The sequence below is a fragment of the Nocardia xishanensis NBRC 101358 genome, from assembly GCF_001613365.1.
GTDB classification, from domain to species: domain Bacteria; phylum Actinomycetota; class Actinomycetes; order Mycobacteriales; family Mycobacteriaceae; genus Nocardia; species Nocardia xishanensis.
Window position 1 is genome coordinate 1 of record NZ_BDCF01000059.1, and the last position, 50,606, is coordinate 50,606.

The 50,606-nt window shown below is 68.4% G+C and carries 43 protein-coding genes and 2 tRNA genes; 11 read left to right on the forward strand and 34 right to left on the reverse strand.

Going from position 1 to position 50,606, the window contains the following annotated elements; all coding sequences use genetic code 11:
- Window positions 1-316: 316 nt before the first annotated feature.
- The 23 genes from murA to argS all read right to left on the reverse strand — a co-directional run bounded on the left by murA (window position 317) and on the right by argS (window position 25,127).
- The gene (gene murA / locus NX1_RS30560; protein WP_068067091.1) at window positions 317-1,597 is read right to left on the reverse strand and encodes a UDP-N-acetylglucosamine 1-carboxyvinyltransferase; all 1,281 of its coding nucleotides are present in this window, start codon (window positions 1,595-1,597) and stop codon (window positions 317-319) included.
- A 90-nt stretch (window positions 1,598-1,687) separates the two neighbouring features.
- A complete protein-coding gene (locus NX1_RS30565; protein WP_068067094.1) occupies window positions 1,688-2,263 on the reverse strand; it encodes a cob(I)yrinic acid a,c-diamide adenosyltransferase in 576 nt (191 codons plus the stop codon).
- A 172-nt stretch (window positions 2,264-2,435) separates the two neighbouring features.
- Window positions 2,436-2,858, reverse strand: a complete 423-nt coding sequence (locus tag NX1_RS30570; RefSeq protein WP_068067097.1) for a DUF2550 domain-containing protein — start codon at window positions 2,856-2,858, stop codon at window positions 2,436-2,438.
- A gap of 186 nt (window positions 2,859-3,044) precedes the next feature.
- A complete protein-coding gene (locus NX1_RS30575; RefSeq protein WP_068067100.1) occupies window positions 3,045-3,422 on the reverse strand; it encodes a F0F1 ATP synthase subunit epsilon in 378 nt (125 codons plus the stop codon).
- 6 nt (window positions 3,423-3,428) lie between these two features.
- A complete protein-coding gene (atpD, locus tag NX1_RS30580) occupies window positions 3,429-4,877 on the reverse strand; it encodes a F0F1 ATP synthase subunit beta (RefSeq protein WP_068067105.1) in 1,449 nt (482 codons plus the stop codon).
- Between the two features lie 25 nt (window positions 4,878-4,902).
- A complete protein-coding gene (locus NX1_RS30585) occupies window positions 4,903-5,874 on the reverse strand; it encodes a F0F1 ATP synthase subunit gamma (protein ID WP_068067108.1) in 972 nt (323 codons plus the stop codon).
- Between the two features lie 52 nt (window positions 5,875-5,926).
- Complete coding sequence (gene atpA / locus NX1_RS30590) at window positions 5,927-7,564, reverse strand: F0F1 ATP synthase subunit alpha (RefSeq protein ID WP_068067110.1); 1,638 nt, start codon at window positions 7,562-7,564, stop codon at window positions 5,927-5,929.
- A gap of 73 nt (window positions 7,565-7,637) precedes the next feature.
- The gene (locus tag NX1_RS30595) at window positions 7,638-8,447 is read right to left on the reverse strand and encodes a F0F1 ATP synthase subunit delta (protein WP_068067115.1); all 810 of its coding nucleotides are present in this window, start codon (window positions 8,445-8,447) and stop codon (window positions 7,638-7,640) included.
- A gap of 19 nt (window positions 8,448-8,466) precedes the next feature.
- Complete coding sequence (locus NX1_RS30600) at window positions 8,467-9,027, reverse strand: F0F1 ATP synthase subunit B (RefSeq protein WP_068067117.1); 561 nt, start codon at window positions 9,025-9,027, stop codon at window positions 8,467-8,469.
- 5 nt (window positions 9,028-9,032) lie between these two features.
- A complete protein-coding gene (locus tag NX1_RS30605) occupies window positions 9,033-9,278 on the reverse strand; it encodes an ATP synthase F0 subunit C (protein ID WP_011207590.1) in 246 nt (81 codons plus the stop codon).
- Between the two features lie 75 nt (window positions 9,279-9,353).
- The gene (gene atpB / locus NX1_RS30610) at window positions 9,354-10,184 is read right to left on the reverse strand and encodes a F0F1 ATP synthase subunit A (protein ID WP_157120246.1); all 831 of its coding nucleotides are present in this window, start codon (window positions 10,182-10,184) and stop codon (window positions 9,354-9,356) included.
- A gap of 264 nt (window positions 10,185-10,448) precedes the next feature.
- Window positions 10,449-10,907 (reverse strand): Cg1360 family ATP-synthase-associated protein, encoded by a 459-nt coding sequence (locus NX1_RS30615; RefSeq protein WP_068067122.1) that lies wholly within the window; start codon window positions 10,905-10,907, stop codon window positions 10,449-10,451.
- Between the two features lie 10 nt (window positions 10,908-10,917).
- Complete coding sequence (locus NX1_RS30620; protein ID WP_068067124.1) at window positions 10,918-12,093, reverse strand: MraY family glycosyltransferase; 1,176 nt, start codon at window positions 12,091-12,093, stop codon at window positions 10,918-10,920.
- Between the two features lie 16 nt (window positions 12,094-12,109).
- A complete protein-coding gene (locus NX1_RS30625; protein WP_068067193.1) occupies window positions 12,110-12,775 on the reverse strand; it encodes an L-threonylcarbamoyladenylate synthase in 666 nt (221 codons plus the stop codon).
- Window positions 12,776-12,809: 34 nt separating this feature from the next.
- On the reverse strand, window positions 12,810-13,682 hold the full coding sequence (gene prmC / locus NX1_RS30630) for a peptide chain release factor N(5)-glutamine methyltransferase (RefSeq protein WP_068067195.1): 873 nt from the start codon (window positions 13,680-13,682) through the stop codon (window positions 12,810-12,812).
- Between the two features lie 121 nt (window positions 13,683-13,803).
- On the reverse strand, window positions 13,804-14,874 hold the full coding sequence (gene prfA, locus NX1_RS30635; RefSeq protein ID WP_068067126.1) for a peptide chain release factor 1: 1,071 nt from the start codon (window positions 14,872-14,874) through the stop codon (window positions 13,804-13,806).
- A 129-nt stretch (window positions 14,875-15,003) separates the two neighbouring features.
- Entirely contained in the window at window positions 15,004-15,234 is a 231-nt protein-coding gene (gene rpmE / locus NX1_RS30640) for a 50S ribosomal protein L31 (RefSeq protein WP_039796334.1), read from the reverse strand.
- A 939-nt stretch (window positions 15,235-16,173) separates the two neighbouring features.
- Window positions 16,174-18,240: a transcription termination factor Rho gene (gene rho / locus NX1_RS30645; protein ID WP_068067129.1), complete on the reverse strand. Its 2,067-nt coding sequence runs from the start codon at window positions 18,238-18,240 to the stop codon at window positions 16,174-16,176.
- Between the two features lie 308 nt (window positions 18,241-18,548).
- Window positions 18,549-19,505: a homoserine kinase gene (gene thrB / locus NX1_RS30650; protein WP_068067200.1), complete on the reverse strand. Its 957-nt coding sequence runs from the start codon at window positions 19,503-19,505 to the stop codon at window positions 18,549-18,551.
- Window positions 19,506-19,530: 25 nt separating this feature from the next.
- Window positions 19,531-20,625, reverse strand: a complete 1,095-nt coding sequence (thrC, locus tag NX1_RS30655) for a threonine synthase (protein WP_068067132.1) — start codon at window positions 20,623-20,625, stop codon at window positions 19,531-19,533.
- The gene (locus NX1_RS30660; protein ID WP_068067135.1) at window positions 20,622-21,977 is read right to left on the reverse strand and encodes a homoserine dehydrogenase; all 1,356 of its coding nucleotides are present in this window, start codon (window positions 21,975-21,977) and stop codon (window positions 20,622-20,624) included. The genes thrC and NX1_RS30660 overlap by 4 nt, the downstream gene beginning before the upstream one ends.
- The gene (gene lysA / locus NX1_RS30665; RefSeq protein ID WP_068067199.1) at window positions 21,974-23,395 is read right to left on the reverse strand and encodes a diaminopimelate decarboxylase; all 1,422 of its coding nucleotides are present in this window, start codon (window positions 23,393-23,395) and stop codon (window positions 21,974-21,976) included. Before lysA ends, NX1_RS30660 begins: the two co-directional genes overlap by 4 nt.
- A gap of 73 nt (window positions 23,396-23,468) precedes the next feature.
- Window positions 23,469-25,127, reverse strand: a complete 1,659-nt coding sequence (gene argS / locus NX1_RS30670; RefSeq protein ID WP_068067137.1) for an arginine--tRNA ligase — start codon at window positions 25,125-25,127, stop codon at window positions 23,469-23,471.
- Window positions 25,128-25,237: 110 nt separating this feature from the next.
- Between argS and NX1_RS30675 the strand changes: the two genes are divergently transcribed.
- The 4 genes from NX1_RS30675 to NX1_RS30690 all read left to right on the forward strand — a co-directional run bounded on the left by NX1_RS30675 (window position 25,238) and on the right by NX1_RS30690 (window position 29,383).
- Window positions 25,238-26,176, forward strand: a complete 939-nt coding sequence (locus NX1_RS30675) for a thioredoxin-like domain-containing protein (RefSeq protein WP_068067140.1) — start codon at window positions 25,238-25,240, stop codon at window positions 26,174-26,176.
- The gene (locus NX1_RS30680) at window positions 26,177-26,902 is read left to right on the forward strand and encodes a DUF305 domain-containing protein (protein ID WP_084501876.1); all 726 of its coding nucleotides are present in this window, start codon (window positions 26,177-26,179) and stop codon (window positions 26,900-26,902) included. It begins immediately after the preceding gene.
- A gap of 121 nt (window positions 26,903-27,023) precedes the next feature.
- Window positions 27,024-27,096: transfer RNA gene (locus NX1_RS30685), tRNA-Arg, on the forward strand.
- An 889-nt stretch (window positions 27,097-27,985) separates the two neighbouring features.
- Window positions 27,986-29,383: a metallophosphoesterase gene (locus tag NX1_RS30690; RefSeq protein WP_068067143.1), complete on the forward strand. Its 1,398-nt coding sequence runs from the start codon at window positions 27,986-27,988 to the stop codon at window positions 29,381-29,383.
- Between the two features lie 99 nt (window positions 29,384-29,482).
- Here NX1_RS30690 and NX1_RS30695 read toward each other — a convergent pair.
- Window positions 29,483-29,557 (reverse strand) — tRNA-Cys (locus tag NX1_RS30695).
- 173 nt (window positions 29,558-29,730) lie between these two features.
- Between NX1_RS30695 and NX1_RS30700 the strand changes: the two genes are divergently transcribed.
- The 3 genes from NX1_RS30700 to NX1_RS30710 all read left to right on the forward strand — a co-directional run bounded on the left by NX1_RS30700 (window position 29,731) and on the right by NX1_RS30710 (window position 32,360).
- Window positions 29,731-30,279 carry a MarR family winged helix-turn-helix transcriptional regulator gene (locus NX1_RS30700; RefSeq protein ID WP_068067146.1) on the forward strand — a complete coding sequence of 183 codons (549 nt, stop codon included), beginning with the start codon at window positions 29,731-29,733 and terminating at the stop codon, window positions 30,277-30,279.
- A 128-nt stretch (window positions 30,280-30,407) separates the two neighbouring features.
- Window positions 30,408-31,463 (forward strand): Hsp70 family protein, encoded by a 1,056-nt coding sequence (locus NX1_RS30705; RefSeq protein ID WP_068067153.1) that lies wholly within the window; start codon window positions 30,408-30,410, stop codon window positions 31,461-31,463.
- Between the two features lie 72 nt (window positions 31,464-31,535).
- Window positions 31,536-32,360, forward strand: coding sequence for a DUF6159 family protein (locus NX1_RS30710; protein WP_068067156.1), 825 nt, complete (start codon window positions 31,536-31,538; stop codon window positions 32,358-32,360).
- A gap of 57 nt (window positions 32,361-32,417) precedes the next feature.
- On the opposite strand, the gene NX1_RS30715 is transcribed toward NX1_RS30710, so the two are convergent.
- From NX1_RS30715 to NX1_RS30740, 6 genes are all read right to left on the reverse strand, one after another.
- Window positions 32,418-33,203, reverse strand: coding sequence for an enoyl-CoA hydratase (locus NX1_RS30715; RefSeq protein ID WP_245668749.1), 786 nt, complete (start codon window positions 33,201-33,203; stop codon window positions 32,418-32,420).
- Window positions 33,204-33,247: 44 nt separating this feature from the next.
- Window positions 33,248-34,195, reverse strand: coding sequence for a 3-hydroxyisobutyrate dehydrogenase (gene mmsB / locus NX1_RS30720; RefSeq protein WP_157120239.1), 948 nt, complete (start codon window positions 34,193-34,195; stop codon window positions 33,248-33,250).
- Entirely contained in the window at window positions 34,192-35,262 is a 1,071-nt protein-coding gene (locus NX1_RS30725; RefSeq protein WP_068067165.1) for an enoyl-CoA hydratase/isomerase family protein, read from the reverse strand. Before NX1_RS30725 ends, mmsB begins: the two co-directional genes overlap by 4 nt.
- Window positions 35,259-36,398 carry an acyl-CoA dehydrogenase family protein gene (locus NX1_RS30730; RefSeq protein WP_068067167.1) on the reverse strand — a complete coding sequence of 380 codons (1,140 nt, stop codon included), beginning with the start codon at window positions 36,396-36,398 and terminating at the stop codon, window positions 35,259-35,261. The genes NX1_RS30725 and NX1_RS30730 overlap by 4 nt, the downstream gene beginning before the upstream one ends.
- A gap of 4 nt (window positions 36,399-36,402) precedes the next feature.
- Window positions 36,403-37,902, reverse strand: a complete 1,500-nt coding sequence (locus NX1_RS30735) for a CoA-acylating methylmalonate-semialdehyde dehydrogenase (protein WP_068067169.1) — start codon at window positions 37,900-37,902, stop codon at window positions 36,403-36,405.
- A 118-nt stretch (window positions 37,903-38,020) separates the two neighbouring features.
- Entirely contained in the window at window positions 38,021-38,977 is a 957-nt protein-coding gene (locus tag NX1_RS30740; RefSeq protein WP_169812313.1) for a DUF2157 domain-containing protein, read from the reverse strand.
- 129 nt (window positions 38,978-39,106) lie between these two features.
- Here NX1_RS30740 and icmF point away from each other — a divergent pair, with 129 nt between their 5' ends.
- The 3 genes from icmF (at window position 39,107) to NX1_RS30755 (ending at window position 45,113) form a co-directional block, all read left to right on the forward strand.
- Window positions 39,107-42,325 carry a fused isobutyryl-CoA mutase/GTPase IcmF gene (gene icmF / locus NX1_RS30745; RefSeq protein ID WP_068067175.1) on the forward strand — a complete coding sequence of 1,073 codons (3,219 nt, stop codon included), beginning with the start codon at window positions 39,107-39,109 and terminating at the stop codon, window positions 42,323-42,325.
- Between the two features lie 89 nt (window positions 42,326-42,414).
- A complete protein-coding gene (locus NX1_RS30750; RefSeq protein ID WP_068067179.1) occupies window positions 42,415-43,494 on the forward strand; it encodes an amidohydrolase family protein in 1,080 nt (359 codons plus the stop codon).
- Between the two features lie 128 nt (window positions 43,495-43,622).
- On the forward strand, window positions 43,623-45,113 hold the full coding sequence (locus tag NX1_RS30755; RefSeq protein ID WP_068067181.1) for a flavin-containing monooxygenase: 1,491 nt from the start codon (window positions 43,623-43,625) through the stop codon (window positions 45,111-45,113).
- Window positions 45,114-45,129: 16 nt separating this feature from the next.
- On the opposite strand, the gene NX1_RS30760 is transcribed toward NX1_RS30755, so the two are convergent.
- The gene (locus NX1_RS30760) at window positions 45,130-45,921 is read right to left on the reverse strand and encodes a helical backbone metal receptor (RefSeq protein ID WP_068067182.1); all 792 of its coding nucleotides are present in this window, start codon (window positions 45,919-45,921) and stop codon (window positions 45,130-45,132) included.
- The gene (locus tag NX1_RS30765; protein WP_084501877.1) at window positions 45,918-46,445 is read right to left on the reverse strand and encodes a TetR/AcrR family transcriptional regulator; all 528 of its coding nucleotides are present in this window, start codon (window positions 46,443-46,445) and stop codon (window positions 45,918-45,920) included. The genes NX1_RS30760 and NX1_RS30765 overlap by 4 nt, the downstream gene beginning before the upstream one ends.
- Window positions 46,446-46,508: 63 nt before the next feature.
- Here NX1_RS30765 and NX1_RS30770 point away from each other — a divergent pair, with 63 nt between their 5' ends.
- A complete protein-coding gene (locus NX1_RS30770) occupies window positions 46,509-46,991 on the forward strand; it encodes an LIC_13387 family protein (protein WP_084501878.1) in 483 nt (160 codons plus the stop codon).
- 237 nt (window positions 46,992-47,228) lie between these two features.
- On the opposite strand, the gene NX1_RS30775 is transcribed toward NX1_RS30770, so the two are convergent.
- Both NX1_RS30775 and NX1_RS30780 read right to left on the reverse strand, forming a co-directional pair.
- Complete coding sequence (locus NX1_RS30775; RefSeq protein ID WP_068067188.1) at window positions 47,229-47,993, reverse strand: SWIM zinc finger family protein; 765 nt, start codon at window positions 47,991-47,993, stop codon at window positions 47,229-47,231.
- On the reverse strand, window positions 47,990-50,606 hold a 2,617-nt coding region (locus NX1_RS30780), incomplete at its 5' end, for a DEAD/DEAH box helicase (RefSeq protein ID WP_068067192.1). The genes NX1_RS30775 and NX1_RS30780, both read right to left, overlap by 4 nt.

The window sequence follows — 50,606 nt, forward strand, 5'->3', positions numbered from 1 at the left end:
ACTATCTCTCGGGGCTAACCCCGATCAATCGGTGAGGCAACTTTTACAGCTTAGCGCGGTCGGTCACCCGAAACCAAATCGGGGTCTCAATCGAGCTAGTGTGACCGTCAGGCGCTCCTCGTACTACCTCGTTTCCCGGTCCTCGCCCAGCCTCTCGGCTTGGCGTCTCGGCTCCGGGTCGGTGTCCGTGTCGCTCTGACTTGAATAAAGTTACGTGTCTGCGTTCACGATGTCAAATCGCCTGGTCAATATGGGTTTTCGACGATCGGAGATCAACACCGCCTGCGGACAAGATCGTTCTTGCCCGCAGACAAGATCAATCAGGCGCCCCGACCCGCTCCACCAAACCGCCCAGCGCCTGCAGCTGCTCGACGAAATTGGGGTAACCGCGGTCGATATGGAAGACGTCGTGCACTTCGGTGGTGCCGTCGGCGACCAGACCCGCGAGCACCAGACCCGCGCCGGCCCGAATATCCGAGGACCACACCGGCGCGCTGGAAAGCCGCGGAATACCGCGCACCACCGCGTGATGACCGTCGGTGCGGGCGTCGGCGCCCAGCCGGATCATCTCCTCCACGAAACGGAATCGCGCCTCGAAGATGTTCTCGGTGATCATCGACGTACCGTCCGCGATGGCGGCGAGGCCGATGGCCATCGGCTGCAGATCGGTCGGGAAACCGGGGAACGGCAGCGTCGAGAAGTTCACCGCGCGCGGACGCTCTGGCTGTACGACGCGGAAGCCGTCCAGATCGAAGGAGATTCGCGCGCCCGCGGAACGCAGCTTGTCCAGCACGAGCGAAAGGTGCTTCGGGTTCACGCCGGTGACGCGCACGTCGCCCATCGTCATGGACGCGGCGATCCCCCACGTCGCGGCGACGATGCGGTCGCCGATCACGCGGTGATCGGTCGGACGCAGTCGCTTCACGCCCTGGATGGTGAGCACCGAGGTGCCCGCGCCGCTGATCCGGGCGCCCATCTGCACCAGCATGTTGCACAGGTCGACGATGTCGGGCTCGCGCGCCGCGTTGTCGATGACCGTCTCGCCCTCGGCGAGCACCGCGGCCATGAGGATGTTCTCGGTCGCGCCGACCGAGGGGAAGTCGAGCCGGATCCGCGCGCCCTGCAGTTCGTCGGCGCGCGCGACGACGCAGCCGTGTTCGATCTCGCTGGTCGCGCCGAGCAGGCGCAGGCCCGCCTGGTGCATGTCGAGCGGACGGGAACCGATCGCGTCGCCACCGGGCAGCGCGACGACCGCGCGCTTGCACCTGGCCATCAGCGGACCGAGCACACACACCGAGGCGCGGAACTGCGTCACGGCGGGGAAGTCCGCGTGGTACTTCGGTTCCGCGGGCGTGGTGATGGTGACCACGGAACGGTCGCCGGGTGCGTCGTCCGAGAGGACGACCTCACATCCAAGCCCACGCAGCACCTCGGCCATCAGCGGCACATCGAGAATGTCGGGGCAGTTCGTGATCGTCGACGTGCCCTCGGCAAGCAGGGCTGCGGCCATCAGCTTGAGGACGCTGTTCTTAGCGCCTCCTACCGCGACCTCGCCGACGAGCCGATTGCCCCCGGTGACCAGAAACCGTTCGCTCACACTGGGTAGCTTATCCACCGTCGGCGATGCGCACGCGCGTGTACGCGATCCCGGTGTGCTCCGACACGGTCCGAAGGGCCCGTATCTCGACTATTTCTCGCCGCCACCGGGCTGCCACAGAATGTCGCCCTCGGGATTGGTGTACCGGCTCAGGATGAAGAGCAGGTCCGAGAGCCGATTGAGGTACTTCGCCGGGAGGACGCTGGTGTCGTCGGGATGCGCCGCCACCGCGGCCCACGCGGAGCGTTCGGCGCGACGGGCAACGGTGCGGGCGGTGTGCAGCAGCGCGGCGAGGGGGGTGCCGCCCGGCAGGATGAACGAATTCAGCGGCGCCAGTTCGGCATTGAACTCGTCACACCAGCTTTCCAGGCGGTCGATGTAGTCCTGGGTGATGCGCAACGGCGGATACTTCGGTTCCGCCACCACCGGGGTGGAGAGATCGGCGCCCGCGTCGAACAGATCGTTCTGGAGCCGGCGCAGCACGGTCAGCAGGTGCTCGTCCGGCGCGCCGAGCGCGATGGCGACTCCGATGGCCGCGTTGGCTTCGTCGCAGTCCGCGTACGCGACCAGGCGGGGATCGGTCTTGGCGACCCGGGAGAAATCGCTGAGTCCGGTGGTTCCGTCGTCACCGGTCCTGGTGTAGATCCGGGTCAGGTGAACACTCACGACGCGTCCTCGCTGACACTCGGCAACGTCGCGCGCGTCGGCACGCTGTGTCGATGACCCACTCGCTGACGCTCGCTCATGCCTTCGCCTCGCTGGCGCTCGGCTGCGGCGTGCGCGCGGCGCGCTGGCACTTGATTCGCTCACTTCGTTCGCTCATGCGATCCTCCGCTCGCTACAGACCGGGCATGCGGCGGGTGCGGTCCGAGGGGCGGGATTCCACCCAGGACAGGAAGGCCGCGCGGGCGCCGCGGTCCAGCGCGAGTTCGTAATTGCCCTCGGCGTCGGCCACCTCGGTGACGATGATTTCGTCGGTCATGATGTCGTATTCATCGCCGCGCGGTCCGCGACGGTCACCGACCTCGATGCCGCGGCGCCTAATGGTGGCGTCCGGGCCCAGCTTGAGACTGGTGAGTTTGAAGAAGACGAGACGGTCCTCGTCGTAGCGAATGAGACCGTGCCGCCAGCCCTGGCCGCCGTTCGCGGGTAGGACGCGCAGGATCGCGGCGGTCCCGCCGCGGCGCAGCATGATCAGTCGGTAGACGGAGATCAAACCCAATGCGACCAGCAGCAGCACCAGAATGATCAAGACAACCATCCCGGTTTGCAATGCTGTCCGTCCTTTCGCTCGGCATCCGCGTCACGAACCGCGGCGGATACCCATCCGTTGCGACATTCAAACACGAGTCTACAAACGGGTGAGCAACTGGGGCTGAATGCCATTGTCGGCGGCGAAGATACCTTCGCCGCCGACAATGGGGATGTTCACGACCCGTCAGGGTCTTCAGGCGCTCGCGACCTGCTCGACCGCGCGCACCCGGGCCTGTGCCGCCCGCTGCTGTTCCTCGGTCGCGGACGTGTCGGCCAGCACCTTGCGTGCCTCCTCGACGTCCACCTCACCGGCGAACTCCGCGGACTCGGCCAGGACCCGCACCGTGTTAGCGGTGACCGAGAAGAAGCCGCCGTGCACGGCGGCAACGATCCGCTCGCCCTCGGTGGACACGATGGTCACGGTGCCGCCCTCGACCAGCTGGCCGAGGAGCGGCTCGTGGCCCGGCATGATGCCGATCTGGCCCTCAGTGGTCTGCGCGCTGACGAACGACGCCTGGCCGGACCAGAGCAGTCGCTCGACCGCGACGAGATCGACTGACATTTCTGCCATCGGTGACTACTTTCCGGCGATCTTCTTCGCGGCCGCCTCGACGTCGTCGAGACCACCGCAGGAGTTGAACGCCTGCTCCGGGTAGTGGTCGAACTCGCCCTTGCAGACCCGGTCGAAGTCGTCGATGGTCTGCTCCAGCGGCACGACCGAACCCACCTGGCCGGTGAACTTCTCGGCCACGATGAAGTTCTGGCCGAGGAACTTCTCCAGGCGACGGGCGCGACCGACGAGGACCTTGTCCTCTTCGGAGAGCTCGTCCATGCCGAGGATGGCGATGATGTCCTGCAGCTCCTTGTACTTCTGCAGGATCCGCTTCACCTCGTTGGCAACGGCGAAGTGCCTGTCGCCGACGATCGAGGCCTCCAGGATGCGGGAGGTCGAGGTCAGCGGGTCGACGGCCGGGTAGATGCCCTTCTGCGAGATCGGGCGGGAGAGCTCGGTCGTCGCGTCGAGGTGGGCGAAGGTGGTCGCCGGAGCCGGGTCGGTGTAGTCGTCGGCGGGCACGTAGATGGCCTGCAGCGAGGTGATGGACCGACCACGGGTCGAGGTGATGCGCTCCTGCAGCTCACCCATCTCGTCGGCCAGCGTGGGCTGGTAACCGACGGCGGAGGGCATACGGCCGAGCAGGGTCGACACCTCGGAACCGGCCTGGGTGAACCGGAAGATGTTGTCGATGAACAGCAGCACGTCCTGGTGCTGCACGTCGCGGAAGTACTCGGCCATGGTCAGGGCCGAGAGGGCGACGCGCATACGGGTGCCCGGCGGCTCGTCCATCTGGCCGAAGACGAGGGCGGTGTCCTGGAGGACGCCCATCTCTTCCATCTCCAGGCGGAGGTCGGTGCCCTCACGGGTGCGCTCGCCGACGCCCGCGAACACGGAGGTGCCGGAGAACTCACGCGCGATACGGGTGATCATCTCCTGGATCAGAACGGTCTTGCCGACACCGGCGCCACCGAACAGACCGATCTTGCCGCCCTTCACGTACGGGGTCAGCAGGTCGATGACCTTGATGCCGGTCTCGAGGATCTCGGTCTTGCCCTCGAGCTGGTCGAAGCTCGGCGGCTTGCGGTGGATGCCCCACTGCTCGCCGTCGCGGCCGGTGCCCGGCGCGTCGAGGCAGTCGCCGAGAGCGTTGAAGACGTGGCCCTTGACGACGTCACCGACGGGCACCGAGATCGGCTTGCCGGTGTCGGTGACGGTCGCGCCGCGGACCAGGCCGTCGGTCGGCTGCATCGAGATGGTGCGCACGATGTTGTCGCCGAGGTGCTGGGCGACCTCGAGGGTCAGGGTCTTGGCCACCGACGCCAGCTCGATGTCGGCGTTCAGAGCGTTGAACAGCTCGGGGATCGCGCCACGCGGGAACTCGACGTCCACGACGGGGCCGATGACCCGGACGACGCGGCCTGCGGCGGCGCCGGTCCGGCTCGTGTTGTCTTGAGTGACAGCTGCGGTCATTTGGATTGGTTCTCTTCCTGCGCTTCTAGTCGCGGTCCGAGCTCGACGCCAGCGCGTTCACGCCGCCGACGATTTCGCTGATTTCCTGCGTGATCTGGGCCTGACGCACCGAGTTCGCCTCGCGCTGAAGAACACTCGCGAGTTCGTTGGCGTTGTCGGTGGCCGCCTTCATTGCGGTGCGCCGAGCCGCGGACTCGGATGCCGCTGCCTCGAGCAACGACGCGTAGATACGCGTGTTCACGTACTTCGGCAGCAGCGCCGCCAGCAGTACATCGGCGTCGGGCTCGAATTCGTACTGCGCCTGCGGTTCGGCGGTGGGCGAATCGGAGAACGAGTCCGCGCCCATGTCGAAGTTCTCGTCGACGAAGCTGACCTGGATCGGCGCCAGGCGGCGCACCTCAGGGGTCTGCGTCAACATCGAAACGAACCGCGTGTACACGATGTGCAGCTCGTCGACGCCCTCGATGTCGCCAGTACCGTGCGGGTGCGGCACCTGGCCCTCGGAGCCCGCCATGAAGGCCGCCACCAGGTGGCCACAGGCCGCCGAGGCGTCGGTGTACTTCGGCTGCTGCGAGAAACCGGTCCATGCCGAGACAAGCGGGCGGTTGCGGAAGGTGTAGTACGTGAGGCCCTTGTTGCCCATCACGTACAGCACCGGCTCCTTGCCCTCGCCGCGCAGGGTGGTCATCAGCTCTTCGGCGCGCTTGAGCACGTTGGAGTTGTAACCACCGCACATGCCGCTGTCACTGGTGATCACCAGCACGGCGGCGCGACGCGGGTTGGCGCGCTCGGTCAGCAGCGGGTGCGCGAGGTTCTTCGACGCGCTCGCGAGCTCGGCGAGAACCTTGGTGATCTCCTCCGCGTACGGCTTGGCGGCCGCGACCCTGGCCTGGGCCTTGGAGATTCGCGAGGTCGCGATCAGCTCTTGGGCCTTGGTGATCTTCTTGATCGAATTCACACCACGAATGCGGGAGCGCAATTCACGCAAGCTTGCCACGGTTCACACTCCCTTCATTCGCCAGATTCCAATAGCGCATTAGCTCGCCCGATTACTTCTCGACGTGCTTGCGGGTGACGGACAGCGACTCGACCTCTTCGTGGTCGAGCTCGCCCGCCTCCGCCTCGTTCACCACACGGCTGCCGTCGGAGGCGAGGAAGCCCTGCTTGAACTTGTCGGTGGCCGCCTTGATGGCGTCACCGTTCTCGGCGTCGAGGACCTTGCCGCCCTCGATCGACTTGAACGCGTCGGCCGCGCTGCGGTGCAGGTCCTCGATCAGCTCCGCGTTGAAGCGGCGGATGTCGGCGACCGGAACCGAGTCGTAGTAACCGGCGTCGACCAGGAAGATCGACACGATCTGGTCCTCGACCGCGACCGGGGAGTACTGGTCCTGCTTGAGCAGCTCCACCCAGCGGGCGCCGCGCTCGAGCTGCGCCAGCGAGGCGGCGTCGAGGTCGGAGGCGAAGGCGGAGAACGCCTCGAGCTCGCGGTACTGCGCCATTTCCAGACGCAGCGAACCGGCGACCTTCTTCATGCCCTTGGTCTGGGCGGCGCCACCGACACGGGAGACCGAGGTACCGACGTTGATCGCCGGGCGGACACCCTTGTTGAACAGGTCGGACTCGAGGAAGACCTGGCCGTCGGTGATGGAGATGACGTTGGTCGGGATGAACGCCGAGACGTCGTTGGCCTTGGTCTCGATGATCGGCAGACCGGTCATCGAGCCGGCGCCCATCTCGTCGGAGAGCTTGGCGCAACGCTCGAGCAGACGGGAGTGCAGGTAGAAGACGTCACCCGGGTACGCCTCGCGGCCCGGCGGGCGACGCAGCAGCAGCGAGATGGCGCGGTAGGCCTCGGCCTGCTTGGTCAGGTCGTCGAACACGATCAGGACGTGCTTGCCCTGGTACATCCAGTGCTGGCCGATGGCCGAGCCGGTGTACGGGGCCAGCCACTTGAAGCCGGCGGAGTCGGAGGCCGGGGCCGCGACGATGGTGGTGTACTCCATCGCGCCGTGCTCCTCCAGCGCGGACTTCACGCCCGCGATGGTGGAACCCTTCTGGCCGATGGCGACGTAGATGCAGCGCATCTGCTTGGTGGGGTCGCCGGACTCCCAGTTGGCCTTCTGGTTCAGGATCGCGTCGATGCAGACGGCGGTCTTGCCGGTCTTGCGGTCGCCGATGATCAGCTGACGCTGGCCACGGCCGATCGCGGTCAGCGCGTCGATGGCGGTGATGCCGGTGGCCATCGGCTCCTCGACCGGCTGGCGCTCCAGCACGGTCGCGGCCTGCAGCTCCAGCACGCGACGCTCGTCGGCCTCGATCTCTCCCAGGCCGTCGATCGGCTGACCGAGCGGGTTCACCACGCGGCCGAGGAACTTGTCACCGACCGGAACCGAGAGCACGTCACCGGTGCGGCGGACCTGCTGGCCCTCTTCGATCTCGGCGAACTCGCCGAGGATGACCGCACCGATCTCGCGGTCCTCGAGGTTCAGCGCCACGCCGAGCACGCCGCCCGGGAACTCGAGCAGCTCGTTGGCCATAGCCGAGGGCAGGCCGCTGACGTGCGCGATGCCGTCGCTGGTGTCGGTGACGACACCGACTTCTTCGATGGACGTCTGGGGGGTGTAGCTCTGGGTGTAGCTCTCGATCGCGCTACGGATCTCGTCGGAGGAGATCGTCAGCTCCGCCATGTTCTTCCTGCTCTCGCTGTAAGGGTCTCGAATGTCGGTGGTTGGCGCCGGTGCCGAGGCCGGCTGAGCCGTGCTACGCCAGTTCGCGGCGCAGCCGCTCCAGTCGGCCGGTGGCGCTGCCGTCGATCACGTCGTCGCCGACGCGCACGACCAGCCCGCTCAGCAGGCTCTGATCGACCTCGACGTGCACCGTGATCGGCTTGCCGTAGATGCGCTGCAGGGAGGCGGCGAGCCGCTCCCGCTGCTGCGGCGTCAGGGCGATCGCGGCACGCACGTGCGCGACGATCTGGTCACGCCGGGCGGCGGCCAGGTCGGACAACTCGTCGAAGGCCGGGCCGAGGCCGATCCGCTGCCGGGCCACCGCCTGCTCCGCGAGGGTCACGGTGATGGTCTCGGCCTTGCCGGACAGCAGCCCGGCGATCAGCTCGCGCTTGGCCGAACCCGGCTTCCCGCGATCGGACAGCGCCTGCTCCAGCTCGGGGTTGTCGGCGATGATCCGGCCGAGCCGGAACAGCTCGTCCTCGACCGCCTCGAGCCTGCCGCTGTCCGCAGCCGACTCCAGCAGGGCCTCCTGGCCGAGCAGCACCAGGGTGTCGACCAGGTCGGAGGTGCGCGACCAGTCCTGGGCCACCGCGGTGGTCAGCACCGCCAGGGTGGCGGGGCTGACCTTGCCGCCGAAGACCCGCTCGCTCAGCTCGGCGCGCACCGAACCGGGCACCGACACGTCCGCGAGCGCAACACGCAGCGAACGCTGGTCGTCCAGCACGGCGACAGCGGCGAACAGTTCCGAGCCCGTCGTGGCGGCAACACTGTCGCTTCCGGTCAGAGCGGCCCGAAGCGCCTCCCGGGACCGGGAGCTGGCCTCGCGGCTCGCTGCGTACATGCTTCTCACTTTCGCGTCGTTACCTTCCGACCCCGATGCCGGCGTCGGTCTCGTCGAGCTCACTGAGGAACTTCTCGATCGAGGCCGCCTGCTTGGCTTCGTCCGAAACCGACTGACCGATGATCTTCTCGGCCAGGTCGACGGCCGTGCGGCCGACCTCGGAGCGCAGTTCGGTGAGGATCTGCTGGCGCTGGGCTTCCAGCTGGGCGTGGCCCGCGGCCACGATGCGGTCACTTTCGGCCTGGGCCTCCGAGCGCATCTGCGCAAGGATCTGCTGGCCCTGGGTGCGCGCGTCCTCACGGATGCGCGCGGCCTCGAGGCGGGCGTCCGCCAGCTGCTGCTGGTACTGCTGCAGCGTGAGCTGGGCTTCTTCCTGCGCGGCCTCGGCCTTGGCGATACCGCCCTCGATCTTGTCGGCACGCTCGTCCAGCACCTTGATCAGGCGCGGGATGACGTACTTGTAGAACAGCACCGCGATGATCGCGACGCAGACCACCGACCAGACGATGTCGTACGTTTCGGGGACGAGAGGATTCACATCCTCTCCGCCCTCCGCTGCGAGTACTGCGAACTCGTACATCGGAATCAGAAGATGAAGCCGGCGACGAGGCCGATCAGGGCCAGCGCCTCGGTGAACGCGATACCGAGGAACATGTTGGTACGGATCGTGCCCTGCAGCTCGGGCTGACGGGCGATACCCTCGATCGCCTTACCGACGACGATGCCGACGCCGATGCCCGGGCCGATGGCGGCCAGGCCGTAGCCGACGGCGCCGAGGCCCTTCAGCGTCGACTCGTTGGCAGCTTCCTGGGCCAGGTACGAGAGGCTCATGAGTCTTCTTTCCCTTTCTGTTGCTCACCCGCCGGTTGGCGCGGTGTAGCAGGTCTCCAGTGATTGGTAATGCGGTCAGTGAGAATCTGCGTGCTCGGCGAGGCCGATGTACACGGCGGTCAGCAGCGCGAACACGTAGGCCTGCAGGAAGATGACCAGCATCTCGAACAGCGTGAACCCGAGTCCCGCGAGCAGCGAGAACGGCGAGAACACCTTCATCCACGAGGCGGCGTCGAACAGGAAGAACCAGGTCGCGCTGAAGAACAGCACCAGCATGATGTGGCCGGCCAGCATGTTCGCCATGAGTCGGACGGTCAGCGTGAACGGACGCAGGATGAAGGTCGAGACGAACTCGATCGGAATCAGCAGGACGTGCAGGGCGGGCGGCACGTTCGGCACCACGATGCTGCTGCGCAGGTAGGTGAAGAACCCGTACTTCTTGATGCCCACGTAGTTGAACGCGATGTAGGCGATCGCTGCCAGCACCAGCGGCATGCCGATTCGCGCGTTCGAGGAGATGTTCAAGCCCGGAATGATGCCGGAGAAGTTCAGAAAGAGGACCGTGAAGAAGATCGTCGCGATGAGCGGGAAGAACTTGCGGCCGGTTTCCTTGCCGAGGACCTCTTCGGAGATCTGCTCCTTGACGAAGACCAACCCGATTTCGGCGACATTCTGTAGGCCGCGCGGAATGATTCGGGGACTCCGGAATGCCAGCAGCATGACAACGACCAGCACCGCGGTCATCAGCAGCCGGACCAGCATCAAGCGATCGAGTTCGAACGGCGTTCCCTCGAACAGCACAGCTGGAGGGAAGAAGTCGGTTAGCGACGGCGCGTGGAACTCACCCGCCGCCAAAGTGGTGACGCTCAGCGTTCTCTCCCGTGTTCGGGCCGCGGGTACGGTCATTCCCGCGGTTCGATCGGACATTGACGATCAATTTGGTCGACTCAGGTCGGCTCGAAGTTCGTCAGCAGCTGCGCGGCAATACCGCTCGGGCGGCGTCTGTACGTGTGTCGGCGACATCGTCGACATGCAGAACCGGAACCCTCGGAGCCCGGCACGGCAGTAAGCATAGCGGTACTCGGAGGGATCGTGGGGATCCCCCCTCGCTTGGTCGCTTGCTTACCAACACTTTACCAAGTTATCTACGACGCTGTGTAGGGGGGTGAGTCAATCCTGCTCGGGAGCCGGATCCGGGTCGCCCGCGGTGGTCGAGACATACGGAACCTTCTGTCGCAGAACGCCGTACGTCTCCGCGCCGAGCACGATGAGCAGGGAACCGATGACGGTCAGGAACAGCGCCATCCGGTTGTAGAAATCGAATTGGTTCAGCACCGCGACGGCGATGAGCACCAGCAGCACCTTGCCTGTCCAGCTGGCCAGCATGACCAGGCCCGCCGTGCTCGGCGGCAGCTTCGCGCCGAACAGCACGACGGCCGCCGTGGTGAGGATGAACACGCCGCCGATGGCCGCGCCGAGCAGCGCACCCCACAACCCGGGCAGCCCGGCGACGGCGGTCGCGATCGCGGCGCTCAGCACCACGAGTACCGCCAGTCCGATCAGGCCGTAGCGCAGCGCCGACTTCAGCGGCGCATCGGGACCGGGGACCGGGTTCGGAGTAAAGCTCACGGGCCCGACTTTACTCAGCGGCCTGACGATCGGCCGCAGGCTCCCCGCGCCGCAGCCCAGGAATGGCGGTCACCACGAGCGCGAAGACGAGGCCCGCGGCCATCAGCAGAACCACGATTCTGCGGTCCATCAACGAGGTGCCGACCGCGCCGAATGCAAGCACACCGACCCACAAATAGATCAACAGCACCACGCGCCGGTGGGAATGGCCGATCTGCAGCAAACGGTGATGCAAGTGCATTTTGTCCGGGGTGGAGAAACTCACTCCGGCGCGCACCCTTCGCACGATAGCCAGCAGCAGATCCAGCACTGGAATGAACATCACGGCGCCGACCAACAGCAGCGGCGAAAGCAGACCGACGATGTCGCGCGGACCATAGCCTTGCAGCGGAATTCGACCCGAAGCACCGGTGGAAACCGAGGCGAGCATCAGGCCGATCAACATCGATCCGGAGTCGCCCATGAATATCCGCGCCGGCTGGAAATTGTGTGGCAGAAATCCCGCGCACGCGCCCGCGAGCGCCGCGGCGAGGAGGGCGGGCGGATAGGTGTTCACGTCGCCGCCCTGCTCGTAGAGCAACCCCACGGAGAACACGAAAACCGCCGCCGCGCAGATGAAGCCGAGCCCGGCCGCAAGGCCGTCCAGGCCGTCGACGAAGTTCATGGCGTTGATCAGCGTCACCGCCACCGCCACCGTCACCAGTCCGCCCTGCAAGGCGTCGAGTACCACGGTGGAGTTGTTGAACGGGTTGTAGATGACGTACCAGCTCAGCCCCATCACGGCCATGACGCCCGCCGCCGTCACCTGGCCCGCGAATTTGGTGAGCGCGTCCAATCCCCACCGGTCGTCGACGATGCCGACCAGCACGATGATGGTGGCGGCGACCAGCACCGCGGGAATGTCGGGCGCGTAGTCGAAGCCGCGGCGCAGCGCGGGCAGCTGGTGCGCGAAGAGCACCGCGGCCACCACGCCGATGTACATGCCGACGCCGCCCATCCGCGGGATCGGCTTGACGTGCACATCCCGTTCGCGCGGCACCGCCACCGCGCCGAACGCGATCGCGGCCAGCCGGACGCCGCCGGTGGCGAGGAAGGTCACCGTGGCCGAGATCAACAGGACGAGCAGCAGCTCGCGCAGCGGAACGACCGAGCCAGAGCCGGAAATCGGAGCAATCGCCCGAATCATGCGACCTTTCTCCCGCTCACCGCGCGGGGGTGTTGGTCAGCTCGTCCGGCGACATGCCGAGCACCTCGGCGATCTCGGCCACCGGGACCGCGCCCTCGCGCAGCACGCGCGGCTGGTCCGCGGTGAGATCCACGATGGTCGAGGCGACCGCGTGCGCGGCGGGACCGCCGTCGAGGTACACGCCGACCAGGCTGCCGAGCTGCTCGCGCGCCTCGCCGGCGGTCTTCGCGGGCGGCTGACCGGAGACGTTGGCGCTGGATACGGCCAGCGGGCCCACCTCGCGCAGCAGATCGAGCGCGACAGGGTGCAGCGGCATCCGCAGCATCACCGTGCCGCGTGTATCACCGAGATCCCACGCCAGCGAAGGCGCTTGCTGCACAACGAGACTCAGACCACCCGGCCAGAACGCACGGATCAGCTCGCGCGCCTGCGGGCGCACCGAGAAGACCAGTCCGTCGATGGTGTGCCACGACCCGACCAGCACCGGCACCGGCATGTCCCTGCCGCGGCGCTTGGCCGCCAGCAGCTCACTCACCGCGGTGGAATCGAAAGCGTCGGCCGCGAGGCCGTACAACGTGTCGGTGGGCATCACCACCAGCCGCCCGGATTTCAAAGCGCTGGTCGCGGCGGACAGTCCGGCGGCGCGCGAGTCGGGATCCGCGCAGTCGTAGACGGTACTCACGGCCCCCATCCTGGCACATGGGGCAGGTGAGGCATCAGGTGCGGGTGGCGACTACGAAGCGGGGTTTGCCTGCTAGGTCGGGGTGTTCGACGACGTCGACGAAATCACCCGTGTCGGCGAGGAGCGCGGCGAGGGCGGAGCCGTTGGTGTCGTCGTGCTCGATCGCGGTCGCGCCGCCAGGACGCAGCAGGCGAGTGATGTTGGGCACCATCCGCCGGATGACGTCCAAACCGTCGGCGCCGCCGAACAGCGCCAGGTGCGGATCGTGGTCGGCGACCTCGGGATCGAGCACCGCGCCGTCGGGGATGTAGGGAGGGTTGGACAGCAGCAGGTCGACGCGGCCGTTCAGCTCGGTGAGCAGGTCGGGGTCGGTGGCGTCGTCGGCGTACAGGGTGATCGGGGTGTCGCCGTCGGCGATGCGTTCGTCGGCATTGCGGCGAGCCCATCGCAGGGCGGCCGGATCGATCTCGATGGCGTGCACCTGGGCGTCGGGCCGCGCGTGCGCGACCGCGAGCGCGAGCGCTCCCGAACCCGTGCAGAAATCGACGACGATGGGCTGGTGATCGTGCGGCAGGGCCTCCAAATAGGCCAGGGCCCAAGCGAACAGCAGCTCGGTCTCCGGCCGCGGCACGAAGACGCCAGGCCCGACCGCGAGATCGATCTGCCCCATCGGCGCGACGCCGGTCAGATGCTGCAACGGAATGCGCTGGGCGCGCCGGTCGACCAGCACCCGGTAGTCCGCGATGAGCACCGGATCCACCAGCGGCACCAAGGCCAACCTAGTCCGCTCGACCCCGAGCAGATGCGCGGCGAGTTGCTCGGCATCCGACCGAGGACTCGGTACACCCGCCGCCTGCAATTTTTCGGCGGCTTCATTGATCACTGAACGCAGAGACACTCGACCCACCACCCCACTCTCGCCGATTTCCGATGCGCCCATTGTTCACTTCCGGGAATCGGTCACCCACACACCACCCATACGCCACGCGGAGCCGGTGGCCGTGTGCGGCGCGAAACCTGTGTGCGGCCTATTCGGCCGCCATGCGGGCCTCGCGGTCCGCCTTGCCGAGCGCGTCGAGGAGGGCGTCGAGATCGCCGTCCAGGACCGAGTCGAGGTTGTGCGATTTGAAGCCGATGCGGTGATCGGTGATCCGGTTCTCCGGGAAGTTGTAGGTGCGGATGCGTTCGGAACGGTCCACGGTGCGGATCTGGGTGGCTCGACCGGCCGCGGCCTCCTGCTCGGCCTGCTCCTCGGCGAGCGCCTGAAGGCGCGCCGCGAGCACCTGCATGGCACGGGCCTTGTTCTGCAGCTGGGAGCGTTCGTTCTGGCAGGTCACGACGATGCCGGAGGGCAGGTGGGTGATGCGAACGGCCGAGTCGGTGGTGTTCACGCCCTGGCCGCCCTTGCCGGACGAGCGGTAGACGTCGACGCGCAGATCGGACTCGTCGATCTGCACCTCCTCGACCTCGTCGGGCTCCGGGTAGATGAGCACGCCCGCGGCCGAGGTGTGGATGCGGCCCTGCGATTCGGTCACCGGTACGCGCTGCACCCGGTGCACGCCGCCCTCGAACTTGAACCGGGACCACACGCCGTCGCGCACCGCGTCGCGGCTCTTGATGGACAGCGTTGCGTCCTTGTATCCGCCGAGATCGGAGACGGTGGCGCCGAGCACCTCGACCTTCCAGCCGTGCCGCTCGGCGTAACGGATGTACATGCGGGCGAGGTCGGCGGCGAACAGCGCGGACTCCTCGCCGCCCTCGCCGGACTTGACCTCGAGCACCACGTCGTCGCCGTCGTGCGGGTCGCGCGGGGCGAGCAGGTCGGCCAGCGCCTGCTCGAGCTCCTCCACCTGACTCCGCAGATCGGGGATTTCCGCGGCGAAGGAAGGATCGTCGCCGGCCAGTTCCTCTGCGGCGGCCAGATCGTCCTGCGCGGTCTTCAGCTTGTGGTAGGTGGCCATGACCGGGGCCAGTTCGGCGAACCGCTTGCCCACGCGGCGCGCGGCGCCCGGATCGTTGTGCAGCGCCGGATCGGCCAGCTGCGTTTCCAATCCCGCGTGCTCGGCCAGAATGTCGTCGATCGCGGACGGCTGCGTCATGATGCTTCCTTCTCTCGGTTCCCGGACGATGCCGGGTCGGCATTTCTCGTCATCCGGCGCTGTACGCACCGGGCCAACAAATGCACCGACGCCCGGCCTGCGATGCAGAACCGGGCGTCGGCGAGGAAGCTATTTGGCGTCGGCCTTCTTCCCGGCGCGCTTGCCGTAGCGCGCCTCGAAGCGAGCAACGCGACCACCGGTGTCCAGGATCTTCTGCTTGCCGGTGTAGAAGGGGTGGCACTGCGAGCAGACCTCGACGGTGATGTGTCCCGACTCCTTGGTGCTGCGGGTCTGGAAGGTGTTTCCGCAACCACAGACCACCGTGGTGTCGACATACGTCGGGTGGATTCCTGCCTTCATGGATGGTGTCCTCTCGATAGTGGTCGCCGGGTCGCCACGCGGGCGTGAACCGGAACCGCTGGTTCCAAACTCTGCTTCGCAGAGGTCGGCGGGATTGTCTGCGGGACGCAGACGCACAGCGGTCCAGTATGCCAGAACCGCTACTACGCACCCAAAACACACCGGGCAACCATTTTGTTCCCTGATTCGTGTATCTAGGAGAACCCGTTGAAATATTGACTTGAACGCCATGCGCTCACGACCACGAGCCCAGCGCCACGCGTTCACGACGACGCGGACCGCATCGCGCTTCACGGCCATCAGCCGGACGCACCGCGCGCACGAAACACGGCCAGAGAACGCGCACCAACCACGAGCCCATCGCATGTGCACAGCAGCAGAAATACCCCACCCGCCCATCCGCGTACTCACCCCGATGGCGAGCCCGACGGGCCCGTTCGCGGCCCGGCCGGTGGGCCGCGAGCCTCCGCGTGCCCGCGCGGCGACAACAGGGCACCCAGAAAGTCCGGGCGCGCGGCTTCCCGGCCCTTACGGAACTCTTAAGTCGAGTAGTCAACTACTCGGGAAGACGAACAGCACTGTTCATAGAGTTCTTGGGTGTCGAGTTCCTGCTGCACACCGGCGTGCCGAGACGGAAAGGAGAACGCGATGAACAGCCGAGTCGCTCTCGCGGTCTTCGTCCTGTTGATTCTCACTGTCGCGGTCGGCTGGTTTGCGATCCCCGAGCCCACGCATGCCGCGTCCTACGCGCCCGCCGACACGGTCGCCTACTACGAGCGATCACCTCGGTCGGCAGACGCTTCCGGCCCTGCGACGGCGCTGATCCTCGCCTGCATGATCGTCGGTGCGGCCGCCATCGGCCTGATCTTCTTCCGTCCGTACACGCCGAAGGGGCTCCGCCACAGCGAAGCCCCTTCGGTGGTACGGCGAATCGTGCCGCTACTCGTCCAGCGCGCCCGGCGCGGTCTTGCTGACCTGCATCAGGAACTCGAGGTTGTTCTTGGACTTCTTCAGTCGGTCGATCAGAAGGTCGATCGCCTGGTGCGAGTCCAGACCCGACAGCACGCGGCGCAGCTTGTGCAGCACCGCCGCCTCGTCTGGGCTAAGCAGTAGCTCGTCCTTGCGGGTACCGGACGGGTTGACGTCCACCGCGGGGAACACACGCCGTTCCGCGATCTTGCGGTCCAGCTTGAGCTCCGCGTTACCGGTGCCCTTGAACTCCTCGAAGATCACCGTGTCACCGGTCGAACCGGTCTCCACCATGGCGGTGGCGATGATCGTCAGCGAGCCGCCGTTCTCGATGTTGCGCGCCGCGCCGAGGAACCGCTTGGGCGGGTACAGCGCGGTCGAGTCGACACCACCGGAGAGGATGCGGCCCGACGCGGGCGACGAGTTGTTGTACGCGCGGCCCAGTCGGGTGATCGAGTCCAGCAGCACCACAACGTCTTTGCCCGCCTCGACGAGCCGCTTCGCGCGCTCGATGGCCAGCTCGGCGACCGAGGTGTGATCGCTCGGCGGACGGTCGAAGGTCGAGGCGATGACCTCACCCTTCACCGAACGCTGCATATCGGTGACCTCTTCGGGACGCTCGTCGACCAGCACCACCATCAGGTAGCACTCGGGGTTGTTGGTCGCGATCGCGTTCGCGATGTCCTGCAGGATCGTGGTCTTACCCGCCTTCGGCGGGGACACGATCAGCGCGCGCTGGCCCTTGCCGATCGGCATGATCAGATCGATCACGCGGGTGGTCAGCTTGTTCTGCTGGGTCTCCAGCCGCAGGCGCTGGTTCGGGTACAGCGGGGTGAGCTTGCCGAACTCGGGACGCCGCTTGGCCGCCTCGACGTCGCCGCCGTTGACGGTGTCCAGCCGCACCAGCGGGTCGAACTTCTGGCGCTGGTTGGCCTGTTCGCCGTCGCGCGGTGCACGCACGGCGCCGGTGATCGCGTCGCCGCGTCGTAGGCCGTTCTTGCGAACCAGGTTCATCGAGACGTAGACATCGTTCGGTCCGGCCAGGTAACCCGAGGTGCGGACGAACGCGTAGTTGTCCAGCACGTCCAGGATGCCAGCGACCGGCTGTAGGACGTCGTCGTCGCGGATCTCGAGCTCGCGGGTCTCGCCGCCGCCGCCCTCGCGATCGCGTCCGCGACGACGCTCGCGGAACCGGCGACCACGGCGACCGCGGCCGCCTTCCTCGTCGTCGCCACCGCGGCCGCCATCGCCACGGCCACCCTCGCCACGGCCACCCTCGCCACGGCCGCCCGCGCCCTGACCGCGCTGCTCGCCGTTCTGGCTGCGCTCGCCCTGACCACGTTCACCTTGGCCACGCTCGCCCTGGCCACGCTCACCTTGACCACGCTCGCCCTGGCGGTCGCGGCGCCGTTCGCCCTGCTCGGCGTCCGTCTTCTGCTCTTCACCACGCGCCTCGGCGGTCTCACCGCCGGAACGCGCCTGGTCACGGCCGCGACGCTGCCTGCCACGGCCGCGCTGGCCACCGTCGCGGCCGGACTCGTCGCTGGTCTCGGCGGCGGGGGCGGCGGATTCGCTCGGCGCGGACTCGGCCTTCTCGGACTTCGACGGAGCGGGATCGGCGGGAGCCTCTGGCGCGGGCGCGGCGGCCTTCTCGGCGGGCGCGGCTTCCTTCGCCTTGGTCTCCTTGGCGGTCTCCTTCGCCGGAGCCTTTTCCTTGGCCGGCGCGGGCGTCACGTCGAGGGCCGCCTGCTCGGCCTTCCCGGCGCGCGCGGGCTTTTCCGACTTGGCGGGCTTACCGGCCTGGTTCTCCTTGATGGCGGCGATCAGATCACCCTTGCGCATTCCGGAGGTGCCTCGGATACCGAGCTCCCCCGCGAGCGCGCGCAACTGCGGCAACAACATTCCAGTCAGCCCCGATCGTGCGACGTCGGTTTGTTCGCTCATCTTCGAAATCTGTCCGGATTCACTTTCGCGGGCCCCCGAGGAACTTGGGTTGGATTCCACCCCGGGTGTCGCGAGCAGGTCCGTATCTGTCACGGAAATCCTTTCCTTCCCTCGACCGCCGTGTGCTGTTTCGAGGGTTCGTCCCGCAGTCCGGGCACTCTGCCGGACTCGGTATTGCCGTATCGCCTGCCCCGCCGGACCGGAGGCTTCGCCACCGGTTGTGAAAGGTGGGAGAGATCATTCCAGTTGCGCAGCTACGCAGTACCCCCATGGCCTGGAGGCTCGAGCCTGGAGCCTGCTGGAGCGATTGCCCTGATGAAGCACCGGCGTCTGATGCGCACGATGTACGGACCTGCTCAGGATAGCTGGCAACTGTGAAACTCGGCAAGACAGACTCGCCGTCAGTCGACCTGCACGCCCTCGGCGAGTCCTGGCTCGACCACACGGAGGCCGTCGGCGGCCGCGAGTTCGCGGAGTTCTGCTGGAAATTCGCTGGTACCGAGGGCCAGCACGGTCGGTCCCGCACCCGAGACGGTCGCCGGGATGCCCGCCGCGCGCAGGCGCTCGATCCACAGGGTGGTGAGCGGTAGCGCGGGGGCACGCTGGCCCTGATGCAGGCGGTCGGCCGTAGCAGGCATGAGCAGATCGGGACGCTGGGTCAGTGCCACAACGGCCAGCGCGGCCCTGCTGACATTGAAAGCGGCGTCGCCGTGCGGCACCGTCTCAGGCAGCAGCCCACGGGTGTGCGCGGTGGACGAGCGAACCTCGGGAATCAGCACCACCGGTCGCAGCGACGGGTGCGGGTCGAGCCGGACGGCGCGGTACACCCGGCCGTGCTCGGGGATCGCCGCGGCCGCGTCGGTGGCGTCGGCGGCGGTCTCCGTCCAGGACACCACGATCCCGCCCAGCACGCTGGCCGCCGCGTTGTCCGGATGCCCTTCGAACTCCGAGGCCAACTGCACCAATCGCGCTGCGTCGACGGTCAGTTCGGGATCCAGCTTCGCGGCGAGCGCACAGCCTGCGGCGAGGCCGCCGACCACCGCGGAGGCCGAGGAGCCGAGCCCGCGGGAATGCGGAATCACGTTGCGGCACACCACATCGAGGCCATCGGCCCACACGCCCGCCGCCTCCAGGCCGCGCTCGATAGCACGCACCACGAGATGCGAAGGGCCCCACGGCACATCGTCGGCACCCTCGCCCTCGACCCGGATGGTCAGCCCGGAATCGGTGGTGCGCACCTCGATCTCGTCGTAGATGCCCAAAGCCATACCGAGCGAGTCGAATCCGGGACCGAGGTTGGCGCTCGACGCGGGCACCCGCGCCGTGACGGCGAGTCCGGCGGGAAGTGTCCGCGACATCAACTGGCTTTCGCGCGAACTCAACTCAGGCCAGCTCGAGTCGAGCGGCGACCGCGACCGGGTCGACCGCGATCGGCTGCACCTGCGGCATGCCGAGCAGCGCGGTGTCGGGGTCCTTGAGACCGTTGCCGGTGACGGTGCAGACCACCGTCAGGCCCGCGTCGAGCCAGCCTTCCTTACGAGCCGCGAGCACGCCGGCCACGCTGGCCGCCGACGCCGGCTCGACGAAGACGCCTTCCTTCGCGGCGACCAGGCGGTACGCCTCGAGGATCTCCTCGTCGGTGGCGGCGCGGAACGCACCGCCGGACTGCTCCTTTGCCTCGACAGCGCCGTTCCACGAGGCCGGTGCGCCGATGCGAATGGCGGTGGCGATGGTCTCCGGGTCCTTCACCGGAGCGCCGTTGACCAGCGGGGCCGCGCCCGCGGCCTGCACGCCGAGCATGCGCGGCAGGCCGTTGGTGATGCCGTCGGCGTAGTACTCGCGGTAGCCGCGCCAGTACGCGGTGATGTTGCCCGCGTTGCCCACCGGCAGCGCGTGCACGTCGGGCGCCTTGCCGAGCACGTCGCAGATCTCGAACGACGCGGTCTTCTGCCCCTCGATGCGGGCCGGGTTCACCGAGTTCACCAGGCCGACGGCCGGGAAGTCCGCGGTGACCTTGCGCGCGAGTTCGAGGCAGTCGTCGAAGTTGCCCTCGACCTGGATGATCTGCGCGCCGAGCATGACGGCCTGGGCCAGCTTGCCCATCGCGATCTTGCCCTGCGGGATCAGCACCGCGCAGCTCAGGCCGGCCCTGGTGGCGTACGCCGCGGCCGACGCCGAGGTGTTGCCGGTGGACGCGCAGAGCACCGCCTTCTGACCGCGGTACTTCGCGTCGGTCATGGCCATGGTCATGCCACGGTCCTTGAACGAGCCGGTCGGATTGGCGCCCTCGACCTTGAGGTACACCTCGCAGCCGGTCAGCTCGGACAGGTACGGCGCGGGCACGAGGGGCGTGCCGCCCTCGAACAGCGTGACCGGCTCCCAGTCGGCCGCACCCGCGAGCCGATCACGGTAGGCCGCGATCAGACCCGGCCAGCGGGAGTGCACTCCTGCCTGCGGGGCGACGCCAGTGGTCTTCATTCCTCGGTGCCTTCCAATCTCAAAACGCTGGTCACTGATGTGACGGATGCCATCTCCGCCAGGGCGGCGACGGTGTCCGCGAGCGCCGACTCCACGGCGTGGTGGGTCACCACGACCAGGCGCGCACCCTCGCCGTGCCCTTCCTGACGGACCGTCGAGATGCTCACCCCATGCTTGGCGAATTCGCCCGCCACCTTGGCCAGGACGCCGGGGACGTCCTCGACCTGCAGGTTCACGTGGTAACGGGTGGGCGTATCGCCGATCGGCGCGATCGGTAGCTCAGCATAAACCGATTCGCCCGGCGCGCGGCCACCGAAGAACTTGTTCCTGGCGGCCATCACCACGTCGCCGAGCACCGCGGAGGCGGTCGGAGCGCCGCCTGCGCCCTGGCCGTAGAACATCAGCCTGCCCGCGTTCTCGGCCTCGACGACCACGGCGTTGAAGGCGCCGCTGACCGCGGCGAGCGGGTGCCTGCGCGGGATCAGCGCCGGGTAGACCCGCACGGAGACGCGCTCCTTGCCACCCTCGGCCGGACTCGGCTCGCCGGGGCCCGCGTCGACGCGCTCGCAGATTGCCAGCAGCTTGACCGTGCAGTTCAGCGCGGACGCGGTCTCCAGGTCCTCCGCGGTGATCTTGGAGATGCCCTCGCGGTACACGTCGGCCGCGGTGACGCGGGTGTGGAACGCGAGCGAGGCGAGGATCGCGGCCTTGGCGGCCGCGTCGTAGCCCTCGACGTCGGCGGTCGGATCGGCCTCCGCGTACCCGAGGCGGGTGGCCTCGGCGAGGGTCGCGGAGTAGTCGGCGCCGGTCTCGTCCATGGCCGAAAGGATGAAGTTGGTGGTGCCGTTCACGATGCCGACCACGCGGTTCACCCGGTCGCCGGACAGCGACTGGATCAGCGGGCGGACCACCGGGATGGCGCCCGCGACGGCGGCCTCGAAGTACAGGTCGGCACGGTTGCGTTCGGCGGCCGCGGCGAGTTCGCCGGTGTAGTCGGCCAGCAGCGCCTTGTTCGCGGTCACCACGGACTTGCCCGCGTTCAGCGCGGCCAGGATGAGGCGGCGCGCGGGATCGATACCGCCGATGACCTCGACGACCAGGTCTACGTCGGGACGCGCGACCAGCGCGTCGGCGTCGGTGGTCAGCAGTTCGCCGGGCAGGCCGCGATCCTTTTCCAGGCTGCGCACCGCGACGCCGCGCAGCACGACCGGCGCGCCGACCCGCGAGTGCAGGTCGTCGGCGTGATCCCGCAGGATCCGCACGACCTCTGTGCCGACGTTGCCCATACCGAGGACCGCGACGCCGATCGGGCGATCGGTCCCCCAGATGGTGTTCTTGGCTACTTCGGTCATGCCTCAACCTCCAGACTCAGCAGATCCGCCACCGTTTCCCGGCGCAGCACCAGTCGCGGCTGACCGTCGCGGACGGCGACGACCGCCGGACGGGTCAACTGGTTGTATCGACTGGACATCGAATAGCAATACGCGCCGGTCGCGGCGACCGCCACCAAGTCGCCCGGACCGACGTCGGCGGGCATCCAGGTGTCGCGGATGACGATGTCCCCACTCTCGCAATGCTTTCCGACGACACGCGCGACCACCGGCTGCGCGTCCGAGGAGCGCGAGACCAGGCGGCAGTCGTAGTCGGCCTGGTAGAGCGCGGGACGGATGTTGTCGCTCATGCCGCCGTCGACGCTCACGTAACGACGGTGCAGGCCGCCGTCCAGCGAGACGTCCTTGATGGTGCCGACCTCGTACAAGGTGACGGTGCCCGGTCCAGCGATGGCGCGGCCCGGCTCGACGGCGATGGTGGGCTCGGGCAGCCCCGCGCGGGCCGCCTCTTCGGCGACCAGGCGACGCAGGTTGGCCGCGAATTCGCCCAGCGGCGGCGGGTCGTCGTTGGGCAGGTACGAAATACCAAGTCCGCCACCGAGATCCAGCGTCGAGATCTGCGCGGTGCGTTCCACGCCGAACTTGTCGATGGCCTCGCGCAGCAGGCCGAGCATCCGGCGCGCGGCGATCTCGAACCCGTCGATCTCGAAGATCTGCGAGCCGATGTGCGAGTGCAGGCCGACCAGCCGAAGGTTGTCGGCCTCGAAGACGCGCGCGAGCGCCTCCATGGCGTCGCCGCCCGCGATCGAGAAGCCGAACTTCTGGTCCTCGTGCGCGGTCGAAATGTATTCGTGGGTATGGGCTTCCACACCGACGGTGACGCGCACCAGCACGTCCTGCACCACACCGGCGCGCCCGGCGACGGCTTCGAGGCGATCGATCTCGATCAGCGAGTCGACCACCACGTGGCCGACACCAGCCTGGACGGCGGCTTCCAACTCTTTGACGGATTTGTTGTTGCCGTGCAACGCGATTCGCTCGGCGGGGAAACCCGCGTGCAGCGCGACGGCGAGTTCGCCGCCGGAGCACACGTCGAGCGAGAGCCCCTCGTCACGGATCCAGCGCGCGATCTCGCCGCAGAGGAAAGCCTTGGACGCGTAGTGCACCTTGGCGTTGGGGCCGAAGGCCTGCACCATGTCGCGGCAGCGGGAACGGAAGTCGTCCTCGTCCACCACGAACAGCGGGGTGCCGAACTGCGCGGCCAGGTCGTGCACCGGCACGCCCGCCAGGTGCACGACGCCGTCGGCATCGCGGGAGGCGTTGCGCGGCCACACTTTCTCGGGCAGGTCGATCATCTGTTTCGGAGCGCTCGGGCGCTCCGGCAGGTTGGGGGCATGGGGAATCTCGGCGTGGCGTGGCCCGGCGGGGTGCGCGCTCATAGTTGTTCCTTCCTTGCCGCACGCGCCGCGCACGTGGACGGATACGACCTCTTCGACTCGGCTCGCTCGCGCACTACATACGCTCCGGTGCGCCGACCCCGAGCAGACCGAGTCCGTTGGCCAGCACCTGACGGGTGGCCTTCACCAGTTCGAGCCGGGCGGACTTGAGCGGCGTGACCGGCTCGTCGCCCTTCGGCAGCACCCGCATGTCGTCGTCGGATTGGAACGGGTGGTAGGCACCGGCCAGCTCCTCCAGGTAGCGCACTACGCGGTGCGGTTCCCGCATCTCGGCGGCCGTCGCGACCACCCGCGGGTACTCGCCGAGGGTACGGATCAGCTCGCCCTCGCGGTCGGACGTCATCAGGCCGAAATCCGGTGCCACCGAAGCGAAGTCGAAGGCAGCCGAGTTGTCGATGATGCGGCTGGAGCGGGCGTGCGCGTATTGCACATAGTAGATCGGGTTCTCGTTGTTCTGCTTGGTCCACAGGTCGAGGTCGATATCGATGCTGGAGTTCACCGACGACCGCACCAGCGAGTAGCGCGCCGCGTCGACGCCGATCGCCTCGACCAGGTCGTCGAGCGTCACCACCGTGCCCGCCCGCTTGCTCATGCGAACGGCCGCACCGTCTTTCACCAGATTCACCATCTGGCCGATCAGCACCTCGACGGTGTCCGGATCGTCGCCGAACGCCGCGGCGGCGGCCTTCAAGCGGCCGATGTAGCCGTGGTGGTCGGCGCCGAGCATGTAGATGCACAGATCGAAGCCACGGCCACGCTTGTCGTGGAAGTAGGCGATGTCACCGGCGATGTAGGCGGTCTTGCCGTCGCTCTTGATGACCACGCGGTCCTTGTCGTCGCCGTACTCGGAGCTGGCGATCCACCACGCCCCGTCCTTCTCGTACAGCTTGCCTGCGGCCTTGAGCTCCCCGACCGCCTTGTCGACCGCGCCGGAGGCGAACAGCGAGCTCTCGTTGAAGTAGACGTCGAAGTCGGTGCCGAACTCGTGCAGTGTCTGCTTGATGTGCGCGAACATCAGCTCGACGCCCTCGCGACGGAACAGCTCGTGCCGCTCGACCTCGGGCAGCTCGGCCGCGCCGGGGTTGTCCGCGACGACCCGCGCGGCGATCTCGTGGATGTAGGCGCCCGCGTACCCGTCCTCCGGGGTCGGCGCGCCGGTGGCGGCGGCGACCAGCGAGTTGGCGAACCGGTCGATCTGCGCGCCGTGGTCGTTGAAGTAGTACTCGCGGGTGACGTCGGCGCCCTGCGCGGCGAGGATGCGGCCGAGCGCGTCGCCGACCGAGGCCCAGCGGGTGCCGCCGAGATGAATCGGTCCGGTCGGGTTCGCCGAGACGAACTCCAGGTTGATCCTGGTGCCCGCGAGCGCGTCGGCGGTGCCGAAGGACGCGCCCGCCGCGAGCACCTTCTGGACGATCGCGCCCTGCGCGGCGGCGGCGAGCCGGATGTTCAGAAAGCCGGGACCCGCGACTTCCGCCGAGGACACGCCCTCGGCGGCGGTCAGCGCGTCGGCCAGCCAGGTGGCCAGCTCGCGCGGATTCGTGCCGGCCTTCTTGGCCACCTGCATGGCCACATTCGTGGCATAGTCACCGTGTTCCGGGTTGCGAGGACGCTCCACATTGACCTCGTCGGGCAGGACCGCAGGGTCCAGTCCACGTTCGACAAGCACCTTCGCCGCAGTGGAGCGAAGGAGATCTGCAAGGTCAGCTGGAGTCACGAGTCTCTATCCTATGGTCTTGGCAGGTGTACGCCGTCGGGCGGGCACTGCCCCGGATCCGTCCGTAACGAACAGCACAGCGGTTCATCACATCGAGAGAGCAACGAGCAATGCCGAGTAGCAACAGCGCCTCGAAGTCGGCCAAGGCCGTCCGAGCCGCGGGGAAGGTGTCGCCTTCCCGCAAGGGGGGCGGCGGCAAGGGCCAGCTTCCGAAGAAACGCCAGATCCCGTGGATGGCCATCGGCGCGGCCGCAGTAATCATCGCATTGATCGGCGCCCTCGCCTACAGCCTGGTCCCCAAATACCGCGAACAGGCCGAACTGGACAAGTACACGCCGAGCGCGCAGAAGAAGGATCCCTCGGATCAGATCGCGGGCGTGGTGAAGAAGGACTACGCGCAGGGCGCGGGCAAGCACGTCGACCCGACCCAGCGAGTGGCCTACGACCAGAAGCCGCCCTTCGGTGGACCGCACGATCAGGCGTGGGCCGACTGCACCGGCGTCGTCTACGCCAAGCCGATCCGCACCGAGAACGCGGTGCACTCGCTCGAGCACGGCGCTGTCTGGATCACCTACAACCCCGACAAGGTGGACGCCGCGGGTATCGACACGTTGAAGAAGAAGGTCGAAGGCAAGCAGTACACGCTGATGTCGCCCTACCCGGGGCTGGACAGTGCGGTCTCGCTGCAGTCCTGGGGCCACCAGCTGAAGCTGGACAGCCCGGAGGACAAGCGGATCAACCAGTTCATCACCGCGCTGCGGCAGAACCAGTACGCCTACCCCGAGGTCGGCGCGGCCTGCTCCAACCCGTACTTCGACAGGGAGAACCCGGCGCCGTTCGACCCCGCGCCGCCCGGGCCGGACGCGGTGCCGATGGACGGTAAAGGCATCCAGACCGATCAGTCCGAGCTCGGCGGTGGACTGCCCGGAATCCCGGGTGTACCCGGCATCCCCGGTGTTCCCGGTGTCCCAGGACTGCCCGGCGCCCCCGGCATGCCCGGACTGCCCGGACTGCCCGGTGCGCCCGTCGAGCCGACGGCGGCCCCCTAGATGCAGGCCGAAGCCGATATCGAAACCGAGTCCGGCACGGAGCACGGCTTCAAGGCGCAGGTGCGCAGGCAAGGGGTCGCCCTGCTCGTCCTCGGCGCGCTCGGAGCCATCCTGCTCGGATTCGCCATCGGGACGCTCGTACGGCTTCCGCTGGACGGCGGTTCCGGCGAACCCGACCCGACCGCGGTGGACGTCGGCTTCGCCCAGGACATGTCAGCGCACCACGCGCAAGCCGTCGAGATGGCGGGCATCGCCCTGCTGCGCTCCACCGACAACGACGTGCGCAGGCTGGCCTACGACATCATGACCACCCAGCAGAACCAGGTCGGCCGGATGCAGGGCTGGCTGCAACTGTGGAACAAGCCCACGCAAAGCGTCGAGGGCTTCATGGGGTGGATGAGCGAGACCGGCTCCGAACACGGACACGGACACGGCGGCGGACACCAGATGTCCGGGTCGATGGCGAGCATGCCCGGCATGGCCACCCAGGAGGAACTCGCTGCGATGCGGCAAGCCCCCGCGCCGGAGGCCGATGTCATGTTCTTGCGCCTCATGCTGCGCCACCACCAGGGCGGCATGCCGATGATGGAATACGCGGCCGACCACGCCGCGACCACAGCCGTCCGCACCCTCGCCGCCAGCATGGCCGAAACCCAGCAGGCCGAATCCCGGCTGCTCACCACCATGCTCACCGCCCGCGGCGGCGCTCCACTCCCCCTCAACTGACCGGGCGTCGGGCCGGCCCCGGCGAAAGCCCCCGGCCCGACGCCCTTTTTGGCGTCCAGCGCACGATGCGATACGCTTGCCCCGCCCGATCGGACCACCCGGCCCGACCGAGATCTATCCCGCCCTCGTAGCTCAGGGGATAGAGCGTCTGCCTCCGGAGCAGAAGGCCGCAGGTTCGAATCCTGCCGAGGGCACTCCACTCGCAGCAGGCCCATGCCCACGGAGGGCGTGGGCCTTTGCTCGTTTCGTCGTGTTTTGTGGGGGTGCGACCCCCACGCCCCGCCCGGCGGGCTTCGCCCCCGGACCCCCTTGTGGTTGTTGCGTTTTGTGGGGATGTTTCGGTTGGGGGTCGCCGTTTGCTTGGTGTCGCGGGCTTAGTTTTGTGCGGATCGTTCGGTTTGGGTTCTCGATGAATCGATGGGCGGTCGCGGCGGATCGTCGTCACTTCAGTGGTCACGGCTGGCGAATCGCGCTTGAAGCACGGCGGGAGGTTGGTTTACCGCCGGTTCGGAGACAGGCGATCTGCGCGCCGCACGCGGGGCTTCACCAGGCTGAACATCGCGGCCGCCGCGATGGAGTCGGTATGCCGCGCGTTCGACGTCGAGTAGAGTTGGAGCGTCACGCGAGTGATGTCGAGAGGTGGAGACCGCCCCGCTAAGACGGCCTCCACCGCGTGGGTTAGCTAGCCCGCACTCGGCGGACCAAGGCGAGCGCCCCGGCGGTCACGGCAGCAACGATCAAGCAGATGCCGTAATCGACCGGGGCCTCTCGCTTTTTCCGGCGATGTTTCGCCATTCCCCACCACCTCCTTTCTCGGCACGATGCGGCTTGGACCAGACGCCGCACCGCCCCTGGAGCAGGAGGTGGCAACACCTTACGACAAGCCCCTGGCCAGACCCTTTGCGTCACAGTGGGTTACACGCAAGGGGGGAATCATGCTGGTCACCGCGGGCCGGTTCGTCGGCGCGATGTGGGCGAAGACTCAGGACGGCGCGCGCCGGGTGGTCGAGCAGCCGCGCCAGGCGCTGAGCGGCGCGAAATAGAGCGGGTCGCGGCACCGATTCTTGCCGTACCCTCGCGACCATGAGCTGCTGCGGACCCTCGCGCCGCACATTTCTCGGCGCGATCGCCTCCGCGGCGTTGCTCTCGGTCGGCGGCATCACGTCGAGTCGTGCTCGAGCACAGTTTCTTTCGTTGCTCGCGACGGATCTGGAAGTCGTCACCGTCACCGATCGCTCGGTCGTGCTGACCTGGACCACCGTGGCGCCGGACGAGGCGGGACGCCTGACCCCAGTCCCCTCCGACGCCGAAGTTCGGCTCGGCCCAGCGGATTCGCCGCGAGCGCCGGTCCCGGTCTTCGCCGATCCCGATCGAAGGCCGTTCCACTACGCCGAGATCGGTGGCCTGGAGCCGGGCCGCCGCTATCGTTTCGAGGCGTGGTCGCAGGGCGTGCGTGCGACGCCCGCGCTCTCACTCACCACGCTGTCGCCCGGAACGCCGGAAACCACCGGCGAATTCACCACCATGGTGCCGCCGCCAGGCCGCTTGCTGCGCACCATCGCGCTGGCCAACGACGTGCACTACGGCGAGACGGTCAGCGGCTTGGTGGTCGGCGCGTTCCCGCCCGGCTTCCGCCAGCCGGCCGGTCTGCCGCCCTATCCCGAGGTCATGCTTTCCGCGCTGCTCGACGACCTGCGGGCCAGAGATGTGAATCATCTTGTCGTCGCGGGTGATCTGACCAGCGAAGCGACGCAGCAGGAGTCGCGCGCGGTCCGCGCCCGGCTCGACTCGTGGGGTGCGCTCGGCAGCGACTACCTCGTGTCGCGCGGCAATCACGATCGCCCGCACGTGGACTACGAGACATGCACCCACCTCGGCGAACACCGCGACTGCTGGGGCGACAATTTCCTCGCCAGGCAGGAGTTGGCCGAGCACGAGGTCGGCGGATTGCGACTGCTCGGCATTGACACCAGCGACCTGAACGGTGCAGGCGGGCGCATCGAACGATCCCAGTTCGACCGCTTGGCCGAGGCGCTGCGCGCCGACCCGGACCGTCCGACCCTGGTCTTCGGCCACCACCCGGTGACCGTCGAATCGGGACTCACCAACACCGCTGGCCCGGCTTTCGTCCTCGATGGCACCGACAGCATCCGACTCCAGCGACTTTACGAGCGGGCGCCCGGCGTCTTCCTGCACCACAGCGGCCATACCCACCGCAACCGCCGCACTCGGCCGGACGCGAATATCGCGGTGGAGTTCCTGGAGGTGGCCGCGGTGAAAGAGTATCCGGGCGGCTACAGCCTGCTCCGCGTGTACGAGGGCGGCTACATGGTGAACTTCTACAAGACGCGCGCCGAGGACGCCCGGCGGTGGAGTAGCACCACCCGCGGCGAATACTTCGGACTGCTCCCCGATTACACCCTCGGAACCTTCGCCGACCGGAATCACGTTGTCGCTCGGGATTTTTCCGGTCTGTGCTGAGCTGACGGAGGCCGAGTGCGCGCACACCGACGGAGCCCCGGTCCGGCGGTGGCGTAACACCGAACCGAGGCTCCGACGACCGGCGCACCCGATCTTTCCTGGAGCGAGCGGCGGGAATCGAACCCGCGTTAACGGCTTTGCAGACCGTTGCCTAAACCACTCAGCCACGCCCGCCTCGCATTCGAGAATGCCGGGCCGCGCCGCCTGCGACCAGGCTTGGGCTCGAGCTGATTCAAAACCTCCACAGATCACGCCGCCCCTCGAGCCCGGACGGCCCACACGCCGATATCGCCGGAACGTCGAGCGCGCGACGGGGAAAGAACCGCCCGGCATGCAATGATCGGGGAATGTCTCGGCCACGCCCGCTCCCAGTCGATCCCATCGAGGAGGCCCACCGCCAGTGGGTCGGCCACGGCTGGGGCGATGTCGCCGACGGGATGGCGGCGGTGACCTCTCTGGTCCGCGCACAGCAAATCGTGATGGCCCGGGTGGACGAGGCGCTGAAACCGACCGGCCTGACCTTCTCCCGGTACGAACTGCTCATGCTGCTGAGCTTCAGCAAGACCGGCGCGCTGCCGATGGCGAAGGCCAGCGCCCGGCTCCAGGTCCACCCGACCAGCGTCACCAACACCGTCGACCGACTGGAGGCGGCACGCCTCGTCGAGCGGGTGCCGCATCCCAGCGACCGCCGCGCCACTCTCATCGAAATCACCGACGCCGGAAGGGAATTGGTCGCGAAGGCCACCGAGGATCTGAACGCGAAGGTGTTCGCCCACCCGGGCCTCCGGCCGGATCGGCTGCATCTGCTGTTGCAGCTGCTCGCGGAATTCCGGCACGCCGCGGGCGACTTCGACACCGGCGACGCGCCCGCCCGCTGGAACACCAGGGAACGCTGAACTCCACTCCGTACCTGGCGGTCTCATACACCGCGGAATCGACCTCCGCGTAACAGTCCGGCATCCAACTAGCGAATTCGCGGCGGCGTTGCCTTGGCAGCGGCCGGGAAAAGGTCCACCATGGATCCATGGTGCTGGTCTTGGGGGTATCGGCGGGTGCTGGTGGCGCGCGCGCGATGTTGACGCATAGCGACCAGCCGCACCTTCCTCCCATCGATCGCTGCCATGTCCCGCGCCGCGCGGGTGCGGGCGTCGAGGAGGCGGTGTTCGAGGCGATTCGCGAGATGTGCCAGTCCGCCCAGCTGCGCGACGAGCTGATCACCGGCACCGCCGTGACCTGCCGCTGCCCCCTGCACGCCGAGGCCATCCGGTCCGCCGCGGGCCGCAGCAGGCTCACCATCGTCGACGAGCCGCTCGCCCAGCTGCGCTACCTGCGCTTCACCGGCGAACTTCCGGACTCCGGCACCGTTATCCTCTACGACCTCGGCAGCTCCGGGCTGACCGTGACGCACGCCGACTGCCGCACCGACGCCATCCTGTCCAGCAAACGCAGCACCGTACTCGGCGGCGACGGCTACGACGCGCTGCTGCGCTGGCAACTGGCCAGGGAAGGCGTGCTCACCGATCGGATCGGCAGCAGAAAGCACCGCGAGGCGCTCAGCAGCGCGCGGGTGGTCACCGCGACCGATCCAAGCTCCGGCGGGCGAGCCGTGGTGACCCGCAGCGATCTGGCCGAACTGTGCGCCGCGGGCATTCATCACTCCGCGTCGTTCGTGCGCCAGCTCATCGAGGAGACCGGGGTGCGGCCCGAGGCGCTCGTCCTGCTCGGTGGCTGCACCCGCAGCCCGAGCGTGCGCGGCGAGCTGGCCGAATTGGTCGACCTGCCGCTGATCTACGACCCGGAGCCGGAATACGTCTCGGCGCGAGGCGCGTTGCTGTTCGCCGCCGAACGCCCGTCCGGCGACGTGCGCATGGCGCGTCTGCGGACGGGCGCCCTGCCGACGCTCGCCCCCGCGGGCGTCGGCCGTCGGAAGGTCATCGCCGCCGTTGCGGTCACCGCGGCACTCGGCGCGACGATCGCCGGTTTGCTCGCCGTGGAACGGGATTCGGCGCGGCCGCCGGCCGGGGGTACCGCGCCGACGCACATCGAACTGCGCACCACCCCGCAGCCGTCGGGCAACTGAGGCCGGAGCCCGCCGCACCCCGTTGGCTAGCATGGCGCTGAACCACAAGCGCACGACAACGGGGGTGTACACGTGGCATTCGCCGCCGCGAGAACCATGCTCAGGACCGGATGGGGCGTGCTGACCTCGCACCGCGCGCTGGTCGCGTACCCGGTGCGGTCGGCCGTCACGGGAGCGGTCGTGACGGGCGTCCTTTTCGTATCCATCGGCGCCGACGTGATCGACGGGTCGTCGTCGGCCACACCCCTGCTGCTGGCCGGAGCGTGCTATCTGCTGATGGTGATCGTCACCACGTTCGGCAACGCCGCCCTCATCGCGCAGGCCGACAACGTGCTGCGCGGCGGATACCCGGGCGCGGCGAGGCGGATTCCCATGGGACGGTGGCCCGCGATTCTGCTGTGGGCGCTCGCGACGGCGACGGTGCTGCCGGTGCTGCGGCTGGTCGAACACGACTTTCGCGACATGCGGACGGCGCGCGGCCGCCATCCCGGGACCGCGTGGGCGGACGTGGCCGAGCTGGCGCTCCCGAAGATTGTCCTGGAAGGCCGCAATCCGATTGGCGCACTGCAAGATTCACGTTGGACGCTGGATCGCGCGTGGGGTACCGACGTGGTGAGCAGTACCCGCCTCGGCATGGTGGGCTACACGCTGGTGCTGGTAGGCGTTTCGGTGAGCGTGCTGGTCGGCGCCGTGCTGGGCGCGCTGGCGCAGGCACGGCTCGGCGTGCCGTACGGCACGGCGATCGGCCTGTGGCTCGGCTTGGCCGTCTACATCACCGCGCTGGTCTTCGTCTCGGCCGCGAACGCGGTGTATCAGGCAGCGCTCTACCACTATTCGGTCGACGGACGCACACCGCCCGCGTTCGCCGCGGACCTCACGCGGGCGTTCCAGCCCTGAGACGACAACGGCTCGCGCGAACACCCGGAAAGGCGAACGCGCGAGCCGTGAGCGGACTCAGCGGTTGCTGAACTTCGCGGGCCGCTTCTCGACGAAGGCGCTCATGCCTTCCTTCTGATCCTCGATGGCGAACAGCGAGTGGAAGACGCGGCGCTCGAAGCGCAGTCCCTCGGCGAGGGTGGTCTCGAAGGAGCGGTTCACCGCTTCCTTCGCGATCATGGCGACCGGCAGCGACATCGCGGCGATGGTCTCGGCCACCTCGAGCGCGGTGTCGAGCAGTTCGGCGGCGGGCACGATGCGCGAGACCAGTCCGGCGCGCTCGGCTTCCTCGACGTCCATGTTGCGGCCGGTCAGTACCAGGTCCATGGCCTTGGCCTTGCCGATCGCCCTGGTCAGCCGCTGCGAACCGCCGATGCCGGGGATGACGCCGAGCTTGATCTCCGGCTGCCCGAACTTGGCCGTGTCGGCGGCGATCAGGATGTCGCAGATCATCGCCAGCTCACAGCCGCCGCCGAGCGCGTAGCCCGCGACCGCCGCGATGGTGGGCTTGCGGAAGTTCGCCAGCCGGTCCCAGCGCGCGAAGAAATCGTCCATGAACATGTCCATGTACGACTTGGGCTGCATCTCCTTGATGTCGGCGCCCGCCGCGAAGGCCCGCTCCGAGCCGGTGATGACGACCGCGCCGATCGCGTCGTCGCGCTCGAGCTCGTCCAGCGCGGCGATCACGTCGTCGAGGACCTGCGCGTTCAGCGCGTTGAGCGCCTTCGGACGGTTCAGTGTGATCCAGCCGACCCGGCCTTTGCGCTCCAGCAGAATCGTCTCGAAGTCGGGCCCTCCCGTCACCCGGCCGCCACCCCCCACGGAATCGCTGTGCGATGCATCCATCTTCAGGCCACCTCTTGGTCGGATCGGTTACGGATATCGGTGACGATAGCCGAGAAGTCCTTGCCCGCGTCCGTCTGGTTGAACCGGGTGTAGATCTCCGCGGCGAGCGCGCCGAGTTGCCCGTCGATGCCGTTGGCGCGCAAGGCGTTCGCGGCGAGACCGAGGTCCTTGGTCATCAGCGCGGTGGCGAATCCCGGCTGGTAGTCGTTGTTCGCGGGGCTGGTCGGCACCGGGCCGGGGACCGGGCAGTAGTTGGTCAGCGCCCAGCTCTGGCCCGACGCGGTGGAGACCACGTCGAAGAACGACTGGTGGCTCAGACCCAGCTTCTCGCCGAGTACGAGCGCCTCGGACAGACCGATCATCGAGATGCCGAGCAGCATGTTGTTGCAGATCTTGGCGGCCTGGCCGACGCCGGCGTCACCGCAGTGCACGACCTTGCCGCCCATCACCTCGAGCACCGGGAGAGCGTCGGCGAAATCGGCCGCCGCACCGCCCACCATGAAGGTCAGGGTGCCCGCGGCCGCGCCGGCGACGCCGCCCGACACCGGCGCGTCCAAGGCGCGGTGCCCCGCCGCGACGGTCCGCGCGGCCGCTTCCTTGGCGTCGGCGACGTCGATGGTGGAGCAATCGATGAACAGGGTGCCTGGCTGCGCGGCGGGCAGCAGGTCGGCGTAGACATCGAGCACCAGCTTGCCGTTGGGCAGCATGGTGATCACCACGTCGCGGTCGGCGGCCGCCGCGACGGCCGTATCGACGACGGTCGCGCCGTCCTCGCGCGCCTGCTGCTGCGCGGCAGGCACCGGGTCGAAGGCGAGCACGTCGTAACCCGCCCTGACCAGGTTGGCCGCCATCGGCGCGCCCATGTGGCCGAGGCCGAGGAATCCGATCTTCTGCCCACCCGTCGCCCGGCCACCACCCCTGACCGAATCGCTGTGCGATGCTGTGCTCACTGCTGCGCCTCCGATGCCGCCAAACCCAGTTCCTTGTCGCCCAATTCGGCGAAGTACGCCGCTACCTGCGCGTCGGTGACTTCGGCGAGGGTCGCCGGTCGCCACTGCGGGTTGCGGTCCTTGTCGATCACCTGCGCGCGGATGCCCTCGACCAGATCGTGCGAGCGCAGCGAAGCGATGGATACGCGATACTCCTCGTCGAGCACCGCCTCCAGGCTCGGCAGGTCGCGGGCCGCGCGCAACGAGCGCAGCGTGACCTTCAGCGCGACAGGAGATTTGGCGAGCAGATCGGCGACGGCCTTCGCTGCTTCCGGCGCGTCGGATGCCTGCAACCGCGTCACGATCTCCGCTACGGTGTCGGCGCCGTAGCAGGCGTCGATCCAGTCTCGCTGCGCGAGCAACTCGGATTCCGGCGCCTCCGTGGCGAACTTCGCGATCGCCACCTCCGCTGTCTCGGTGCGCAACGTCTCCAACAGGGCCGGGATGTGCTCCGAAGGCACGTAGTAGTCGGCGAACCCGGCCGCGATGGCGTCGCCCGCGCCCATCCGCGCGGTGGTCAGCGCGACGTGCGTGCCGATCTCACCGGGCGCGCGCGAGAGCAGATAGGTGCCGCCGACATCGGGAACGAAGCCGATGCCGACCTCGGGCATGCCGATCTTTGACCGCTCGGTGACGACGCGATGGCTGCCGTGGCCGGAAAGTCCTACGCCGCCGCCCATCACGATGCCGTCCATGATCGCCACGTACGGCTTCGGGTAGCGGCCGATCAGCGCGTTGAGGACGTACTCGTCGCGCCAGAACACGCCGGTCGGCGAGTCCGCGCCCGCGGTACCGGTTCTCGCGTCGGCGTGAATCGCGACGATGTCGCCGCCCGCGCACAGCCCGCGCTCCCCCGCGCCGGTGACCACGACGGTGCGCACCTCGTCGTCCTCGGCCCAGGCGCGCAGCGCGTCGGTGATCGCCAGCGCCATAGGGTGGTTCAGCGCGTTGATGGCCTTCGGCCGGTTCAGCGTGATCAGCCCGAGGCCGTCGCGCTTGTCGATGATGACTTCAGGTTCGTTGCTCATGCTGCTCCTATGACCGAGCGGGCTACGACAACCCGCATGATCTCGTTGGTGCCCTCGAGGATCTGGTGGACGCGCAGGTCACGGACGATCTTCTCCAAGCCGTATTCGTGCAGGTAGCCGTAGCCGCCGTGCAGCTGGAGCGCCTTGTTGGCCACCTCGAAGCCCACGTCGGTGGCGAATCGCTTGGCCATGGCGCACAGTTCGACCTTGTCGGGCGCGTCCGCGTCGAGCGCGGCGGCCGCGCGCCACAGCAGCGTCCGCGCTGCCTCCAGTTCGGTACGCATATCGGCTAGTTCGAATTGCAGCGCCTGGTTCTTCAGCAGCGCCTTGCCGAAGGCCGTGCGGTCGGCGAGATAGGGCACCGACTTGTCCAGCGCCGCCTGCGCGCCGCCCACCGAGCACGCGGCGATGTTCAGCCGCCCGCCGTTGAGGCCGTTCATGGCGATGCGGAACCCGTCGCCCTCCGCGCCGAGGCGGTTGGCGACCGGGACGCGGACGTCCTCCAGCACGACCTGCCTGGTCGGCTGCGCGTTCCAGCCCATCTTGCGCTCGTTCGGCCCGACCGAGAGGCCAGGGGTGTCGGCGGGCACGATCAGCGTCGAAATGCCGCGCGCGCCTTCGTCACTCGTGCGCACCATCATCACGTACACGTCGTTGGCGCCCGCGCCGGAGATGAACTGCTTCGCGCCGTTGAGGATGTAGTCCTCGCCGTCGCGAACGGCCTTGGTGCTCAGCGCCGCCGCGTCGGAGCCGACGCCGGGCTCGGTGAGCGCGTAGCTGCCGAGCAGTTCCATCGAGGTCAGACCGGGCAGCCAGCGGTTGCGCTGTTCGCCGGTGCCGTAGGCATCGATCATCCAGGCGGCCATGTTGTGGATCGAGATGTAGGCCGCCACCGCCGGACACCCGGTGGCCAACTGCTCGAAGATGCGCACGGCGTCGAGCCTGCGCAGCCCCGAGCCGCCGACGTCCTCTCGGACGTAGATGCCGCCCAGGCCGAGCGGGCCCGCCTTGCGCAGCACGTCCACCGGAAAGTGCTTCTGCTCATCCCATTCCAGCGCGTTGGGCGCGAGGAACTCGTCGGCGAACTGGCGCGCGGTCTCGCGGATCGCGCGCTCGTCCTCGTTCAGAGTGAACATCCGGTCAGTCCATCGTCGGGATGACGAACGCGTTGGACTCCTTCAGACCGGAAGGCCAGCGCTGGGTCACCGTCTTGGTCTTGGTGTAGAAGCGGATCGAATCCGGGCCGTGCTGGTTCAGATCGCCGAAGCCGGACCGCTTCCAGCCGCCGAAGGTGTAGTAGGCGATCGGCACCGGGATCGGCACGTTGATGCCGACCATGCCGACCTCCACCCGGGAGGCGAAATCGCGTGCGGTATCGCCGTCGCGGGTGAAAATCGCCACGCCGTTACCGTATTCGTGCTCGTTGGCCAGGCGCAGGCCCTCCTCGTAGTCCTTGGCGCGCACGACGCTGACCACAGGGCCGAAGATCTCCTCCCGGTAGATGCGCATGTCGGCGGTGACCTTGTCGAACAGCGTCGCGCCGACGAAGTAGCCGTCCTCGCCGCCCTCGACGGTCAGGCCGCGGCCGTCCACGACCAGCTCGGCCCCCTCATCGATGCCGATCTGGACGTAGTTGTTCACCCGGTCGACGCCGTCCTTGCCGACCAGCGGGCCGAAGTCGGCGCCCGGGTCGTCGGAGCGGCCGATGTTGAGCTTGTGCACCCGCTCGGTCAGCTTGGCCACCAGGCGATCTGCGGTCTCCTCGCCGACCGGCACGGCCACCGAGATGGCCATGCAGCGCTCGCCCGCGGAACCGTAGCCGGCGCCGATCAGCTGGTCGGCGACATCGTCGAGATCGGCGTCCGGCATCACGATGGCGTGGTTCTTCGCGCCGCCGAAGCACTGGGCGCGCTTGCCGTTCGCGGTCGCAGTCTCGTAGATGTACTGGGCGATCGGGGTGGAGCCGACGAAGCCGACGGCCTTGATCCGCGGATCGTGCAGCAGCGTGTCGACGGCCTCCTTGTCGCCGTTGATCACGTTGAACACGCCCGCGGGCAGACCGGCCTCGAGGAACAGCTCGGCCAGCCGCAGCGGCACCGAGGGGTCGCGCTCGGAGGGCTTGAGCACGAACGCGTTTCCGCAGGCCAGCGCGGGACCGGCCTTCCACAGCGGGATCATGGCCGGGAAGTTGAACGGGGTGATGCCCGCGACGACGCCGAGCGGCTGGCGCATCGAGTAGACGTCGATGCCGGTGCCGGCGCTCTCGGTGTATTCGCCCTTGAGCAGGTGCGGGATACCGGTGGCGAACTCGACGACCTCGAGCCCGCGCTGGATGTCGCCCTTGGCGTCGGCGATGGTCTTGCCGTGTTCGGCGGAGAGCAGCGCGGCCAGGCTGTCCATCTCGTCCTGCACCAGCGTCAGGAACTTCATCAGCACCCTGGCCCGCTTCTGCGGGTTGAACGCCGCCCACTCCGGCTGGGCCGCCGCGGCGTTCGCGATGGCCGCCTCCACCTCGGACTTGCTCGCCAGCGGCACGCGCGCCTGCACCTGGCCGATGTTCGGGTCGAAGACATCGCCGAAATTGCCCGAGGCGCCTGCGACGTGTTGCCCGCCGATGAAGTGAGTGAGTTCGCGAACCATGCCAGTCCTTTGTCAGTCGTCGACGCGCGGTGCGCGCAATCTGCGGTCATCCTATAGTTGGATGTCCGAGTAATTACTCGAGGGGACGGGGATGTGATTCATCCCACCCGGAAGGAAGTCAGTCGGAGCCGCGCGGCGACCGCGCCATGATGATCACACCCGTCGCGAGCAGCACGGCGCCGACGATCAGTACGAAACCGGCCGCACCCAATCCCTCGGTCCACTCCGACACCGCCCCGGCGATGGCGAGCGCGACGGCCCCCGCGCCGCCGATCACCAACACCGGCGACCGTTGCGTCGCGTAAAGCGCGAAGCAGACGACGGCGACGAGCACGGTGAGCACGAGCGGCCAGCGGTCCCGCTCGAGGTCGACCCACTGCGCGCCGAGCAGCGCGACGGCGATCGCGATCGCGTATCCCGCCCATTCCTCGACGAACACACCCGCTCGCGTCAGCCCGAACCAGACCATGCCGAGCGCGAAAAAGCCCAACCCGATCCAGAATTCGTCCAGGTCCAACAACTCGCCGAGCACACCGCCGACGACGGGCACGCCGAACGCCGCGCACGCGAGCATGCCGACCACCGACGGCAGCGCCACGTAGCCGAGCACCGCCGCGACCAGGCCTGCGCATGCCGCGAGCACCCACGCCTCGTCGGACCCCGAATCATCGATGCCCGCTCCCACCGCACCGGCGAGCGTGGCCGCGGCGAGCGCGAACAACACCGCGGCCAGCCGCATGCGCGCGGTCGGCGTCGTCGTACGGAACAGCGACGCGCGCCCGGCCAGTGCGACGCCACCCAACGCGAGCCCGATCGCCACCGCCGCCAGAATCGCCACCCGGCTCGCCCGCGCCAGATCGGCCCACGACGCCTCGAGAAACAGCACCAACCCGCCGAGCAGCAGACCGGCGCCGATGTATGCCGCGATCTCGGCGAGCAGCTTGCCCGCCGTCGGCCGCGCCGCGGCCTCCTCGGCGGCCACCGCGGCCGTGACCGCGTCCCGTTGCGCCTCGGTCAGCACACCCTCGTCGACCAGTCGGCGCAGCGCCGTCCCCACCCGATGCTCATGAGCCACCGGTTCAGTATCACCGGCGGCGTCCATGGCGCGGCGGCGCGCGACAGGCTGGCGATGTGATCGCTGTCACCGTAGAATTACTTTGACGTCCTAGTATCGGGCGCCATAAGGACTCGCCGGAGGACTCCCGTGGCCGACAGCAGCGCGCTCCACACTCCCGCCCACCCCGTCCGTTTCGTGACGTCGGCGGCCCTGTTCGACGGTCACGACGCCGCGATCAACATCATGCGGCGTATCTTGCAGTCCCAGGGCGCGGAGGTGATTCACCTCGGGCACAACCGCGCCGTGCACGAGGTGGTCGCGGCCGCGATCGAGGAGGACGTGCACGGCGTGGCGGTCAGCTCGTACCAGGGCGGCCACATCGAATACTTCGAATACCTCGCGGCCGCGCTGAAAGAGGCCGGCGCGGGCCACCTCCGAATCTTCGGCGGTGGCGGCGGGGTGATCGTGGCCGACGAGATCGAGCGACTCGCCGCCGCGGGCGTGCGGATCTTCTCCCCGGAGGACGGCCAGCGGCTCGGATTACCGGGCATGATCAACGAATTGGTGCGTGCCTGCGATCATGACCTCGCCGAGCGGTTCCCCTCGACCGAGGCCGTGCTCGCGGGCGAACGGCCCGCGCTGGCCCGCGCCATCACCTGCCTGCAACAGGACACGCTGCCCGCCGCCGACCGGGAGGCGCTGCTCACCGCGGCGAATGCGCGCGCCGTGCCGGTGCTCGGCATCACGGGCACCGGAGGTTCCGGAAAGTCCTCGCTGACAGACGAATTGGTGCGGCGGCTGCGCTCCGACCAGCAGGACAAGCTCCGCGTCGCGATCCTCGCGGTCGATCCGACCCGCCGCCGCGGCGGCGGCGCGCTGCTCGGCGACCGCATCAGAATGAACGCGCTCGACGGCGCGCACGTGTTCTTCCGTTCGCTGGCCACCCGGGGCAATCACGAACTGCCGCGCAACATCGACACCATCGTCGCGGCGTGCAAGGCCGCGGGGTACGACCTGGTCGTCCTGGAGACGCCGGGCATCGGGCAGGGCGACACGGCCATCGTCGACCACGTCGACGTGTCGATGTACGTCATGACGCCGGAGTTCGGCGCCGCCTCCCAGCTCGAGAAGATCGACATGCTCGACTACGCGGATGTGGTGGCGGTCAACAAGTTCGAGCGCCGCGGCGCCGCCGACGCGGTGCGCGATGTGTCACGCCAGCTGCTGCGCAACCGCGAGGCTTTCGGCGCGCGCCCCGAGGATATGCCCGTCTTCGGCACCAGCGCGGCGACGTTCAACGACGACGGCGTGACCGCGCTCTACCAGCACCTCACCGGCCTGCTCGGCGAGCACGGCCTGCGGCTCGAGCCCGGGACGCTGCCGTGGGTCGACACCAAGGTCTCCACTCGTTTCGCCCAGATCATTCCGCCCGCGCGGGTGCGGTACCTGGCCGAGATCGCCGAAGCGGTGCGCGGCTACCACGCCGAGACCGGCAGGCAGGTCGCCGCGGCGCAGCGCGTCCAGCGGTTCGAGCAGGTGCTCGCCGAACTGCCCGACGACACCGCGGTCGCCGACTTGCTGACAGCCGCACGCACCGAACTCACCGACGACAATGCCGCGCTGCTGGCCGAATGGCCCTCGATCGCCGAAAGTTACCGAGGGGACGAGCAGGTGGTGCGGGTGCGCGACCGCGAGATCCACACTCCGCTGCGCCGGGAGTCGTTGTCGGGCAGCAGTATCGCGCGCGTTGCGCTTCCTCGCTTCACCGATCACGGTGAGCTGCTGCGCTTTCTGCGCGCGGAGAACCTGCCCGGTCGCTTTCCGTTCACGGCGGGGGTGTTCCCGTTCAAGCGGGACAACGAGGATCCCGCGCGGATGTTCGCGGGCGAGGGTGACCCGTTCCGCACCAACCGGCGCTTCAAGGTGCTCTCCGCGCACGCCGAGGCGACCCGGCTGTCGACCGCCTTCGATTCGGTGACGCTCTACGGGCGCGATCCCGACGAGCGACCCGACATCTACGGCAAGGTCGGCACCTCCGGCGTCTCGATCGCCTCGCTCGACGACATGAAGGCGCTCTACGACGGTTTCGACCTGACCGCGCCGACCACCTCGGTCTCCATGACGATCAACGGCCCGGCGCCGACCATCCTGGCCTACTTCCTGAACGCCGCCATCGACCAAGCGTTGCAACGCTTCTCGGCCGCGGAGGGCCGCGAGCCGACCGAGGACGAGGCCGCGGGCATCCGGGCGAGCACGCTGGCCACCGTGCGCGGGACCGTGCAGGCAGACATCCTCAAGGAGGACCAGGGCCAGAACACCTGCATCTTCTCCACCGAGTTCAGCCTGCGCATGATGGCCGACATCCAGGAGTGGTTCGTGCGCAACAAGGTGCGCAACTTCTACTCGGTGTCGATCTCGGGGTATCACATCGCCGAGGCGGGCGCGAACCCGATCAGCCAGCTCGCCTTCACCCTCGCCAACGGATTCACCTACGTGGAGGCCTATCTGGCGCGCGGCATGGACATCGACGACTTCGCGCCCAATCTGTCGTTTTTCTTCTCCAACGGCATGGACCCGGAGTATTCGGTGATCGGCCGGGTCGCCCGGCGCATCTGGGCGATCGCCATGCGCGACCGCTACGGCGCCAACGAACGCTCGCAGAAGCTGAAGTACCACATCCAGACCTCGGGCCGTTCGCTGCACGCACAGGAGATGAACTTCAACGACATTCGCACCACGCTGCAGGCGCTGATCGCCGTCTACGACAACTGCAACAGCCTGCACACCAACGCCTACGACGAGGCGGTGACCACGCCGACGGAGGAGTCGGTCCGCCGGGCCTTGGCCATCCAGCTGATCATCAACCGCGAGTGGGGCTTGGCGATGAACGAGAACCCGCTGCAAGGCAGCTTCGTCATCGACGAACTCACCGATCTGGTCGAGGAGGCGGTGCTCGTCGAGTTCGAGCGGATCAGCGAGCGCGGCGGCGTGCTCGGCGCCATGGAGACGGGCTACCAGCGCGGCAAGATCCAGGACGAGTCCATGCTCTACGAGCGGCGCAAGCACGACGGCTCGCTGCCGATCGTCGGGGTCAACACGTTCCGGAATCCGAACGGCGAGCAGCACCGAGTGCTCGAGCTGGCGCGCGCCACAGAGGCGGAGAAGAAGTCCCAGCTCGACCGCGTGCGCGAGTTCCAACAGCGCCACCGCGACGCGGCGCACGCGGCGCTGGCCCGGCTGGACGCCGTGGCGCGCACCGACGAGAACATCTTCGCCGCGCTGATGGACGCCGCGCGGGTCTGCACGCTGGAGCAGATCACCGATGCCTTCTTCACCGTCGGCGGGCAGTACCGGCGCAACGTGTGAGGCCGGTGAAGCTCGTCGTTGGCCCGCGCGCGGCCATCGTCGTGTGACAATCGCCGGGCCGGGTAATCCGCCACGACAGGAGGGACACGATGGACCTCGTGGGCCTACGCGTGATCGACGCGCACATCCACCAGTGGGATCCGCTGACCACGCCGCGCGATTTCAGCAACCTCGCCCGGCTGTTCAAATACCTGCCGGTGCCGATCGGTCTCGCCACCCGGCTCGCCCCACGCCGCGACCGTGAATTCGTCGGCGACCCAACGGCATACGTGCATCCCTATCTGCCCGCTGACTACCGGACCGACGCGGTGGGTGTCCCGGTGGAGTCGATCGTGCACGTCGAGGTGGAGTGGACCGGGTCAGGCCCGACCGCGAAGGCGGACGAGACGCGCTGGGTCGCCAGCCTGCCGTTCGGCGTCGACACCCCGCGGCTCGGCGCCGTCATCGGGTCGGCCGATCCGGCCGCCGACGGCTTCGCGGCGCTGCTCGACGCGCACCGGACCGCGTCGCCGCTGTTCCGCGGCATCCGCACGATGGTCGCGCACCACCCGGACACCGGCATCAGATCCTTCGCTGGCGGCGCTGGCGCGCTCACCACGAGCCGTTTCCTGGACGGGTTCGCCGAACTCGCCGAGCGCGGGCTCTCCTTCGAGGCATGGGTGTACTCGCACCAGCTGCCCGAGGTGACCGCGCTGGCCGAGCGCTATCCCGAGGTCACCATCGTGCTGAACCACCTCGCCACGCCCGCGGGCCTGTACGGGAAGGTCGGCAAGCACACCGGCGCGAATCCGGGCGAGCGCAGGAAACTGTTCCTGAGCTGGCGCGACGACCTGAGCGCGCTGGGCGCGATGCCCAACGTCGTCGCAAAGGTCAGCGGACTGATGATGCCGATTCTCGGGCATCCGGTGCCCAAGCGCGGGAGTTCCACGCCGGTGCCCGAGCTGGTGGAGCGGGTCGGTCCGCTGGTAGCGCACGCGATGGACGTCTTCGGGCCCGAGCGCTTGCTGTGGGGCTCGAATTTCCCGGTGGACAGACCGATCACGCGCATCGCCGACAGCGCGCAGGTGATCGCCGACGCCGTGACCGCCCACGGCGGCGGGCCCGTCGATCTGGCCCAGATCTTCCGCGGCACCGCCGAGCGGGTCTACCGCATCGAGGCGCCGGAGTAGCTCCGCCCGGGTCGCGGCCCGTTGACAAAGCCGCAGGGCGCGCGCCTAATGAGATGGCAGGTGCGGACACTGATGTCGCCCGACATCACATGCGTTCGCGCGGCCGGACTCATGGAGCGAGCGGTGCGATGAACGAGACGACCATCGACCACGAAGTGATCATCGTCGGGGCCGGGTTCTCCGGTATCGGCGCGGCGATCAAGCTGCGCGCGGCCGGTTTCGAGGACTTCCTCATCGTCGACGACGCGGACGGCGCGGGCGGCACCTGGCATTGGAACACCTATCCCGGTGTGGCCGTGGACATCCCGTCGTTCAGCTATCAGTTCTCCTTCGATCAGCGGGCGGACTGGTCGAGGGTCTACGCGCCAGGCCGCGAACTCAAGGCCTACGCCGAATCGTGCGTGGACAAGTACGGACTGCGCCCGCGCATCCGTTTTCGCACCACGATCACCGACGCGGGATTCGACGAACAGCGCCACCTGTGGCGGCTGCGCACCAGCTCCGGCGACGAATTGCGTACCCGCTACGTGATCAGCGCGACCGGCGTGCTGACCCGGCCGAAGCTGCCCGACATCCCCGGCGTCGGCGATTTCGGCGGCGCGACCATGCACACGTCGCGCTGGGATCACCGGGAAAGCTTGCGCGGCAAGCGAGTCGCGATCATCGGGACCGGCGCCTCCGCGGTGCAGGTGATCCCGGAGATCGCCCCCGAGGTCGCCCATCTCGTCGTCTTCCAGCGCACCCCGATCTGGTGCCTGCCGCGGCCCGATCTCCCGCTGCCCGCCCCGGCGCGCCTGGCGCTGCGCCTGCCCGGCGGGCGATCATTGACCAGGTTGATCAGCCAGGCCTATGTGGAGCTGACCTTCCCCATCGCGGCGCACTACTACCGGACGCTGCCGACGGCCGCTGTCGCCGAGCGCGCCGGGCTGGCCCACCTGCGCCGCCAGGTGCAGGACCCGGTGGTGCGCGAAAAGCTCACGCCCCGTTACGCGCTGGGCTGCAAACGCCCCAGTTTCTCCAACGACTACCTGACCGCCTTCAACCGCGACAACGTGCTGCTGGAGACCGACCCGATCCGCGAGATCACCGCCACCGGCGTGCGGACCGAGGCCACCGAGCACCGGGCGGACGTACTGATCCTGGCGACCGGCTTCAAGGTGATGGAATCGGGCAACATGCCGACCTACGATCTGCGCGGCGTCGGCGGCCGGGATCTCGAAAAGTGGTGGGACGAGCATCGGCTCCAGGCCTACGAAGGTGTCAGCGTGCCGGGCTTCCCGAATTTCTTCTCGGTGATCGGTCCCTATGGCTACAACGGCTCGTCGTATTTCGCGCTGATCGAGAACCAGGTCCGGCACATCCTGCGCTGCCTGCGGCACGCCCGCGCGACCGGTTCGACCCTGGTCGAGGTCACCGAGGAGGCCAACGATCGGTACTTCCGGGAGATGCTGGCCCGGCGTGGCGGGCAGGTGTTCTGGCAGAAATCCTGTGCCGTGTCCAACAGCTACTACTTCGACAAGCACGGCGATGTGCCGCTGCGGCCGTCAACCACCGTGGAGGCCGCGTGGCGCAGCGGTCACTTCGACCTGGCCGACTACCGGTTCGCCGCGGCCTCCTGAGCGCGGCGGGCGCTTCTCAGCGGATGATCGCGGCGGCGATCTGCCGGATCAAGGTCTCGCGCGCCGTGACGAGGGAAGGGCCGTACCAGGTGAGACTGCGGCCCTCGACGAGCGCGCAGGGAATGCCAGGAAATGCCTCGGGCCCATCGGTTTCGGTGAAAACATACGGCTCGTCGGGCAAGATCGCCAGCTCGACGCCTCGGGTGAGTTCGGCCTCGTCGACGCGCGGGTAGCGCTCGGGGCGGTCCGCGTGCACGAGGCGCAGCCCGAGTCGGCGCGCGAGGTCGCCGGTGAAGGTGTCGCGGCCGACGACCATCCACGGCTTGCGCCAGATCGGGATGACGGTCGCGCGCGCGGGCTCCGGAGGCACTGCGGCCCAGACGTTTTCGGCGGCACGCAACCAGGGCGGCGCGGATACACCGAGCGCCTCGGTGAACAGCCTGGTGAGCGAGGGAAACGCGGCATCTAGCGTCTCGATCCTGGTGACCCACACCGGGATACCCGCCGCGCGCAGGCGCTGCACGTCCGCGCGGCGGTTCTCCTCTCGATTGCACAGCACCAGATCGGGAGCCAGCTCGACGATCCGGCGCAGGTTCGGGTTCTTGGTGCCGCGCACGCGTTCGACGGACAGGTCGGCAGGGTGGGTGCACCACTGCGTCGCCGCGACGAGCAGGCCGGGACAGGTGGCCGCCACCGATTCGGTGAGCGAGGGCACCAGCGACACGACCCGCCGCACCGGGCGGACGATCGACACCTCGTCGCCGAGGTCGTCGTGTAGCGAGACACGCCGGGGCGGAACGGTATTCACGACAGAATCCGGTCGCACAGGACGCGCAGCCGCTCGGGCGGCACCTCGGGCAGCGTGTTGCCCGCGCCGAGCACCAGCAGGTAGAGGATCTGCGCGGTCTCCTCGGCGGCGGGCTCCGAATAACCGATCTCGTCGAGCAACTCGCGCAGAAACGCCAGCCGGGCCGCGTCGACCCGCTGCTTGGCCGCGGCGGCGACCGGGTCGTCCAACGCCCACGCCCGGACCGCCACCTCCAGGCGGGCGGGTTCACCGTCGGCGAGCACCAGATCGATCAGCAGATCGAGCCTGTCGCGCGGGTCGAGCCGCCCGGCCGCCTGCACCTCCCGGATGTAGCGCAGCGTCTGCACCTCCTCGAAGTGCGCGAGCAGCGCCTTCTTGTAGCCCGGCATGCCCGAGAAGTGGTGGTAGAAGGACCCGGTACTCAGGCCGGTGGACGCGACCAGCTTGTCGATGGTCAGCGCCGTCGGCCCCGCCGTGCCGAGGATCGACAGCCCGGAGGCCAGCCATGAGGTCTTGCCCGCCACGAAGACCAGCCTATAACATAAATTTTGTTTTGTTTTTGGGGATGCACACTTCCGGAGGTCGCGATGACCGCGATGACAGCCACCGCCCAGCCCAGCACCACAGCCGCCCGATGGCCGATCCGCGTGCATCGCGCCGGCGCGTTGTTCCTCGGCACCATCGGACTCGCGCACGAGCTCGTCCTGCATCTCTTCAACGGAGCCGACAACGCCGGTGAGGAAGCGGTCAACGAGCTGTCGAGGAACACCACCGCGGCGCTGTTCGAGGGCGGAAGGGAAGTGACGATCTTCGGGCTCAACACCGGTTACAGCGTCGCCATGGGGCTTCTCGGCCTGCTCTTTTCGATGCTCGCGGTGGTGGCCGCGCGGACGGCCCCGGCGCTGATCGCGCGCTGGTCGCTGTTCAACTGGATCTGCGTGGCCGCGGCGGGCGGCACGTTCTGGATCTCCTGCCTGTACTTCCCCGAACCCGTGGTCGCGTTCGCGGGGCTCTCGACGCTCTGCTTCGCGACCGTGCTGGTGGGTGGTCCGCGCGCGTCGGCGGAGTAGAGACCACGCGGATCGGTACGCCAACCCGGGGCAGAAGGCAGCGCAGGTTCGGCACAAAGGCGGTGAACGGACGGCAATCGGGCATTACCTGGTCCACCTCGCCGGAGCAGACTGGAAGTGGCACCCGGCGCCGAGACGCACCGGCCCTCAGCGCACCGGACGGGATCCGCCCGACGAAGTCCGGAGACGCGGGCCGGCCTCGATGCCGGGTGCTGACCATCGCGCGAAGGCCGCGGCTCAGTGCCGCAACAGCGCGTACAGCGCGGCGAGCTCACGCAGTCCGGTGGCCGCGCTCGCCTCGTCCTCGGCGCTCATGCGGAGCGCTCTGCGCAGCAGCATGGAATCGAGATCGTCCATCGCGGAACGGAATTCGACCTTCGGGAGGCCGGGAAGCGGGGTTTCGTCGCCATACGGATCGTCGCTGTGGACCGGTCGAGGATCTCGCTCGATACCGCGGATGAGGGTGTCGAGGTCCAACCCGCGCAGCGTGAGAATCTCGCGGGGCCGCTCGTCGAGTCGCTCGGCGAGCAGATAGCAGACCGCCGCGACATGCTTGCACGGCCAGCCTGGGTCCGGGCAGGTGCAGTCGAAGTCCAATTCGGCCGCCGTGCTCGGCAGCAGCAGCGGGCCGAGCCCGGTGGGCAGGGCGCCCGAGGCGATCTCCGCCAGCATGCCCGGCGAGCTGCGGATCGTCTCGATCAGCAGGTCCAGTTCCTCCTCGCGCAGCGCGCGCACACGGAAGGCCGAGGTGAACGGGCGCGGCTGGCTGCCCTGCACCTCCGCGACCACCGCACCGGGCTCGATCCGATAACTCACCACCTGCCCCGACCGCGCATAGCTGCGCCCGCGGGCCAGCCTGCCCGGCTCGGCCATCGCCTCGACCGCGTCGATCAGCGCACGCCCCCACCAGGTGCGGCCGAATCCGCCGCGACGGCTGCGCGCCGCCACGCCGCCCTCGACCGGCAGTCGCTTGCCGTACTTGCTGTAATCCTCGAACGTCATTCGCCCACCGCCTCGGCGCCGAGGGCGAACAGATCGCGCAGTTCGTCGGTGCTCAGTTCGGTGATCCAGTTCTCCCCCGCCCCGACGGCCAAGTCCGCGAGCCTGCGCTTGCCGTTGATCATCTCGTCGATCCGCTCCTCGATGGTGTCGACGCAGACGAGCTTGCGCACCTGCACCGCGCGCTGCTGACCGATACGGAACGCGCGGTCGGTCGCCTGGTTCTCCACCGCCGGATTCCACCAACGGTCCAGGTGCACCACGTGATTGGCGGCCGTCAGGTTCAGTCCGGTGCCGCCTGCCTTGAGCGACAACAACATCAGCGGCGGCCCGTCATCGGACTGGAATCCGGTCACCATGGCGTCGCGGCGGCGTTTCGGCACGCCGCCGTGCAGGAACGGGACCTGGCCGCCGAAGCGCTCGGCGAGATAAGGCGCGACGAGCTCGCCGAACTCGCGGAACTGGGTGAACAGCAACGCCTTCTCGCCGTCGGCGAGCACGGCGTCCACCACGTCCTCGACCAGGGCCAGCTTGCCGGACCGGTGCTTGCCGCGAGTCATGACGCCGGAACCGTCGCCGAGGAAGTGCGCGGGGTGGTTGCACACCTGCTTGAGGCGGGTCAGCGCGCCGAGCACCGCCCCCTTGCGCGCCATGCCTTTCGCGTTCCTGATCTTCTCCATCATGTCGTCGACCACCGCCTGGTACAGCGCGGCCTGCTCGACGGTCAGATTGGCGCGGACCGTCATCTCCAGCTTCTCCGGCAGGTCGCTGATGACGGACGGATCGGTCTTCACCCGGCGCAGCACGAACGGCTGGGTGACGAACCGCAGCCGCGAGATCGCGTTCTGATCGCCCTCCCGCTCGATCGGCACCGCGAATCTCGCCCGGAAGGTCTGCGCGCTGCCCAGCAGCTTCGGCATCGCGAAATCGAGGATCGAGCGCAGTTCCTCCAGCCGGTTCTCGACGGGAGTTCCGGTAAGCGCCAGGCGATGTCGCGCCCGCAGCGCGCGAGCCGCGCGGGCCTGCCTGGTCCCGGCGTTCTTGATGTGCTGGGCCTCGTCGAGCACGACGCGCTCCCAGTCCTGCCTGCTCAACGCCTCGATGTCCCTGGCGAGCAGCGAATAGGTGGTGAGCACCAGGTCGGCCTCGGCCACCGCCGCGTCGAGTTCAGCGCCGCCGCGCCTGCCCGCGCCGTGGTGTACCAGCACCCGCAGATCCGGCGCGAACCGCTCGGCCTCGCGCTGCCAGTTGCCGACCACCGACATCGGGCACACCAGCAGCGACGGCCCAGGCCGGTCCGCGGGCTGTTCCCGTTCGTGCACGAGCAGCGCCAGCACCTGCACCGTCTTGCCGAGGCCCATGTCGTCGGCGAGGATTGCGCCGCAACCCATTCGGCTCATGGTGACCAGCCAGGACAGGCCGCGCAGCTGATAGGGACGCAGCTGCGCCTTCAAGCCGCTCGGAGTGGGGACCGGCTCCGCGTCGTGCCCGCGATCGAGCAGTTCGGCCGCCCACCCGCTGGCGGTGACCTCGGTGATCGGCACCTGCTCGACCCGGCTGCTCGCCAGTTCGCCGATCATGTCGGCGAACGTGATCGGCGAATCGTCGCTGTGCGCGGCGACGTAGCGGGCCGCGGCGGCGAGCGCCTTGTGGTCGGCCTGCACCCATTCACCGCGCAACTGCACGAGATCGGATTTGGCGCGGATGAGGCGCGCCATCTCGGCCTCGGTCAGCACGGTGTCGCCGAGAGCCAATTCCCAGCGGTAACGGACCAATCCGCGCATGCCGACGGTGCTCTCCGCCGCCGGAACCGCGCTCTCCACCCGCAGCCGCATGGACGGGGCGGAGATGCTCCACGCGCGCGGCAGCAGCAGCCGGATGCCCGCCGCCTGCAACGCGTGCGCGCCGTGCGCGACGAGATCGGCGACCACTTCGGTCGGCAGCAGCAGATCCATGGTGCGCGGATCGGTCGGCAGGTCGCGCAGCCGAGGATAGGCGCGCTGAGCCTCGCCCAGCTTGTCGATGGCGGTGCGGACCAGGCTCGGGTCGCCGTGCAGCGGGATCGGCGCGGGCGCCTCCCCCTCGGTGCGCAGGCAGACCTCCAGGCGCCACAGCGCCACCGAATCGTCGGCGAAGCCGAGCTCGCCGTCCGGCTCCAGCAGCCGCAGCACCAGTTCCGGCTCGTCCACGGTCAGGCCGGCGCGCCAGCGTTCCAGCACCTCGGCCAGCTGATGGCTGCCGCTGTCGAGTGGGCTGTCGCCGACGAGCGCGGCCAGCAGCGGATGCGACGGGGACGACGCGTCCATCGACCGCCTTGCGATCGGGTCGGTCAGCTCGCCGACGAGATCCTCCAGCACGGCGGCGGGCCGTCCGGCCACCTGCAAGGCGGCGGGGGCGGCCACCGCGAGCTCGGCCAGCCAGGCGCGCTGACGCGCGCCGCCGACCAACCGCCACCGCACCCACCATTGGCCGTCATCCCTGCGCAATTCGGGCACGATCCGCCCGGCCCGCACCCAGCGCTCGACTCCGTGCGCGACATGGGCGAGAAAGCGCAGATCACCCGATACGGCCGAGGGTGGCAACGGCTGGCACAGCGCCGCGGCGGCGGCCTCGGGC

Bases quoted from the DNA above. Each gene is read 5' to 3' on its own strand.
- NX1_RS30570 (WP_068067097.1), bottom strand. From the start codon at position 2,858: ATGGTTGTCTTGATCATTCTGGTGCTGCTGCTGGTCGCATTGGGTTTG.
- NX1_RS30575 (WP_068067100.1), bottom strand. From the start codon at position 3,422: ATGGCAGAAATGTCAGTCGATCTCGTCGCGGTCGAGCGACTGCTCTGG.
- atpD (WP_068067105.1), bottom strand. From the start codon at position 4,877: ATGACCGCAGCTGTCACTCAAGACAACACGAGCCGGACCGGCGCCGCC.
- atpA (WP_068067110.1), bottom strand. From the start codon at position 7,564: ATGGCGGAGCTGACGATCTCCTCCGACGAGATCCGTAGCGCGATCGAG.
- NX1_RS30595 (WP_068067115.1), bottom strand. From the start codon at position 8,447: ATGTACGCAGCGAGCCGCGAGGCCAGCTCCCGGTCCCGGGAGGCGCTT.
- NX1_RS30600 (WP_068067117.1), bottom strand. From the start codon at position 9,027: ATGTACGAGTTCGCAGTACTCGCAGCGGAGGGCGGAGAGGATGTGAAT.
- NX1_RS30605 (WP_011207590.1), bottom strand. From the start codon at position 9,278: ATGAGCCTCTCGTACCTGGCCCAGGAAGCTGCCAACGAGTCGACGCTG.
- atpB (WP_157120246.1), bottom strand. From the start codon at position 10,184: ATGACCGTACCCGCGGCCCGAACACGGGAGAGAACGCTGAGCGTCACC.
- NX1_RS30620 (WP_068067124.1), bottom strand. From the start codon at position 12,093: ATGATTCGGGCGATTGCTCCGATTTCCGGCTCTGGCTCGGTCGTTCCG.
- prfA (WP_068067126.1), bottom strand. From the start codon at position 14,874: ATGACGCAGCCGTCCGCGATCGACGACATTCTGGCCGAGCACGCGGGA.
- rpmE (WP_039796334.1), bottom strand. From the start codon at position 15,234: ATGAAGGCAGGAATCCACCCGACGTATGTCGACACCACGGTGGTCTGT.
- thrB (WP_068067200.1), bottom strand. From the start codon at position 19,505: ATGTCGCGGACACTTCCCGCCGGACTCGCCGTCACGGCGCGGGTGCCC.
- thrC (WP_068067132.1), bottom strand. From the start codon at position 20,625: ATGAAGACCACTGGCGTCGCCCCGCAGGCAGGAGTGCACTCCCGCTGG.
- NX1_RS30660 (WP_068067135.1), bottom strand. From the start codon at position 21,977: ATGACCGAAGTAGCCAAGAACACCATCTGGGGGACCGATCGCCCGATC.
- lysA (WP_068067199.1), bottom strand. From the start codon at position 23,395: ATGAGCGCGCACCCCGCCGGGCCACGCCACGCCGAGATTCCCCATGCC.
- NX1_RS30675 (WP_068067140.1), top strand. From the start codon at position 25,238: ATGCCGAGTAGCAACAGCGCCTCGAAGTCGGCCAAGGCCGTCCGAGCC.
- NX1_RS30680 (WP_084501876.1), top strand. From the start codon at position 26,177: ATGCAGGCCGAAGCCGATATCGAAACCGAGTCCGGCACGGAGCACGGC.
- NX1_RS30690 (WP_068067143.1), top strand. From the start codon at position 27,986: ATGAGCTGCTGCGGACCCTCGCGCCGCACATTTCTCGGCGCGATCGCC.
- NX1_RS30700 (WP_068067146.1), top strand. From the start codon at position 29,731: ATGTCTCGGCCACGCCCGCTCCCAGTCGATCCCATCGAGGAGGCCCAC.
- NX1_RS30705 (WP_068067153.1), top strand. From the start codon at position 30,408: ATGGTGCTGGTCTTGGGGGTATCGGCGGGTGCTGGTGGCGCGCGCGCG.
- NX1_RS30725 (WP_068067165.1), bottom strand. From the start codon at position 35,262: ATGAGCAACGAACCTGAAGTCATCATCGACAAGCGCGACGGCCTCGGG.
- NX1_RS30730 (WP_068067167.1), bottom strand. From the start codon at position 36,398: ATGTTCACTCTGAACGAGGACGAGCGCGCGATCCGCGAGACCGCGCGC.
- NX1_RS30735 (WP_068067169.1), bottom strand. From the start codon at position 37,902: ATGGTTCGCGAACTCACTCACTTCATCGGCGGGCAACACGTCGCAGGC.
- NX1_RS30750 (WP_068067179.1), top strand. From the start codon at position 42,415: ATGGACCTCGTGGGCCTACGCGTGATCGACGCGCACATCCACCAGTGG.
- NX1_RS30755 (WP_068067181.1), top strand. From the start codon at position 43,623: ATGAACGAGACGACCATCGACCACGAAGTGATCATCGTCGGGGCCGGG.
- NX1_RS30770 (WP_084501878.1), top strand. From the start codon at position 46,509: ATGACCGCGATGACAGCCACCGCCCAGCCCAGCACCACAGCCGCCCGA.
- NX1_RS30775 (WP_068067188.1), bottom strand. From the start codon at position 47,993: ATGACGTTCGAGGATTACAGCAAGTACGGCAAGCGACTGCCGGTCGAG.